General features: G+C 62.4%; 46 protein-coding genes and 1 pseudogene (2 of these 47 cut by a window edge). 31 read left to right on the top strand and 16 right to left on the bottom strand.

The features are described 5' to 3' along the window. The 10 genes from ACFFNA_RS12650 to ACFFNA_RS12605 all read left to right on the top strand — a co-directional run. On the top strand, positions 1–116 hold the 3' end of the coding sequence (locus ACFFNA_RS12650; RefSeq protein ID WP_378918629.1) for a bifunctional 5-dehydro-2-deoxygluconokinase/5-dehydro-2-deoxyphosphogluconate aldolase. Its footprint begins 1819 nt before the window's first position; 116 of the gene's 1935 nt are visible here — the last part of the coding sequence; the start codon falls outside the window, past its left edge; the stop codon is at positions 114–116. 34 nt (positions 117–150) lie between these two features. Further along, a complete protein-coding gene (gene iolD / locus ACFFNA_RS12645) occupies positions 151–2001 on the top strand; it encodes a 3D-(3,5/4)-trihydroxycyclohexane-1,2-dione acylhydrolase (decyclizing) (RefSeq protein WP_378918627.1) in 1851 nt (616 codons plus the stop codon). 70 nt (positions 2002–2071) lie between these two features. Next, on the top strand, positions 2072–2989 hold the full coding sequence (iolE, locus tag ACFFNA_RS12640) for a myo-inosose-2 dehydratase (protein WP_378918625.1): 918 nt from the start codon (positions 2072–2074) through the stop codon (positions 2987–2989). A gap of 43 nt (positions 2990–3032) precedes the next feature. Then, entirely contained in the window at positions 3033–3251 is a 219-nt protein-coding gene (locus tag ACFFNA_RS12635) for a DUF3329 domain-containing protein (RefSeq protein ID WP_378918623.1), read from the top strand. Between the two features lie 5 nt (positions 3252–3256). Continuing rightward, positions 3257–4069: a 5-deoxy-glucuronate isomerase gene (gene iolB, locus ACFFNA_RS12630; protein WP_378918621.1), complete on the top strand. Its 813-nt coding sequence runs from the start codon at positions 3257–3259 to the stop codon at positions 4067–4069. Between the two features lie 253 nt (positions 4070–4322). After that, positions 4323–5030: a DUF1045 domain-containing protein gene (locus ACFFNA_RS12625; RefSeq protein WP_378918619.1), complete on the top strand. Its 708-nt coding sequence runs from the start codon at positions 4323–4325 to the stop codon at positions 5028–5030. A gap of 48 nt (positions 5031–5078) precedes the next feature. Continuing rightward, positions 5079–6233, top strand: coding sequence for an alpha-D-ribose 1-methylphosphonate 5-triphosphate diphosphatase (locus tag ACFFNA_RS12620; protein ID WP_111545094.1), 1155 nt, complete (start codon positions 5079–5081; stop codon positions 6231–6233). Then, positions 6230–6859, top strand: coding sequence for a phosphonate metabolism protein/1,5-bisphosphokinase (PRPP-forming) PhnN (gene phnN, locus ACFFNA_RS12615; RefSeq protein WP_167458510.1), 630 nt, complete (start codon positions 6230–6232; stop codon positions 6857–6859). Before ACFFNA_RS12620 ends, phnN begins: the two co-directional genes overlap by 4 nt. 144 nt (positions 6860–7003) lie before the next feature. Continuing rightward, complete coding sequence (locus ACFFNA_RS12610) at positions 7004–7759, top strand: COG4280 domain-containing protein (RefSeq protein WP_378918617.1); 756 nt, start codon at positions 7004–7006, stop codon at positions 7757–7759. Beyond that, complete coding sequence (locus ACFFNA_RS12605) at positions 7756–7971, top strand: hypothetical protein (RefSeq protein ID WP_378918615.1); 216 nt, start codon at positions 7756–7758, stop codon at positions 7969–7971. Before ACFFNA_RS12610 ends, ACFFNA_RS12605 begins: the two co-directional genes overlap by 4 nt. Before the next feature lie 23 nt (positions 7972–7994). Here the strand turns inward: ACFFNA_RS12605 and ACFFNA_RS12600 are convergent, their stop codons facing one another. The 4 genes from ACFFNA_RS12600 to ACFFNA_RS12585 all read right to left on the bottom strand — a co-directional run bounded on the left by ACFFNA_RS12600 (position 7995) and on the right by ACFFNA_RS12585 (position 12693). Continuing rightward, on the bottom strand, positions 7995–8894 hold the full coding sequence (locus ACFFNA_RS12600) for an aldose 1-epimerase (protein WP_378918613.1): 900 nt from the start codon (positions 8892–8894) through the stop codon (positions 7995–7997). A 120-nt stretch (positions 8895–9014) separates the two neighbouring features. Further along, entirely contained in the window at positions 9015–10010 is a 996-nt protein-coding gene (locus tag ACFFNA_RS12595) for an ABC transporter permease (RefSeq protein ID WP_111545098.1), read from the bottom strand. 76 nt (positions 10011–10086) lie between these two features. Then, positions 10087–11625, bottom strand: coding sequence for a sugar ABC transporter ATP-binding protein (locus ACFFNA_RS12590; protein WP_378918860.1), 1539 nt, complete (start codon positions 11623–11625; stop codon positions 10087–10089). A 105-nt stretch (positions 11626–11730) separates the two neighbouring features. Beyond that, positions 11731–12693: a sugar-binding protein gene (locus ACFFNA_RS12585; protein ID WP_378918611.1), complete on the bottom strand. Its 963-nt coding sequence runs from the start codon at positions 12691–12693 to the stop codon at positions 11731–11733. A gap of 578 nt (positions 12694–13271) precedes the next feature. Here ACFFNA_RS12585 and ACFFNA_RS12580 point away from each other — a divergent pair. From ACFFNA_RS12580 to ACFFNA_RS12520, 13 genes and pseudogenes are all read left to right on the top strand, one after another. Further along, the gene (locus ACFFNA_RS12580; RefSeq protein ID WP_378918609.1) at positions 13272–14384 is read left to right on the top strand and encodes a LacI family DNA-binding transcriptional regulator; all 1113 of its coding nucleotides are present in this window, start codon (positions 13272–13274) and stop codon (positions 14382–14384) included. A 506-nt stretch (positions 14385–14890) separates the two neighbouring features. After that, positions 14891–15307 (top strand): hypothetical protein, encoded by a 417-nt coding sequence (locus tag ACFFNA_RS12575; RefSeq protein WP_378918607.1) that lies wholly within the window; start codon positions 14891–14893, stop codon positions 15305–15307. A 378-nt stretch (positions 15308–15685) separates the two neighbouring features. Next, positions 15686–15958 (top strand): hypothetical protein, encoded by a 273-nt coding sequence (locus ACFFNA_RS12570; RefSeq protein ID WP_378918605.1) that lies wholly within the window; start codon positions 15686–15688, stop codon positions 15956–15958. Between the two features lie 303 nt (positions 15959–16261). After that, the gene (mdcA, locus tag ACFFNA_RS12565) at positions 16262–17932 is read left to right on the top strand and encodes a malonate decarboxylase subunit alpha (protein WP_378918603.1); all 1671 of its coding nucleotides are present in this window, start codon (positions 16262–16264) and stop codon (positions 17930–17932) included. An 11-nt stretch (positions 17933–17943) separates the two neighbouring features. Continuing rightward, the gene (gene mdcC / locus ACFFNA_RS12560) at positions 17944–18261 is read left to right on the top strand and encodes a malonate decarboxylase acyl carrier protein (RefSeq protein WP_378918601.1); all 318 of its coding nucleotides are present in this window, start codon (positions 17944–17946) and stop codon (positions 18259–18261) included. After that, a pseudogene (locus ACFFNA_RS12555) lies at positions 18254–19182 on the top strand (biotin-independent malonate decarboxylase subunit beta). The gene mdcC and the pseudogene ACFFNA_RS12555 overlap by 8 nt, the downstream one beginning before the upstream one ends. Beyond that, the gene (locus ACFFNA_RS12550) at positions 19169–19900 is read left to right on the top strand and encodes a biotin-independent malonate decarboxylase subunit gamma (RefSeq protein ID WP_378918599.1); all 732 of its coding nucleotides are present in this window, start codon (positions 19169–19171) and stop codon (positions 19898–19900) included. The pseudogene ACFFNA_RS12555 and the gene ACFFNA_RS12550 overlap by 14 nt, the downstream one beginning before the upstream one ends. Beyond that, positions 19893–20555, top strand: coding sequence for a malonate decarboxylase holo-[acyl-carrier-protein] synthase (gene mdcG, locus ACFFNA_RS12545; RefSeq protein WP_378918597.1), 663 nt, complete (start codon positions 19893–19895; stop codon positions 20553–20555). The genes ACFFNA_RS12550 and mdcG overlap by 8 nt, the downstream gene beginning before the upstream one ends. Further along, on the top strand, positions 20531–21421 hold the full coding sequence (gene mdcB / locus ACFFNA_RS12540; protein WP_378918595.1) for a triphosphoribosyl-dephospho-CoA synthase MdcB: 891 nt from the start codon (positions 20531–20533) through the stop codon (positions 21419–21421). Before mdcG ends, mdcB begins: the two co-directional genes overlap by 25 nt. Next, positions 21418–22350, top strand: coding sequence for an acyltransferase domain-containing protein (locus tag ACFFNA_RS12535; protein ID WP_378918594.1), 933 nt, complete (start codon positions 21418–21420; stop codon positions 22348–22350). The genes mdcB and ACFFNA_RS12535 overlap by 4 nt, the downstream gene beginning before the upstream one ends. Before the next feature lie 44 nt (positions 22351–22394). After that, positions 22395–22826, top strand: a complete 432-nt coding sequence (locus tag ACFFNA_RS12530) for an organic hydroperoxide resistance protein (RefSeq protein WP_378918592.1) — start codon at positions 22395–22397, stop codon at positions 22824–22826. A gap of 458 nt (positions 22827–23284) precedes the next feature. After that, a complete protein-coding gene (locus tag ACFFNA_RS12525) occupies positions 23285–24127 on the top strand; it encodes a formate/nitrite transporter family protein (RefSeq protein ID WP_378918590.1) in 843 nt (280 codons plus the stop codon). Between the two features lie 313 nt (positions 24128–24440). Next, a complete protein-coding gene (locus ACFFNA_RS12520; protein WP_378918858.1) occupies positions 24441–24998 on the top strand; it encodes a sigma-70 family RNA polymerase sigma factor in 558 nt (185 codons plus the stop codon). A gap of 110 nt (positions 24999–25108) precedes the next feature. Here ACFFNA_RS12520 and ACFFNA_RS12515 read toward each other — a convergent pair whose 3' ends face one another. Both ACFFNA_RS12515 and ACFFNA_RS12510 read right to left on the bottom strand, forming a co-directional pair. Next, positions 25109–25768, bottom strand: coding sequence for a response regulator transcription factor (locus ACFFNA_RS12515; protein WP_378918856.1), 660 nt, complete (start codon positions 25766–25768; stop codon positions 25109–25111). 383 nt (positions 25769–26151) lie between these two features. Further along, positions 26152–26541, bottom strand: a complete 390-nt coding sequence (locus tag ACFFNA_RS12510) for a response regulator transcription factor (RefSeq protein ID WP_378918588.1) — start codon at positions 26539–26541, stop codon at positions 26152–26154. 415 nt (positions 26542–26956) lie between these two features. Between ACFFNA_RS12510 and ACFFNA_RS12505 the strand changes: the two genes are divergently transcribed. The 6 genes from ACFFNA_RS12505 (at position 26957) to ACFFNA_RS12480 (ending at position 37308) form a co-directional block, all read left to right on the top strand. Then, positions 26957–28021 carry a helix-turn-helix domain-containing protein gene (locus ACFFNA_RS12505; RefSeq protein WP_378918586.1) on the top strand — a complete coding sequence of 355 codons (1065 nt, stop codon included), beginning with the start codon at positions 26957–26959 and terminating at the stop codon, positions 28019–28021. Positions 28022–28120: 99 nt separating this feature from the next. Then, positions 28121–30409: an FdhF/YdeP family oxidoreductase gene (locus ACFFNA_RS12500; protein ID WP_378918584.1), complete on the top strand. Its 2289-nt coding sequence runs from the start codon at positions 28121–28123 to the stop codon at positions 30407–30409. Between the two features lie 745 nt (positions 30410–31154). Beyond that, on the top strand, positions 31155–31880 hold the full coding sequence (locus tag ACFFNA_RS12495; RefSeq protein WP_378918854.1) for an alpha/beta fold hydrolase: 726 nt from the start codon (positions 31155–31157) through the stop codon (positions 31878–31880). A gap of 322 nt (positions 31881–32202) precedes the next feature. Beyond that, positions 32203–35376, top strand: a complete 3174-nt coding sequence (locus ACFFNA_RS12490; RefSeq protein ID WP_378918582.1) for an efflux RND transporter permease subunit — start codon at positions 32203–32205, stop codon at positions 35374–35376. Positions 35377–35468: 92 nt separating this feature from the next. Continuing rightward, positions 35469–36623 carry an efflux RND transporter periplasmic adaptor subunit gene (locus ACFFNA_RS12485; protein ID WP_378918580.1) on the top strand — a complete coding sequence of 385 codons (1155 nt, stop codon included), beginning with the start codon at positions 35469–35471 and terminating at the stop codon, positions 36621–36623. A 448-nt stretch (positions 36624–37071) separates the two neighbouring features. After that, positions 37072–37308 carry a hypothetical protein gene (locus ACFFNA_RS12480; RefSeq protein WP_378918578.1) on the top strand — a complete coding sequence of 79 codons (237 nt, stop codon included), beginning with the start codon at positions 37072–37074 and terminating at the stop codon, positions 37306–37308. Between the two features lie 152 nt (positions 37309–37460). Here the strand turns inward: ACFFNA_RS12480 and ACFFNA_RS12475 are convergent, their stop codons facing one another. The 7 genes from ACFFNA_RS12475 to ACFFNA_RS12445 all read right to left on the bottom strand — a co-directional run bounded on the left by ACFFNA_RS12475 (position 37461) and on the right by ACFFNA_RS12445 (position 46565). Then, positions 37461–38261, bottom strand: coding sequence for a sensor histidine kinase (locus ACFFNA_RS12475; RefSeq protein ID WP_378918576.1), 801 nt, complete (start codon positions 38259–38261; stop codon positions 37461–37463). 387 nt (positions 38262–38648) lie between these two features. After that, positions 38649–41549 (bottom strand): ATP-binding protein, encoded by a 2901-nt coding sequence (locus ACFFNA_RS12470; protein WP_378918574.1) that lies wholly within the window; start codon positions 41547–41549, stop codon positions 38649–38651. 337 nt (positions 41550–41886) lie between these two features. Beyond that, entirely contained in the window at positions 41887–42186 is a 300-nt protein-coding gene (locus ACFFNA_RS12465; RefSeq protein ID WP_378918572.1) for a hypothetical protein, read from the bottom strand. A 150-nt stretch (positions 42187–42336) separates the two neighbouring features. Then, entirely contained in the window at positions 42337–43089 is a 753-nt protein-coding gene (locus ACFFNA_RS12460; protein ID WP_378918570.1) for a response regulator transcription factor, read from the bottom strand. Further along, the gene (locus ACFFNA_RS12455) at positions 43079–43480 is read right to left on the bottom strand and encodes a response regulator (RefSeq protein ID WP_378918568.1); all 402 of its coding nucleotides are present in this window, start codon (positions 43478–43480) and stop codon (positions 43079–43081) included. The genes ACFFNA_RS12460 and ACFFNA_RS12455 overlap by 11 nt, the downstream gene beginning before the upstream one ends. Beyond that, positions 43477–44124, bottom strand: a complete 648-nt coding sequence (locus tag ACFFNA_RS12450) for a response regulator transcription factor (protein WP_378918566.1) — start codon at positions 44122–44124, stop codon at positions 43477–43479. The genes ACFFNA_RS12455 and ACFFNA_RS12450 overlap by 4 nt, the downstream gene beginning before the upstream one ends. Further along, on the bottom strand, positions 44121–46565 hold the full coding sequence (locus ACFFNA_RS12445; protein WP_378918564.1) for a PAS domain-containing protein: 2445 nt from the start codon (positions 46563–46565) through the stop codon (positions 44121–44123). Before ACFFNA_RS12445 ends, ACFFNA_RS12450 begins: the two co-directional genes overlap by 4 nt. A 657-nt stretch (positions 46566–47222) precedes the next feature. On the opposite strand from ACFFNA_RS12445, the gene ACFFNA_RS12440 reads away from it, so the two are divergent. Next, the gene (locus ACFFNA_RS12440; protein WP_378918562.1) at positions 47223–47519 is read left to right on the top strand and encodes a hypothetical protein; all 297 of its coding nucleotides are present in this window, start codon (positions 47223–47225) and stop codon (positions 47517–47519) included. A 269-nt stretch (positions 47520–47788) separates the two neighbouring features. Next, the gene (locus ACFFNA_RS12435) at positions 47789–49315 is read left to right on the top strand and encodes a Do family serine endopeptidase (RefSeq protein WP_378918560.1); all 1527 of its coding nucleotides are present in this window, start codon (positions 47789–47791) and stop codon (positions 49313–49315) included. A gap of 322 nt (positions 49316–49637) precedes the next feature. Here the strand turns inward: ACFFNA_RS12435 and ACFFNA_RS12430 are convergent, their stop codons facing one another. From ACFFNA_RS12430 to ACFFNA_RS12420, 3 genes are all read right to left on the bottom strand, one after another. Next, positions 49638–50696, bottom strand: a complete 1059-nt coding sequence (locus ACFFNA_RS12430; RefSeq protein ID WP_378918558.1) for a helix-turn-helix transcriptional regulator — start codon at positions 50694–50696, stop codon at positions 49638–49640. A gap of 1430 nt (positions 50697–52126) precedes the next feature. Continuing rightward, positions 52127–53032, bottom strand: a complete 906-nt coding sequence (locus tag ACFFNA_RS12425) for a hypothetical protein (RefSeq protein WP_378918556.1) — start codon at positions 53030–53032, stop codon at positions 52127–52129. A 1549-nt stretch (positions 53033–54581) separates the two neighbouring features. Continuing rightward, positions 54582–57671, bottom strand: the 3' portion of a protein-coding gene (locus ACFFNA_RS12420) for an efflux RND transporter permease subunit (protein ID WP_378918554.1). It continues 51 nt past the right edge of the window; only the last 3090 of its 3141 coding nucleotides appear in the window; the start codon falls outside the window, past its right edge; it ends in the stop codon at positions 54582–54584.

Below are 57671 nucleotides of genomic sequence, written 5' to 3'. Positions count from 1 at the left end.
CCGAACAATGGCTGGCCGGCAAGATGTCGGATGACGAGGCGATCGCCGACATGGCGTCGCGCTTCGAACAGCTGACCGAAGCGTGGCTTGCCGCGCGCGGCCGCAAAGCAGCATAAGAAGGCGCGGCATAGGACTGCGGAGGAAAACACCATGAGCAAGACAATCCGCCTGACGATGGCGCAGGCGCTGACCCGCTTTCTGAGTAAGCAGATGACCGAAATCGACGGCAAGAAAGTCCCGATCTTCGGCGGCGTCTGGGCGATTTTCGGCCACGGCAATGTCGCGGGCATCGGCGAAGCGCTCTACCAAGTGCGCGACGAACTGCCGACCTTCCGCGCCCACAACGAACAGGCGATGGCGCATGCGGCGATCGCCTATGCAAAGGCCAATTTCCGCCGCCGTTTCATGGCGGCGACCTCATCGATCGGCCCCGGCGCGCTCAATATGGTGACGGCGGCGGCATTGGCCCACGTCAACCGGCTGCCGGTGCTGTTTCTGCCCGGCGATGTCTTCGCCAACCGCATCCCCGATCCGGTGCTGCAGCAGGCGGAGGATTTCTCCGACGGCACCGCTACGGTCAATGACTGCTTCCGTCCGGTGTCTCGGTACTTCGACCGCATCACGCGGCCCGAACAGATCATCCCGGCGCTGAACCGCGCGATGCAGGTGCTGACCGATCCGGCCGATTGCGGCCCGGTGACGCTGTCGCTGTGCCAGGACGTGCAGGCCGAAGCCTATGACTATCCCGAGAGCTTCTTTGCCGAGCGCGTCTGGCACCAGCGCCGGCCGCGCCCGGACCGCCACGAGCTTGCCGCCGCGGTGGCGGCGCTCAAGGGGGCGAAAAAGCCGCTGGTGATCGCCGGCGGCGGCGTGCTTTATTCGCAGGCCTCGGATGAGCTGGCGAAATTCGTACAGGGCGCCGGCGTTCCGGTCTGCGAGACGCAAGGCGGCAAATCCTCGCTGCCGGACGACCATCCGCTCAACATGGCGGCGGTCGGAGTCACCGGCACCTCGGCCGCCAACCGGCTGGCCGAAGAAGCCGATGTCGTGCTGGCCATCGGTACGCGGCTGCAGGATTTCACCACCGGCTCGTGGGCGCTGTTCAAGAATTCCGGCAAGACCATCATTGGGCTCAACGTGCAGCCTTTCGACGCCGGCAAGCACAGGGCGCTGCCACTGGTCGCCGATGCGGCCGAGGGGCTCGCCGAACTCGGCGCGGCGCTGAAGGGCTGGAAAGCACCGGCAAGCTGGACCAACAATGCGGCCACCGGCAAGAAGGCCTGGCAGGCCGAGGCGGCCAAGGTGACGGCGTCGACCAACGCCGCCTATCCTTCCGACGCCCAAGTGATCGGCGCCGTGCAGCGCGCGCTGGGATCCGGCGTGACGCTGCTGCATGCCGCCGGCGGCCTGCCCGGCGAATTGCACAAGCTCTGGCAAGCAGGCGCGCCCGGCTCCTACCACGCCGAATACGGCTTCTCGACCATGGGCTACGAGATCGCCGGCGGGCTCGGCGCCAAGATGGCGAAGCCAAACGAGGAGGTCGTCGTCATGATCGGCGACGGCTCCTATCTGATGCTGAATTCCGAGATCGCCACCTCGGTGATGCTCGGCCTCAAGCTGACCATCGTGCTGCTCGACAACCGCGGTTATGGCTGCATCAACCGGCTGCAGATGGCGACCGGTGGCGCCAACTTCAACAATCTCCTGAAGGACTCGCGCCACGAGATCCTGCCCGATATCGACTTCGCCGCGCATGCGGCGAGCATGGGGGCGATTGCCGAGAAAGTACCGTCGATCGCCGGGCTGGAAAATGCCCTGGAAAAGGCAAGGAAGAACAACCGCACCACCGTGCTGGTCATCGACACCGATCCGCTGGTTTCGACCGACGCCGGTGGCCATTGGTGGGATGTCGCGGTGCCGGAGGTCTCGGCGCGAGCCCAAGTGAATGCGGCGCGCAAGGCCTATGACGAGAAGCGGCAGATGCAAACCATTGGCGATTGATGCCAACTCTGCCTTGAATTGAAATGACCGGGCGAACCCGGTCCGAATGGCCTGAAACTGGAGTGACGACTTGAAAGCCAAACTGGGCATGTCCCCCATTGCGTGGTGGAACGACGATCTTGCGGAACTCAGCGATGACGTGTCGCTGGAAGAGTGTTTGCGCCAGTCGCGCTCGGCCGGTTTCACCGGCATGGAGATGGGCCGGCGGTTTCCCAACGATCCCGATGTCATGCTGCCGATCCTCAAAAAGGCCGACGTGACGCTGTGCGGCGGCTGGTTCTCGGGCACGCTGGTCGATGGCGAGATGGCTGACAACAAGGATCGCATCCAGCCGATGATCGATCTGTTCAAGGCGGTGAACGCGCCTTGCATCGTCTATGGCGAGGTCGGCCGCTCGATCCAGGGCGACCGCTCGAAGCCGCTTGCCACCAAGCCGAAGCTGTCGGACGACGAGATGAAGGCCTATGCGAAACGCCTCACCGAGTTCGGCGAATGGTGCGCGGAACAAGGCATGCCGCTTTCCTATCACCACCACATGGCGGCGGTGGTCGAGACCGAGCCGGAACTCGATGCCTTCATGAATTATTCCGGAGCCGGCATCCCGCTGCTGCTCGATGCCGGGCACCTGGCCTTTGCCGGCGGCGATGTCCTGCGCGCCATCGACAACCATCACAAGCGCATCAGCCATGTGCATGTGAAGGACGTGCGCATGGGCGTGATCGACAAGCTCGATCGCAGCAAGCAGTCCTTCCTCGACGCCGTGGCGCTGGGCGCCTTTACGGTGCCGGGTGACGGCTCGCTGGATTTCGGCGCCATAGTGCAGCGGTTCGCCGACCATGGCTATGAGGGCTGGTTCGTGGTCGAAGCCGAGCAGGATCCGAAAAAGAACCCGCCGCTCAAGATGGCTGAGGTCGGCCACAAGGAATTGATGCGGGTGATGATGGCGGCCGGCTATACGGTCGAGACACAAGGTTTCCCCAATGCCTGACGCGCTGGTTCTCGGCGAAGCCGGGTTGCTGTAGGCTGGCCGGATGAAAGATTCCGAGCACCCGTTTTTCCGGCCTTTGTGGCGGCGCGTCGCCGTCGTCGCCGTCTGCGTCATCTGGTCGATCATCGAATTCGCCACCGGCACGCCGTTCTGGGGCGTGATCGCGCTCGGCTTCGCCGGCTACGCCGTCTGGCAGTTCTTCTATCTCTACAAACCGGCCGACGAGAGCAAGGCAACGGCCGAGGCCGAACCGAAGGAGTAACCCGGATGTCGAAACTGCTGGTGAAGGCCGACAAGGGCCATGGCCGCGTCGCCCATGTGACGCCGCAAATCGCAGGCTGGACCTATGTCGGTTTCGACCTGCATCGGCTGAAGCCCGGCGAAAGCGCCTCGGGAAAGACGGACGATCGCGAGGTCTGTCTGGTGTTCGTCACTGGCACGGGCAACGCGACGGCGGGCGGCAAGGACCTCGGCCTGCTCGGTGAGCGCATGTCGCCCTTCGAAGGCAAACCCTGGTCGGTCTATGTGCCCGAGGGATCGGACTGGTCGGTTACGGCAGACACCGAGCTGGAACTCGCGGCCTGCTCGGCGCCAGGCCTCGGCGGCGGTCTGGCGGTGCGCGTGATCAGACCCGACGATCTCGGCCAGGAGGTGCGCGGCAAGGGCACCAACACGCGCTACGTCACCAACATCCTGCCGGAAGGCAAGCCGGCCGATTCACTGCTGGTGGTCGAGGTCATCACGCCCGGCGGTCACACGTCGAGCTACCCGCCGCACAAGCACGACCAGGACAATCTGCCGGCCGAATCCTATCTCGAGGAAACCTATTATCATCGCCTCAACCCGCCGCAGGGCTTTGCCTTCCAGCGCGTCTACACCGACGCCGACAAGAACGGCCACCGGGCGCTGGACGAAGCCATGGCGATCGAGGATGGCGATGTCGTGCTGGTGCCCAAGGGTTATCATCCCTGCGCCGCCTGCCATGGCTATGACCTCTATTATCTCAACGTGATGGCCGGGCCGAAGCGAACGTGGAAATTCCACAACGCGCCCGAGCACGAATGGTTGATGAAAGCCTAATCGGTCATGCCTTTCGGATGAAGCTATTGGTCCAGCTTGGAAAAATCGTCGGCTAAGGACCGCCTGGGTCGATTTGCCTTCGAAAACCTTCAAAGCTTCGTCAATCCGTCATGGAAATCACCTATGGCAACGGGGCCAGTGCATGTCGCCCAAAAATGTGCAGCGGTTTTGGGATGACGACATGCGAAAAACAAAGACTTAAAGCGCGTCGCACCATCTCTTCAAACGCGGCGCGCTTTAACGAGGACTTCTCATGCGCTACGCCATCTATTTCACCCCCCGGCAGGACGAGCCGCTGGCGCGGATCGCCGCCAACTGGCTGGGCCGCGACCCGTTCGGTGCCGCGACAAGGCCGGTGGAGGCGGTGGCCGATCTGTCGGCGGCGGAAGTCGCCTTCCATACCGCTTCGGCGCGCCGCTACGGTTTTCACGCGACGCTGAAAGCCCCCTTCGGGCTGGCTGCCAACGAGACGGAGGCCTCGCTGCGCGCGGCACTCGACCATTTTGCCGAAGCAACGCCGGTGGTGACGATCCCGCGCCTTGTCCTCAGCCAGATCGACAGCTTCTTTGCGCTGGTGCCGGAAGGACCGCTGCCTCCGCTCAACCGCTTCGCCGATGATGTCGTGCTCGGCTTCGACCGGTTTCGCGCGCCGTTGACCGAGGCGGAGATCGAGCGGCGCAGCCCGGATTCGCTGAAGCCGGCCGAATTCCGCAATCTCTGCCAATGGGGCTATCCCTATGTCTTCGAGACCTTTCGCTTCCACATGACGCTGTCCGGCCGGGCGGGGCCACAGGAAAGCCCTCGTCTTCGCCTAGCAATCGACAGCCTGTTCGCGGAGGTGCTGCAACAGCCGGTGCTGGTGGATGCGCTGACGCTGTTTGTCGAAACCGAGCCGGGCGCACCGTTCATGGTGCTGTCCCATCACGCGCTCGGGCGCCGCGCCGCCAGAAAAACTGCCTGAATAACCTGCCGGAACAACCCCAACCGGAATAAGCAAGGACTGCCTGAAATGACCGCCGAAACTGTTCTGACCAACGCGCGCATCGTGCTTGCCGACGAGATCGTCGAGGGTTCGCTGGTGCTGCGCGACGGCTTTATCGCCGGCATCGATGCCGGCACCGGCCACACCGGCGGGAACATGGCCGGCGAGGACATGGGCGGCGACTATATCATTCCCGGGCTGGTCGAACTCCACACCGACCATCTCGAAGGCCACTACGCACCGCGGCCGAAAGTGCGCTGGAACCCGATCGCCGCCGTGCTCGCCCATGACGCGCAAGTGGCCACCGCCGGCATCACCACGGTGCTCGATGCCCTGCGCGTTGGCATGGACGAGGACGCCGACCTGACATCGGACGACATCCGCAAGCTGACCGACGCGATCGAGGACAGTGTCCAGCAGGATCGCCTGCGGGCCGACCATTTCATCCATCTGCGCTGTGAGGTTTCGGCGCCGGACTGCCTCAAGGCCTTCGCCAATTTCGACGGCGACGAACGGGTGAAACTGGCATCGCTGATGGACCACGCGCCCGGCCAGCGCCAGTTCGTCAATCTCGAGACCTATGCCTATTACTACCAGCGCAAGCTGAAATTGACCGACCGCGACTTCAAGCTTTTCTGCGAAAAGCGGATGGGGGAATCGGCCGAGAATTCGAGACCGAACCGTGCGGTGATCGCTGCCGCCTGCCATGAGCGCGGCATCGTGCTGGCCAGCCATGACGACGCCACCGTTGGCCATGTCGATGAGGCGATCGAACAAGGCGTGCGCGTCGCCGAGTTCCCGACCACGGAGGAAGCCGCCAGGGCCTCGAAACAGGCCGGACTCGGCGTGTTGATGGGTGCGCCCAACGTCATGCGCGGCGCTTCGCATTCGGGCAATGTCTCGGCCCGCACGCTGGCCAGAGACGGGCTGCTCGACATCTTGTCGTCCGACTACATCCCTTTCAGCCTGATCCAGTCCGCGTTCTTCCTCGGCGACGTTGTCGAAGGCATTTCGCTGCCGCAGGCGGTCGCCATGGTCTCGAAGAACCCGGCCGAAGCAGTTGGCCTGACCGACCGCGGCATCATCGAGCAGGGCCGCCGCGCCGATCTGGTGCGCGTGCGTGTCGACGACCATGTTCCGGTCGTGCGCACGGTCTGGCGGCAGGGACGCCGGGTCGCATGATGGTGTCGGCCTTGATCGAGCGTGAATTGTCCGCCGAAACGTTTCCGATCCGCGACGGCGTCTTCGTCGCCGTCGTCGGCCCAAGCGGCGCCGGCAAGGATACGGTGATCGGCTATGCCCGCGCCCGTTTTGCCGACGAGACCCGGCTGGAGTTCGTTCGCCGCGTCATCACCAGGCCGAGCGATGCCGCGAGCGAGGATCACGACACGCTGGCCGACGCTGCCTTCGTCGAAGCCGAAGCCGATGGCGCCTTCGCCATCTCCTGGGAGGCGCATGGTTTGCGTTATGGCATCCCGGCCGATGTCGACTGGTCGGTCGCCAATGGCCGTGTTGCCGTCGCCAACGTGTCGCGTGCGATCATCCCGGTCCTGCGCGAGCGCTACGCCAATCTGGCGATCGTCGAGATCACCGCCTCGCCGGACGTGCTGGCCGAGCGGCTGGCGATGCGCGGCCGCGAGTCACGCGGCGAAGTGCTGGCGCGGCTGGCGCGCAGCGCCAATGTGACCTTGTCCGGACCTGATGTCACCTCGATCGACAACAGCGGCCCGCGTGAGGCGGCCGGCGAGCGTTTCGCCGAGGTGCTGCGCAAGGCGATGGCCTTTTCGGACATGTCGGGCTTGATTTAGAGCCAATTGGCGCTTCATTTGCTTTTTCGCTGACGCCGGAGCGCTGTGTGGTGCTGACCGCATCATGATTCTGGACCGCGATCCGGGACGTGGAAATGATCTTCCAAAAGATCATGGTCAAACGAGACAATACAGGAAGCCTTCATGCAGACGCTGACACCCATCCTTTCGACGGTCACGGCGGCATTTCTGGCGTCCTTCGTCGAGGTCGTCGAGGCCTTCACCATCGTGCTCGCTGTCGGGGTGACGCGCAGCTGGCGCCCGGCACTGACCGGCGCCGCACTGGCGCTGGCGGTGCTGGCGGCACTGGTGCTGGCGTTCGGCCCGCTGCTGGCACTCGTACCCATCACCACGCTGCAGTTCGTCGTCGGGGTGCTGCTGATCCTGTTCGGCATGCGCTGGCTGCGAAAGGCCATCCTGCGCAGCGTCGGCGTCATCGCCCTGCATGACGAGGAGGCGGCCTTCTCCAAGGAGACCGCTGCCTTGCACCAGCAGGCCAACGACCGCCGCGCCGACTACCTCGCCGGGCTGACATCGTTCAAGGCGGTGCTGCTCGAGGGCGTCGAGGTGGTGTTTATCGTCATTGCCGTCGGCGCAGCACATGGGCAGACGCTTTACGCCAGCCTGGGCGCGCTGGCGGCGTTCGTCCTGGTGATGCTTATCGGCCTGGCGGTCCACCGGCCGCTGGCGCGCGTGCCGGAAAATGCGCTCAAATTCGTCGTCGGGCTGATGCTGACCAGCTTCGGCATCTTCTGGACCGGCGAAGGCATCGGCGCCGACTGGCCGGGCGCCGATCTCGCCTTGTTCGCCATCTTCGCCATCGTTGCGCTGGCGTCGTTCGCCATGGTGCGCTGGTTGCGCGGTGCCTACCCCACACTCACTGGAGGGCTCGCCCGATGAACGTCATTCGTCTTGCGGCCAAGGAATTCTTCGGCATGTTCGTCGATGACGGCAGTCTGGCGCTGCTGGCGCTGGTCCTGGTGGCCATCATAGCGGCGGCGGTGAAGCTGCTGGCGCTGCCGCCGCTTCTCGGCGGCGCCCTGCTGTTGGTGGGCTGCCTCGCCATCCTGTTGCAAAGCGTTCGCCGCGCCGCACGCGGGACCAATCGGTAGCGCTGGCGCTGGCGCGGCTGCTTTTAAGCTCCAAGCGCAAAGGGCATCAGCGACACGGTGCCAGTGACAGTTTCGCCTGGGGCGAGCACGATGATGCCCTCGTCCGGATCGTTCCATCCGCCCCGGTTGAAAGCGCCGGAGGCATTGGTCTGCGGTTCGACGCAGAAATACGGCTTCGTCGCGTCGGCGTACAGCATCAGGTGCTTGAAGACGGGATCGGCCTTGATGCGCAATCCTGCGCCGCGCGCCGGAAAGCGAAGCGTCGCCTCACCCGTCCAGCCGCCATAATCGTTGTTGCGCCAGCCGGCGGGTAAAGGCCGGCCGTCGGCGAAATCGAGTTCGGGTGCAAGCGTGATCGGATCGCCCGCGATGTTTTGCGGTTCTTCCAGATAGAATCGCGTGGCTTCGAACTGCAATGTGACGTCCGGGTCGCGATCGAACCAGGGATGCAGGCCAAAACCGAACGGCATGCGAACCGGCCCCGTATTGGTCAGCGTCATGGTCACGCTGAGCCCTTCTTCGGACACCACGAAAGCCTGCGTCGCGTGATAGGAGTAGGGCTCGAGGCCGGCTGCGATATCCAGCGACAGCGTTGCCTGGGCGTGGCCCGCCTGGGCGACGGTCCAGGCGTGTTTCCAGCCACTGCCATGCAGGTTGACTGTTTCGGGTGGATTGTTCGGCTGGACTTGCCAGCGCTTTGCTGCGAAGTCGAAGGCATTTCCAGCGATGCGGTTGGCGTAGGGCATCATCGGGAACATCGCCACGCCAAGCACGTTGCCCGCTTCGCGATCGTCATCGGAAAGCCGGCGCATGAGATCGATGCCGCGCCAGCGCAGCGCGCTCATACTGCCACCAATTTGCGGCACGAGGTCGACCTCAAGCGCCCCGGCCTTGAGCGTCAACGGTTCAGGAATTACACTCATCGCCTGCCATCCATCCACCATCGATATCAGGCATTTGGCCCGATGTGCGAGTTCAGTGGATCGCAGAAGAACACCGCGGCCGCAATCATTTCATCGATACAGCTGTGTCGGGGCTGGCGGTTATTCCGCGGCCGCACCGGCCACGTTCTTGCGAGCGGCATCGACCATCAGCCGCCGTGCCCGGAACACGCCCCATTGCTGGTCGACCAGCACGCCGATGAGGATGACGCCGCCCATTACCGCGAAGTTGAGGGAGGACGGAATGCCGAGCAGATTGACGAGGTTCTGCAGTTCCTGCAGCAGCACCGTGCCGAGGATGACGCCAATCAGCGAGCCCTCGCCGCCGCGCAGCGAGAAGCCGCCGAGCACTGCCGCGGCAATGGCATAAAGCTCGTAGAACTGGCCATGGCTGGCCGGCGAGATCGAGCGCGTGTACATGGCGAAATAGATCGCCGACAGCGCTGTCAGCACGCCACAGATGACATAGGCGGCCATGACGACGCGGCCGGTGCGGATGCCGGAATATTTCGCCGCCTCCTCGTTCTTGCCGATGGCGTAGAGATAGCGGCCGAACACCGAGCGGTGCAGCACCACCCACATGACGATGGCGATGACGACCAGCGCGATGAAGCTGTTCGGCACGCCCCAGGAGCGGCCGGCCGTGAGGAATTCCAGCTCAGGAAAATTCTGGCCGAAGGCGAAACCGGCGGTGCCGTCGGCGGTGTAGAAGCGGGCGACGCCGCGATAGATCAGCAGGCCGCACAGCGTGACGACGAAGGGCTGCAGCTTGAGCCGGGTGATCAGCCAGCCATGCACCAGGCCGATGATGGCGCCGAGCGCGATGATCAGCACGAAGGCCAGAGGCCAGTCCAGATCGCGCACGGCGATGAAGTCGATGAACAGCGTTCCCAGCAACGCGACCACCGAACCGACCGACAATTCGATGCCGCCGGTGATGATGACGAAGGCCTGGCCGATCGACAGGATGCCGAACAGGCCGATCAGGTTCGAGGTGTTGGCGAGATTGATCGGCAAAAGAAAGCGCGGATTGATGATCGCCACGATGGTGCCGACCACCAGGATCAGGATCAGCAGGCCGAGATCTTTCTTGCTCATCGTCTTCTCCCAAACGCCTGCTTGAACAGGTTCTACAAAGTGTTTCCCGCGACCGGGGCTACGGCAGAACAAAAAACTATTGCGGCCGCTTGCCCACCGCCAGCAGCAGCACGTTTTCCTGGCTGAACTGGTCCTTGTCGAGAATGCCGGAGATCTGGCCCTCATGCATGACGGCAATGCGGTCGGACACGCCGATCACCTCTTCCATGTCGCTGGAGATCATCAGCACGGCGACGCCGGCGTCAGCCAGCGCCCGCATCAGCCCGTAGATTTCCGCCTTGGCGCCGATGTCGATACCGCGCGTCGGCTCGTCGAGGATCATCACCTTCGGGTTCATGGCCAGCCACTTGCCGAGCACGACCTTCTGCTGGTTGCCGCCCGACAGCGTGCCGGTGCGCGTCTGCACCGAGGGCGCCCTGATGCCGAGATTGGTCTTCTGCTTCTCGGCGGTGGCGGTCTCGGCACTTGCCGAAACCAGCGAGCGCCGTGCATGCGCCGGCAAATTGGGCAGCGAGATATTCTGGGCGATCGACAGGTCGAGCAGGATGCCGGTCAGCTTGCGATCCTCTGGCACGAGAAAGATGCCGTGGGCGACGGCATCCGCTGCAGAGCCCAGAACAAGCGGCTTGCCGCCGAGTTCGAGCGCGCCGCCAAGGCTGCTGTCGATGCCGAAAAACACCCGTGCCAGCTCGGTGCGGCCGGAGCCGACAAGCCCGGCAAGACCGAGGATTTCGCCGCGCCTGACGTCGAGATCGACCGGCCGGCCGGGATAGGCAGGGGTGCGGACGGCCTTGGCCGACAGGGCGATGGCACCTGGCGCGCGCGCCGCCTCTGAGGCTTTCTCGCGCTCCTTCAGCATGCGGCCGATCATCAGCTTGACCATCTGGTCGTGGTTGATGGCGCTTTTCTGCAGCGTGCCGGCAAGCATGCCGTCCCGCAGCACCACGACGCGGTCGGCGACGCGCTCGACCTCATGCAGGCGGTGCGAAATAAAGATGACGCTGATGCCGTCGGCCTTCAGCGCCTTGATGACATCGAGCAATTTGTCGGTTTCGGCGAGCGGCAGGCTCGATGTCGGCTCGTCGAGGATGACCAGCCGCGCCTTGATCGACAGCGCCTTGGCGATCTCGACCATCTGCTGCTGGGCCAGCGACAAGGCGGCGACAGGCGTGTCGGCGGAGAAATTGGCGCCGACGCGCTTCAGCAGCGGCGCCACCATGGTGCGCAGCCGGGCGCGGTCGACGAGTTTCAGCGGGCCGGCGCGCAGCGGCTCGCGGCCGAAGAAGATGTTGGCGGCAACGTCGAGATTTTCGAACAGGTTGAGTTCCTGGTGGACGAAGGCGATGCCGGAACCGAGACTGGCTTCGACGGTGAGCCCATCATGCGCGATGCCGTCGACGGTGACGGTACCGGTGTCGGGCGTGGTGACGCCGCCGAGGATTTTCATCAATGTCGATTTGCCAGCGCCGTTCTCGCCGACGAGGCCGATGACCTCGCCCGGCCTGACCTCCATGGAGAAGCCATCGAGCGCCACGACGCCCGGATAGGTCTTGCGCACGTTCTCGAGGCTGAGGAACGGGGTGGACGCCGTTATGGATGTGTCGGAATAATTCATCATGCCTGACAGCAGCCGGTGGGCTACAGACTGACGGGCCTTCGCCGGCCCGTCAATACGATCGCCGGCTCAAGGCGAACCCTGAGCCGGCGTAACTGCTTTGTCTCAGTTTCCGGACATCGCCTTCAGATTGGCGGCATAGGCGTCGACGTCATCCTTGCCGATGATCTTGGTCGGGATGATGATGAGGCCGCCGGCCGGGATACCCGACTTGTCGCCCTTGAGATAGGAAGCCATCAGCTTCATGCCCTGATAGGCCCATTCGAAGGGCTGCTGCACGACGGTGGCGGCAACGGTGCCTTCCTTGACGCCGCCCAGCGTGATCGGATCGTCATCGAAGCCGACGACGGTGATCGAGCCGAGCTTGCCGGCGTCGCGCAGCGCTTCATAGATGCGCGGCGTGTTGTAGGAATAGAAGCCGACCATGCAGGTGACATCGGGGCTGGCGACCAGCGCGTCCTCGACGTTCTTCTTGGCGCGCGCCTGGTCGATGTCGTCGCCGCGCACGTCAATGAGTTCGATCTTGGTGCCGGCGAGACCGTCCTTCATGCCCTGGATGCGTTCCTTGGCATTGTCGGCGCCGAGCAGGCCGACGAAGCCGAGGCACTTGCCGCCATTGGGCATCGCTTTCTTGGCGATCTCGGCCGCCTGCTTGCCGGCATCGACATTGGACGAGCCGATATAGGCGACGCGCTTGGTCTGCAGGGCGTCGCTGTCGGTGGTGAACAGCGCCGTTTCCGAGGCGATCTTGTTGAGACCATCGGTGGAGGTCTTCGGATCGACCGCCGAGACCATGATGCCCTTCACGCCGGCCGTCACCAGATCATCCATCAGCCGCTGCTGGATGGCGACCGAGGACTGCTCGGGATATTTAAGCTCCAGAGTGTAGTCCGGCAGTTCGCCTTGCGCCTTCTTGACGCCGGCTTCGGCGGCCTTCCAGAAGTCGGAAGCGCCGTTGACGACGAAGGCCAGCGTCGGCTTGTCGTCGGCGCGCGCGATGGCCGTCGCCGACAGGCCGAGCAGCAGCACAGCTGTGGCTACGGATGCATTTCGTATCAAGGATTTCATGTTCAACCTCCCGTTTGGCTCAGTCGTTCGACTGGCCGATCTTGCACTGACCTGATTTTGCCGTTTGCAGCTTGGACGCCCTCCTCCTCAAAGGGTTCCTGGCACCGAAAGAATGGCGTCGTTCCAGCCACGATCGTGGACTTTAGAGACTCATCCATCATTCGTAAATAGTCCGATTTGTCTGACATATCATTTGTCCGAGACAAAGTTTGCGGAGGTAGGATCCGCTCGCCATCGGGCTGTTCACGCACACTCCCGCCGCTCCCAACCAAGCGGGCCGGACGCGACGGATTGACGGTACAGCGCATTCTTGTATTAGTAAACAGTATTAGTTCCGAGGCGATATCTCAGGGCATATTGCGGTTTCGTGGCGTGCCAGCCGGCGAGCCTATGCGTTGGCTGCGTCCAAGCCGAGCCTTGTGGCTTTTGAGTTTCGGACTGCGGTAACGGCGTGGTGGATGGACCACGCGGTCACTAATAGATATAAATGGCGATGACGACTTCTATAAATCGATAATATCACGCCATCTTGTCGGCCTGACCGGCTGCCGCTAGACAGGCCTAGGATTGGGGATGCCATGAGCGAGACGACGGATCCGGAAGCCCTCGATACGGCGCGGCGACGCAAGCCGCCGGCGAAGAGCGCCAGGGGTCGCGTCACCATGACCGACATCGCCAGGGCCGCCGGCTGCTCGCAGGCGACCGTTTCCTTCGTGCTCAACAATTCGCCCGGCATCAAGCTGTCACAGCAGACGCGCGAACGGGTGATCGAGGCCGCGCGCGCGCTCGGCTATTCGCCACCGGCCTTCTCGGCATTGCAGAAGCCATTGCCGGCGTTCGAGGGGCTGGACGGGGTGATCGGCTTCGCCGTCGATCAGCTTGCCACCAGCCCCGAAGCCGTCGTCGCCATCGAGGGCGCGCGGCAGGCCTCGTGGAATGCCGGCAACGTGCTTCTGGTGGCGCAAACGCTGGGCGATTCCGTCATGGAGCCGCGCGCCATCGCGGCGCTGACCAAGCGGGGCATTTCGGCGCTGATCTACATGACCATCTTCACCCGCGAGATTGTCGCACCCGATTATCTCTACGGCCTCGACATCCCGGTGATCCTGCTCAATTGCTACACGGCCGACTATGCCTTCCCGGCCGTGGTGCCGAGCGAGATCGCCGGCGGCCAGAGCTCCACCCGCCACCTGACCAGCCACGGCCACCGCCGCATCGCCACCATCACCGGCGAACCCTGGATGCAGGCGGCACAGGACCGGCTGAAGGGCTATCGCCGGGCGCTCGCCACCGCCGACATCCCGTTCGATCCGGAGCTGGTGGTCGAGGGCGACTGGTCGGCCAGCGCCGGCTATGCCGCGACCGTCAAACTGCTGGCGCTGAAGGACCGACCGACCGCCATCTTCTGCCAGAACGACCGCACCGCGATCGGCTGCTACGAGGCGCTTAAGGAAGCCGGCCTGCACATCCCGCAGGACATTTCCGTCGTCGGCTACGACGATGAGGAAATCGCCCGTCACCTGTTCCCGCCGCTGACGACCTCGATCCTGCCGCATATGGCGATGGGCCAATGGGCGATCGAACAACTCGAAGCGCCGGCGGCGCCTGGGCGGGGACGCTATCCGATCACCAAGCTGGAGTGCCCGCTGGTGGAACGGGAGAGCGTGCGGGCTGTGGCGGCCGTGTCCTAAAGCGCGTCGCGTTTGAAGAGATGTCGCGTTTTGAAGAGATTCGGGCGACGCGCTTTAGGTCCTCCATTGTCGATGGGGCCTTCGCTGCCTGGTTTCCGCTGAAGTCCGGTTAACTGTCCGCGACATGCAAAAGTCCGCCCAGAAATAGTCAAATGCTGCGAATTGACCGCCGGTAAGCCACGGCCTAGCGTCCGCCGCGGTTGGGTGTGGGTTGCCTCAAGAATTTGGTGCTTGAAACGGATGCGCGTGTCCTCGGCGCGGCATTCGGGCGGACAGGTGTGTCCAGCCGACAGGCTCCGGCAGGGCGCGAGGGTGGATGACGCTTGAACGGCATGCTTTTTCGAATGGCGGGGCGCGACCCCTCGCGCGCCTTTGGCCCAAGAGGCGACGTGTTGGCGCGTTCGCATGGCCGACTGGGGTCGGCGGCTAAACCCACCAGATCAATTTTCGCGGCGAACCTCGCCATCGCCGTCAGGCCTTGGTGCGAGCGCTAACGAGGGACGACCATGACCACTTACACGATCTCCGACCAGGCCACCCTCAACGCTGCGATCACCGCCATCGCAGGCCGCGCCGGGACAGATATCTTCAATTTCACCTCCGACGTCACGCTGAGCGGAAACATGACGCCGCTGTTTCTCACGGCCGGCGAAAACCTGACGATCAACGGCAACGGCCACATGATTGACGGCGTCAACACCTCTGGCGGCTTCGTCATCGCCGGCAACGGCACGCTGAGCGCCGACCAGTTCGTCGCCAACGCATCGGGCACCGCCACCGATGCCAACCAGCACATCATCTACGAGACCGACACCGGCTGGCTCTACTATGACAGCAACAGCGATGCCGCGGGCGGCTCGAAGCATTTCGCCACGCTGGCGGCAAACCTGGTGGTGACCAACGCGGATTTTGTGGTGGTGTGAGGGGAGGCGAGAGGCCGGCATCGGAGGGGGCTGGGATGTGGGGCTGGTGCCCGTCCTTCCCGGACTCGGTACGGACACGCAACCACCGATACCGACGTTCACTGATCGTGACGATTTGACAGCACCAAGCCGCGTGGCATGCGGCGCGGCGCAAGAGACTACGGTCCGCCCCCTGACATAGCCCGGCCGATGCAAAGTGACGTTCGTCGCCGCGTCCATCGCTGCGGCTACATTCGTCATGGCAAGGCCCTTAACAGTCATCCACACAAAAACTAGCGGTTGGAGAAAATACTCAAGTCGGGTTGGGGGCTATTTTTCTACCCACCAACGCGGTTTGTCGCTGGTACCACCGCTGATCCCAGGGAAGGACCATACCCCATGAACATCAAAGCTATATGTCTCGGTGCCGCAATTGCGCTTTCCTCGTCTGGCGGCATTGCACTTGCCGGCGCGCTGAATGAGCCGGACACTATGGAGCCGTTCTTTACGGATGCCAGCATGAAAACCATGAAGCCGCTGGAGGAATTCAAGGTCGTATTCATGGCCATGCCTGCCGAAAAGCGAGAACAGATGAAGAAGGAGTGCGCGGACATGAGGCAGCCATTCACCGCCTTCTGCGCGAATGTGAATACGCTCGGTGGCCATAACTAAGACCTGGTCAGTCACGCGCAACACCGGCCGCCGCGGCGTGGAAGACCAAGCCGAGTTGGGACATCGTCGCCGGCAACGACTAGATCATTAATCCCGACCTCGAGCGCTTCCACCATGAGCGCGCCAAGGCACCCTTCATCGTCGTGCCAGGTGTCGACCACTCGGTCTACGAAGCTCATCCCGTGCAGGTTGCCGCCCTCATCGAGGAGGCCGCCCACAAGGCCGGCGAGGCGACCGAATGGAAAATCGCAAGCCGTCGCGCGAAGGCGCGGCGGCTTCCTTCCCGGCGCACGAGGTTCGTCCATGAATGCCCGATCGAGCTGTCCATCGCAACGCGCTTGGGATACGGCCCGACAATCGCGCGAGCAGCGCCTGGCCGCCGCCGCCCGCTACGCCAGGGGCAAGCTGGTCTCCCACGAGGACGCGACAAAGCTGCTGGAGGCGGTGGTCCGTGCCGGGGACCGGGTCTGCCTCGAAGGCGATAACCAGAAGCAGGCCGACTTCCTCGCCGCCCGGCTCGCCGAGGTCGACCCCGCGGTGGTGAAGGACCTGCACATCGTGCAGTCGGGCGTGGTGCTGGCCGAGCACCTCGACCTGTTCGAGGCCGGCATCGCGAAGAGGCTCGACTTCTCCTATTCCGGCCCGCAGGGAGCCGCGATCGCGCGCATGCTCAAGGCCGGCAAGATCGAACTCGGCGCGGTTCATACCTATCTCGAGCTGTTCTCGCGCTACTTCGTCGATCTGACCCCGCATGTCGCGCTCACCGTGGCGCGCTGTGCGGATCGCGAGGGCAATCTCTATATGGGCCCGAACACCGAGGATTCGCCCGTCGTTATCGAGGCGACCGCCTTCAAGCAAGGCATCGTCATTGCGCAGGTCAACGAGTTGGTCGACAAGGTGCCGCGCGTCGACGTGCCGGGCGACCGGGTCGATTTCGTCGTGGCGGCACCGTCGAACTTCTATGTCGAGCCGCTGTTCACCCGCGACCCGGCGCAGATCACCGAGACGCAGATCCTCAGTGCCATGCTGGCGATCAAGGGCATCTACGAACCCTATGGCGTGAAGCGGCTGAACCACGGCATCGGCTTTAATACTGCCGCCATCGAGCTGATCCTGCCGACCTATGCCGAGCGGCTCGGCCTGAAGGGCAGGATCGCGACCCATTTCGCGCTGAACCCGCACCCGACCCTGATCCCGGCCATCGAGAGCGGCTGGGTCGAACAGGTCTACTGCTTCGGCTCGGAAGTAGGCATGGACGACTACATGCGCGCTCGGCCGGACATATTCTTCACCGGCCGCGACGGCTCCATGGCCTCGAACCGCATGTACTGCCAGTCTGCGGGGCTCTACGCCACCGATCTGTTCATCGGCTCTACCCTGCAGATTGACCTCGCCGGCAATTCCTCGACCTTCACAAAGGACCGCATCGCTGGCTTCGGCGGCGCGCCGAACATGGGCTCCGATCCGCGCGGCCGCCGCCATGCGAGCGATGCCTGGCTGAAGGCGGGCCGCGAGGCCGCGGGCGAAACGACGTGCCTGCCGCGCGGGCGAAAACTCGTGGTGCAGATCGTCGAGACCTTCGGCGAGAAGCTCAGCCCGACCTTCGTCGAGAGCCTCGACAGCATCGAACTGGCGAAGTCGCTCGATCTCGCTCTCCCCCCGGTGATGATCTACGGCGACGACGTCAGCCACATCGTGACGGAGGAAGGCATCGCCAATCTCCTGCTCTGCCGCACGCCCGCCGAGCGCGAGCAGGCGATCCGGGGCGTCGCCGGCTACACGGATGTCGGCCGCGCTCGCGACGCCAGGGCTGTGGAGGAACTGCGCGCCCGCAAGGTGATCCAGCGCCCCGAGGATCTCGGCATCAACCCTCTCGACGCCAACAGGAGCCTTCTGGCCGCCCGCTCCATCAAGGAGCTGATGCGCTGGTCGGGTAATCTCTACGATCCGCCCCGCAAGTTCCGCAACTGGTGAGACCGCAGCCCATGGAAAACCTCAAGCTCCGCTTCACGACACGCGGCCCGGCCCCCGGCACGGCGCGCTCGACGATCGTCGGCGTCGTCTCGTCCGGCAATCTCGAGGTCCTGCTGGAGCGCGTGCTCGCACAGAACGAGTGCGCCGTGGAGATCGCCACGCCGGTGCGCGGCTATGACGAGGTGTGGAAGGCCGTCGTCGCCGATTTCGTCGAGCGCGCTTCGCCGGGTGGCATGCGCATCTCGATCAACGACGGCGGAGCCCGGCCGGACACGGTCGCGCTCCGTCTCATGCAGGGCGTGCGGACCATGGAGGCGGGCGATGAGTGAGACCGGCGGTCCCTTCGCCGCGTCCGCGAGCTGGTTCCTTTCCACCGCGCGAGAGCGCCTCGCGAAACTGCTCGACGCGGGCAGCTTCTCGGAGTTCGTGCCGTCGTCGGAACGCGCGCAGAGCCCGCATCTTGCCTCGTTCGACCTGCCCGCCGCCTTCGACGATGGCATGATCGTCGGTGCGGGCGCCTCGACGAGAAGAGCGTGCTGGTTGCCGCGCAGGAGGGCCAGTTCATGGGCGGAACCTTCGCCGAGGTGAGCGGCGCTAAGCTGCTCGGCCTGATCCGCGCCGCGCGTGATGACGAGAAGCTGCCGCGCACTATCCTCCTGCTGCTCGACAGCGGTGGAGTGCGGCTGCAGGAAGCCAATGCCGGCGAACTCGCCGTCGCCGAGGTGATGCGGGCCATCGTCGAGGCACGCGCCGCCGGCGTGGCGGTCATCGCCCTTGTCGGCGGACGCGCCGGCGCGTTCGGCGGCGCTGGGCTCATCGCGGCGACCTGCTCGGCGATCGTGATCTCTGAACAGGGACGTACCGGCGTGACGGGGCCGGAGGTCATCGAGACCAACAAGGGCGTCGAGGAGTTCGACTCGCAGGACAAGGCGCTGGTCTGGAGCGTCACCGGCGGTCGCACGAGGCGCCTTATCGGTGGCGCCGACGGCTATGCCGAGGACACGGTGGCGAGCTTCCGCGAGGCCACCCTCGCGCTCATAGACAAAGCGCGCCCCTTCGATCTCGCCACGCTTCGCGCCGAGCTGGCACGTTTGGCCGGGCGGGTCGGACGGCTCGGCGGCTGCGACAGCGCGGCCGCTATGTGGAGTGCGCTCGGCGTCGCCGACCCGCGGTCGGCCGGAGACATGGACGACCCGGTGTTCGTCGCCCTCGTCGCGGATGTGAAGGGAGCCGGCGATGACGCTCGATGAGATACTGGCCGGCCTGTTCCCGTCCGGCCACGACGTCGTCGTCGGACCTGGCAAGCTGCTGCTCGGCACCGGCTGGCGCGTTGGCGGTCGTGCGGTCGAGGTGATCGGCATCGCGGAGGGCGAGCCGCTCGGCATCGACGGCGTCCTGCCGCTCGCCGAGCGGGTGCTCGACATCGCCGCCGCCGGCGGGAACGCGCCGATACTCGTCGTCGTCGACACGCAGGGCCAGCGCATGGCGCGGCGCGACGAGATGTTGGGACTCAACGAATATCTCGCCCATCTGGCGAAATGCCTGCTGCTGGCGAGCCGCAGCGGTCATGCCACCATCGGGCTTAACTACGGCAGGGCAGCAGCCGGCGCGTTCCTCGCCACCGGGCTCGCCACCGACGTCCTCGTCGCCCTCCCCTGGGCCGAGCCGGCGGTGATGGACCTGCCCTCCATGGCGCGCGTGACCAAGCTGCCGCAGGAGAAGCTCGAGGCCCTGTCGAAGACCACCTCGGTCTTCGCGCCGGGGTTGGATTCGATGACCAAGGTCGGCGCGATCGCGCAGGTCTGGGACCCCGCGAAGCCGCTCGACGTCCAGATCGAGGCGATGCTCGCGACCATCCCGGCGCACGATGTGCGTGACGCACTGGGTGCCGAGCGCGGCGGGCGGCTCCTCGCCGCCGGCATCGCCCAGCGCGTGGCGGACCAGGCGGGCGGATATCGCCGTGCATAGCCGCCACCAACTCCTGCGCATCCGGCCGGAGGCATGGTCGGGCGTGCTCGACCGCGCCCCCGGCGTCTCGGAGTTCGCGGGCAATGAGCGGGAGCTTCTCGCCGGCTGGGCGGAGCGTGGCTGGCCGGTGATCGCGCGCCGTCCGGCGCCGGGCGAGACGCGCGGTATCGCGGTCGGCCTGCCCATGCCCCCCGCGCTCGGCAAGCGGCGCGTCGGTCTCACAGTCCCGGTCCCGGCCGTCGCGCGGACGCTGCCCCAGGTCGCACTGGAGGAGGCCGCCGCATCGGCGGCGCCCAGGCTGCGGCCCCAGATCGACGCCGTCCTCGCGCTCGGGCGGCGCCTGGCGCTGCGGCCGGCCGTGTTCGGTGCGCTGCTCTGGCAGCACCTGACCGGACTTTCCTATCTGCGGCCCGCCTCCGACCTCGACCTGCTCTGGCTGGCACCGGACCGCGACATCCAACCCGATCTGCTGGCCGGACTCGCGCGGATCGACAAGCACGGCCCCGTCCGGCTCGACGGCGAGGTCCTGTTCTCCGGCGGGGCCGGGGTGAACTGGCGCGAGCTCCATGCCGAAATCGGCCGGCCCGCAGGCGCGGTCCTTGTGAAATCCATGAAGGGAACGGAACTGAGATGCGCGCGCACCCTCTTCGCCTGACCGCTCCCGCCACTGGCCCGGCCGGCCCCGAGCCGGTTCGCGAGGCCGCCTTCGCGTGGATCGGCGAGGCGGCGGCGCAGGCGCTGACCGACGAGCTGGAAACCTGGCCAAAGCCCGGCCTCGTCAGCCTCGTCGATGCCGGCAGCCATGATAACATGGATGCTGGCACCTTCCGGCACAGCATCGCCGCGCTTCGGCCGTTCTACGTCGAACTCGCGCGGGCCGGTGCGGCAGGCGCGGGCATGGACGCGCTACGGTGGACGGGGCTGCGGGCGGAAGCGGCCATGCTAGCCGCGACCGGCGGGGTGAATACTCATCGGGGCGCCATCTTCGCGCTCGGCCTCCTCTGCGCCGCAGCGGGAGCAACCCTTGTGGAATGCGCAGCCGGCCTGACGGCGGCGCGGCTCACCTCCATGGTCCGCGACAGGTGGGCCGCAGCGATCCTGCGCGGCCCGATTCCATTGAACAGTCATGGCAGCGGCGCGCTACGCCGGTTCGGTGCCGGTGGCGCGCGTACCGAGGCCGCGAACGGCTTCCCGCACGCCGTGCGGGTCGGACTGCCTGCCCTTCACGCCGGGCGGAGCCTTTCCGGGAATGAGGTGGCCGCGCGCGTGCACGCTTTCTTCGCGCTGCTGGCGACGATGGAGGACACCAACCTGCTGCATCGCGGCGGCGCAGAGGGCCTCGGGGATGCCCGCGAGGCGGCGCGCGACTTCCTCCTCGCCGGCGGCGTCGGCCGGTCGGACTGGCTCATCCATGCCGTCGCGGTGCATCACTGGTTCGTCGCGCGGCGCCTCAGCCCGGGCGGCTCGGCCGACCTGCTGGCCGCGACGATCTTCCTCGATCGCCTCGGGAACGGGCCGTGAGCAGCACTGCCATATTGTGCTCGGGCCAAGGCCGCCAGAGCCCGGAGATGTTCGACCTCGTCGCCTTCGAGCCAGCGGCGGCGGCGGTCTTTGCCGCGGCCGCCCGAGCGCTCGGCGGGCGGGACGCGCGCGACCTCGTGCGGGAGGGCGGCGGCATCATCCAACGCAACGACGTCGCCCAGGTGCTGTGCTGCACGGCGGCGCTGGCCACCTGGGCCGTTATCGGGCCATCAACTCCACGCCCGCTGATCATCGCCGGCTACAGCGCGGGCGAAGTGCCAGCCTGGGCCGTCGCCGGCGTCATGGACGCGTCGATCGCCTTCGACCTCGTGGCGCGCCGCGCCGCGCTCATGGACGAGGCGACGCGCGAGCCCTCCGGGCTCGCCGCCATCGTCGGCTTGCCGCGCGATGTCGTCGACGGACTTTGCCGCGCCCATGGGCTCGACGTCGCCATCGTCAACGGTCCGCTGCACGTCATCGTCGGCGGGCGCGCGGCGGCGCTGCGGCGGGCACTCACGGACGCCGCGGCACGCGGCGCCACCCGCGCGACGATACTGCCGATCCACGTCGCCTCGCACACGCCGGCGCTTGAGGCCGCAGCCAGGCGGTTCGGCGGGCTGCTGAGGGAAACCATCGCGGACGCCCGTTTGCCGCGCGAGGTGCGGCTGATCAGCGGGATCGACGGGGCGCCGGTTCGCCGGTTCGCCGACGGTCTCGACAAGCTCGCTGCGCAGATCGCGACAACCATCGACTGGGCGGCCTGTATGGATGCCTGTTGCGCCTCCCGTCCCGCCTGCATGCTCGAACTCGGGCCTGGCGACGCTTTGGCGCGGATCATGGCCGAGTTCGAGCCCGGGATACCAGCACGCAGCGCCGCGGATTTCCGCTCCGTCGCTGGCGTAAGCTGTTGGATGGAAGCGGCCGCCTGAACGCCCACACGGATAATGGAACCGAACCGCTCACGAGGAAAACAATGACCGAGACCATTCTCTACGCGACCAAGGTCACCGCAACCGGCGGCCGCAAGGGCGCGATCCGCAGCGAGGACGGCATACTCGACCTCAAGCTCGCCGTTCCCAAGGAACTGGGCGGCATGGGCGGAGCCACCAACCCCGAGCAACTCTTCGCCGGTGGCTACGCCGCCTGTTTCGAGAACGCGCTGCTGCGGGTGGCGCGCCAGTCCGGTCATCGCTTCGCCGACGGCGATGTCGAGGTGGTCGCCGAGATAGGGCTCAGCCGCAACGTGGCCGATGCCTTCGTGCTGCACGCGACGCTCGCGGTCAGCATCGCCGGCGTCGACCAGGCGACCGCCGAGCAACTGGTGCGCGGCGCCGATGCCATCTGCCCCTATTCCAATGCGATCCGCGGGAACGTCGATGTCGCCAAGACGGTCGTCGCACGGTGACATCAATAGGATTGGACCAGCCAGTTCCCTCTAGAGGACCGGATGATGTCACCAGGCGGCGATCGAGGCGACGCTGGCGGCGTACTGGGTAAATGGGCGAAGGGCTGTCGCTGACGCTCGGAGCGCTCCGGCGGGCCTCTTCTTCATGTCGTTCGCGCCCGCCGCTGTGTTGCGGCACTACCGCGTCTCGAACTGGCCGCGGGCCAAGACGAGCGGGTCTCAACGCCTATCTACGCCACGTCGATCGATCGACCTTGTTCTGGCGGACGGGCGCCGACTTGTTCCGGACCGGCACCCGACTTGATCGCGGCCGACAAGGCATACCAAGGGATGTCTGGACCTAAATCAAGCGCTTAGTCTGATTGCCCTGCGTAGAATGTCGCCGCGAAATGCCGTCGGCTATCCAGTCCTGGTTGGCGACATACGAGAGACGCGCCTGACCCGGAAGGACAGCGATCATGAACGACAGCCTCTCACCGCTCGAAATCGCGCGAGCAATGGTGGATCTCGGCGCCGCCAAAGCCGCTCACCGCGTTCCTGATCTTTTGATCCGCGGCATGCTTTCCGGCGCGCTCCTCGCTTTCGCGACGAGTCTGGCCCTGCAGGGTGCGCTTCAGACAAATGTCGCGCTTGTCGGCGCTCTCATCTTCCCGGTGGGATTTGCCATCATCATCATCCTTGGCCTCGAACTCCTGACCGGGAATTTTGGACTGGTACCGCTGGCCGTCCTGGCTCACCGCACGACGGTCGGCCGGATGTTGGCCAACTGGTTCTGGGTTTTTGTCGGCAACATGCTCGGCTCGCTCGCCTTTGCCGGGCTGTTCTATGTCGTCCTGACCGATGTCGGCAATGTCGGGGCGGGTCCGCTCGGAGATCATCTGCGCGCGCTCGCCGAAGCGAAGACGATCGCCTATGAGCCGTATGGATATGATGGACTGGTGACCGGTTTCGTCAAGGCCATGCTCTGCAACTGGATGGTCTGCATCGGCGTCGTCATGGGAACGAGTTCGAAGTCCGTCGTCGGCAGGATCGTCGGATGCTGGTTGCCAATATTCGCCTTCTTCGCGCTCGGATTCGAGCACAGCGTCGTCAACATGTTCGTCATTCCCATGGGGATGATGCTCGGGGCCAAGATCAGCTTCGCAGACTGGTGGTACTGGAACCAGATACCCGTGACCCTGGGCAACATTGCTGGCGGATTCCTGTTCACGGGGCTTCCTCTCTATTGGACCTATCTGAGGGGCGGCGCAGAAAGCATGCCCGCCCCCGCAGCGAGGATGTCATTCGGCCCGGCCGAGTGATCGGGCCGGCACTCTCGCGAACACACCTCCTTCCTCAACATCGAGCCGCCCACATTGCATCGCGAAAGAATGTAGTCGTTTCGAAAAGAAGCCCTCTTTCGGGTCTGCCATAGTAGCGCAGACGGCACCCAGCCGCACAAGCATCGATTGGACGCAGCAAAAGCCAGGGAAGGCAGCCGCACATGCATCAGAGACCAGACATGCAGTCCCGAACTAGCGGATGGTTGCGGCTGTCTGGTTCGTGTCCGACCGGGTTCAGTCCGGATCACGAGTTGCAATCGCCGCCATTGCGCGCCGCCTGATGACCACGAACATGCGTTTTCGCTCGGCTGACGCTTCTTCGGCAAGCGTCGCGGCGGCCGAAATCGCCGACGAACGCAGGCGAGCGATCGTCGAGGAGATTCCACGGCTGCGCGGCTATGCGCGCGCGCTGCTGCGGGACCGCGATGCCGCCGACGACCTTGTGCAGGACAGCCTCGAACGGGCGCTGTCGAGGATGGCGAATTGGACGGCAGGCGATACGCCACGCCATTGGCTGCTCACGATCATGCACAATCTGTTCGTCGACCAGTTGCGGCGCGCCAAACGCCATGCCCAGGCGGTGACCATGATCTCAGAAACGATAGATGCGACCGCTACGTCGCCACAGGCGGACAGGCTCGTATCGGTGGACGTATTCTCGGCGCTTCAGCAGATCAATCCCGAACGGCGCGCAGCACTCGTGCTTGTCGCGGTCGAAGGCCTCTCCTACGACGATGCCAGGAAGGCGCTGGGCATTCCGGCGGGCACGCTGACGTCGCGGGTCGCCAGGGGCAGAGAGGAGTTGCGATCGATCCTCGAAGGTGTCTCGCGGCCAGGACAACCAGGGTGAGCGAAGGATGAACCGGCACCGTTTTCATGACGAGCCCAAGGCACCGGCCGTTCACGCCGGCGCGGCGTCAAAAGATTTTCGCACGATACTGGACGACGACTTTGCCATCGCTAGTGGTTTACGCTTCGAAGGCCCAACCGTTCTGCAATCCGTACCAGGTCGGGCAAGGTTCGGACCGCCATCTTCCGCATGAGATGCCCGCGATGGATCTTGACCGTAATTTCGCTGAGGCCCATCTCGCCCGCGATCTGCTTGTTCATCAAGCCCTTGGTCACGAAAAACATGACCTCCTTTTCGCGAGAAGTCAGTGTTTGGTACAGGGCTGATATCGTCGCCGCTTCCTGGTCGGATTCCCACCTTATGCGGTCGTTCTCGAGCGCGCCGAAGACCGCATCAAGCATGTCCTGGTCCCGGAACGGTTTGGTCAGAAAATCGATCGCCCCGGCTTTCATCGCGCGCACCGACATCGGGACATCGCCGTGTCCGGTCATGAAGACAATCGGCATCTGAATGTTCGACTTTGCAAGATGAGCCTGGAAATCGAGGCCGCTTACGCCGGGCAACCGGATATCGAGCACGAGGCAGCTTGGCGTTTCCGGCAGTTTGCCCTGCAGGAATTGGCTGGCGGAGGCGAACAGCTCGACATGCAGCCCCACGGATCTGAACAGACCGCTCAGGGCATCCCGGACAGCGTTGTCATCATCGATGACATAGACGGTCGACGCAAAAGCGGTCGACGCGGTTCGGCCTGGTTTGGAACCTGCTGTCACGATAGCGATACGCCTCTCACGATTCCTGCTGCGGAATGACACAGCGCCATCTTAGCATATTAATTTGGCAACGAGGCCCGCCAGGGCGAGACGTGGTCGCGACTGTCGGCAATGCCCGGGGAGATCGGACCGCTTCCGCGACGGTTCGTTCAAATACACAACACCGCCGATCCACCTACCGGCACAACTCATGCGTGCTGATGCTCCACAGTCGCGCCCTCTGCGCAGCGGTGCCAGACAGGCGATCACCGAAACCGGCCTGGAATTCAACCGCACAGGTTGGCGGCAATCTTTCCGGAACGAACGCAAATGCCGATTTGGAACGCACGCGACTTTGCTCCAAGAGCATGGAGGGTGGCAGCGCTCGGATCACCACGAAGAGGTCATTCCGGCTTGTTTTCGCGTGACCAGTTTAGCGCATCGGCGATGCACTGGATCATGGCGGCGGCGTCAAAAGGCTTGTAGAAGAAGCCTGCCGCCCCCGCAGCGAGCGCCTTTTGCCGGGTGCGTTCGTCAGGATAGGCCGTGATAAGGATCACCGGAACGGTGTGGCCACGTGCCAGGAGCAACGTCTGCAGTTCCAAACCGTTCATTCCCGGCATCTGCACATCGGTAATGACACAGCAGGCGTCGGCGAGCCGGGGCGAACGCAAGAGTTCCTCGCCCGAGGCAAACAGGTTCGCGACAAAGCCGAAGGAACGCATCAGATTCGCGATGGACGTGCGGACCGCCTCGTCGTCGTCAACAATGGCAACCATCGGAATTTTCGGCACCTCGGTGTCCCCCGGAGACTGTATCGCCCGGCGTCGCCGGGCGCGATGTCATCTCAGGACCAGCATACAGCGTGGGGCCAGGGCCGAAATTATACAGAGGTTTGAGCGAGCTGAGGTTCACAGGCAGCGATGCCGTGACCTGGCGACCGGTCGGAGAACCGCACGGCTACGCCAGGCGTCACGGTTCAATTGCACGGTGATATCATTATCGCATGGCGCCGGCGGCCTCCCTGCCCAAGTTGCCGTCATCGCCAGAGCGCCCAAGGCGCCGCCGCCAATAGTAGATACCATCGTATATGCCACATAACTGATGATATGATTCATTCAGACTGCCATTCAATGGAGCAGGTTTCCCACCCGTGTACCTTGGCCCAGCAAGCAGAAGAAAATTCTGAGGGCAAAGGAGCATGATCCAATGCAGTTCCACTCATTGTCTGAATTCGAATATTACGATCGGCAGCCGGGAGAAGATCAGCCCGTCCTTCCTCAACGCGACGGCATGGCCCGACCGATGCACGCCGCCGGCCCGCCCCGAACGCCTGAATTCGGCTCGTCATTGTTCGACCCATTCGACGCAAGCCGCGGCACCTACCCGGCGGCGCCAGATTCCGGCATGATTTCGATCCCCCTCACTCATATGAATGTCGTTATCTCGGTGTCCGCCGCAGCGATGCTGCAACCCCGTCGCCGCGGTCTGACGATGCATGCAAATGCTGATCCCGCGGCGGTGCCCAGGGCGGCCATGGCGCAATTCGCCGAAGCAGGCCGAAGTGCGATCGACGGGCTGAATACCTTGCACGCGCCCCGGGACCTCGGCCTTGCCGAGCTGGTCCCAGAACGGCACTCGTCTGATCCGGTCGTGGAGCGTCTTTCCAGAGCGCTCGAGGCGGCCGTAGGCAGTCATGATGGATTTGGCAACCTCTATGCCGACGCAGTCCGCCTTGCCATCGTAACCCGCTTGCTCACGCTGCGCTCAGATCCGGAGCCAGACTTGGATGAGCGAACGGCACGCGCTACGGCCGCCCTGCCGAAATGGCGGTGGAAGCGCGTCGTCGAATACGTCGATTCACATCTCGATGAGACGATTACGCTCGCCGACATGGCAGCAGTGGCGGGGCTCAGCCGAATGTATTTTGCCGCACAGTTCCGGGCGGCCACCGGCATTCGCCCGCATGAATTCCTGCAGCGGCGACGGATTGACCGCACCAAGCGGATGCTCATCGAGACCGACATGACCCTGGTCGATGTGGCGCTGAGCGTGGGCTTTCAGAACCAAGCCCATTTCACCACGGTCTTCAGACGTTTCGTTGGCGAGACACCCTATCGCTGGCGTTGCGGCAATCGCAGGGATGTCGCAGATCGCCCTTCCGGCAGCGATCCCGCCTGTTGGCGCTACCCGCCTTGTGGGTCGGATACGCGGCCCATTCAGCTGGAATCTCCGGGAGAGTTGCCACCCCGCAGCGCTGCCGGCGCAACATAGTCGACATCGCTGGCAACACCACTGCGATGGAAAGATGTTGCTTGCCGGAATGCTCCTTGCCCAGGGTGGATTCTTCAGCTCTCCGTAAAGGCATCTCCGATGGCCAATGATATCCGTCCCTACAATGCCCCGGCCGGCGGATGGGGAGCGCTCAAGGCGCTGGGCGAACACCTTGTCGAGCAGGGAATCCCGATCAAGGGGGCGGCCACTCTGGGGCGCATGAACCAGCCGGAGGGATTTGATTGCCCCGGCTGCGCCTGGCCAGACCCCAAACACACTTCATCCTTCGAGTTTTGCGAGAACGGGGGCAAGGCGGTTGCCTGGGAAGCCACGGCGAAACGCTGCACGCCGGAGTTTTTCGCCGCCCATACCGTTGCCGAGCTTTCAAGCTGGAGCGATTTCGATCTCGAGATGGTTGGGCGACTGACCCATCCGATGGCCTACGACGCCGCATCCGACCACTACGTGCCGGTCGGTTGGGACGAGGCCTTTGCAACCGTTGCCCGCCACCTCAACGGATTGCCGGCTCCCGACATGGCCGAGTTCTACACATCCGGCCGCACCTCGAACGAGGCAGCGTTCCTCTACCAGCTCTTTGTGCGCGAGTTCGGCACCAACAATTTCCCTGATTGCTCGAACATGTGCCACGAGGCTACCAGCGTCGGCCTGCCGCACTCGCTCGGCGTCGGCAAGGGTACCTGCCTGCTTTCCGATTTCGACAAGACGGACTGCATCTTCATCTTCGGACAGAACCCGGGCACGAACAGCCCTCGCATGATGACGAGCCTGCGCAACGCCTCGCGGCGCGGCGCAACCATCATGTCCTTCAATCCGTTCCGCGAGCGCGCTCTGGAGCGATTCCAGTCGCCCCAGAGCCCGATCGAAATGGCAACGCTTACGTCGACGCCGATCAGCGCCAAGCTTTATCAGGTGCGTGTCGGCGGCGACGTCGCAGTCGTCAAGGGACTCATGAAAGTTCTCATGGAGGCAGACGATGCGGCGCGCGCAGGCGAACTGCCGGCGATCCTCGACTGGGATTTCATCAAGGGCCATACGACGGGTATAGAGGCTCTCACCGCCAACCTGCGGGCGACGCGATGGGAAGACATCGTGTCTCAGTCAGGGCTCGCTCGCGACGACATCGAATACGCCGCTCGCGCCTATATGCAGGCCGAGCGAGCGATCGTTGTCTATGGCATGGGCATCACGCAGCACCGGCGGGGCGCACAAAGCGTGCAGCAGCTGGCGAATCTCGCGCTGCTGCGCGGTCATATCGGCCGTGAGGGCGCCGGGCTTTGCCCCGTCCGCGGCCATTCCAACGTCCAGGGCGATCGCACGGTCGGCATCACCGAAACGCCGACAAAGGAATTTCTCGATCGGCTTGAGCACCGCTTCGGCTTCGAGCCGCCGTCCCAGCACGGCCACAACGTCGTGACCGCGCTGGAGGCCATGAAAGACGGCAAGGTGAAAGTGTTCTTCGCCATGGGTGGCAACTTCGTGTCCGCCATCCCCGACTGGGAGGTGACACGCGCTGCCTGGCGCAAGCTCGACCTGACGGTCCAAGTGTCGACCAAGCTCAATCGCAGCCATCTGATACACGGGCGCGACGCGCTGATCCTGCCTTGCCTCGGGCGCACCGAAATCGACTTCCAGGCAACAGGGCCGCAGTCGATCACGGTCGAGGATTCGATGTCGATGGTGCACGCGTCGGCGGGCCGCAATGTTCCGGCGTCAGAGCACCTGAGGAGCGAACCTGCAATCGTCGCCGGCATTGCGCGGGCAACAATGGGTGCACGTTCCGTCGTCGACTGGGAAAGCTTTACCGCCGACTACGACCTTATCCGCGACGCGATCGAAGACGTGTTCCCGATCTTCCAGGGCTACAATGCCCGCATTCGCATCCCGGGCGGCTTCCATCTGACGTCAAGCGCGCGCGAACGCATCTGGGCGACAGCTTCCGGCAAGGCGAATTTCCTTGTCTTCGACGGCCTCGGCGAGGATCCGCCCCAGGACAGTCTCGACGTACTATGGCTGACGACGGTGCGCAGTCATGATCAGTACAACACAACGATATATTCGATGTCCGACCGCTATCGCGGTGTCTTCGGTCAGCGCGACGTGGTCTTCCTCAATGAACAGGAGATGGAAAGGCGTGGCCTCCAAGGCGACGACCGCGTCGACTTGATCACTGTGTCCACCGACGGCGTTGAACGCCGCCTGTCCAATTTTCGGATCGTCCCGTATTCGTTCCCGAATGGCAGCTGTGCTGCCTATTATCCCGAGGCAAACCCTCTCGTGCCGCTCTATTCGCATGATCCGATGAGCTTCACGCCCTCCTACAAAGCAATTCCGATTCGCATTTCGCGCTCGCGTACCGAGGCGGGTTGATCATAGGTGCGAACTCGCGCGCCTTCGGTTCACCTCTCACGATGAACTTTTTCCCTGCCGCTTCGAGATCGTGCGCATCTCTCAGGCGAACGTTCCTTCACAAAAGCGAACGGGCCCAATGGCAATACTTTTCGAGGTGTTAGTCGTTCACTGACGTCTACGAGATTTGCTTCGAAAGGAAAGCGGAACGGATTTGGGAGTGTGCGATGCTGGCGCTGCCGACGGCCGGCGACGAGCTTTCCGCCACGCGACTTCTCGTCGCCCTGTTCTTTGCCCCTCATCCAATGTTTGTCGCCCAACCTCTTCCACGCGGCGAAGCGTTGCGTTGGAGGCGAAGCTCCCACGCACGCCGCGCACGCACCATTCTGCCGAACACCTGAGGCGCCCGTCCGCTCCTCCCGCGGGCGCCCGAACTGGCGGCGGGTCGCATCAGCGATCCGCCGCCCTTTTTGTGGTTTCGGTCGTTGCGGACGGCTGGCGCGCCCGTCACGTTCGCCACCGGACCTGTCCGTGCGCGGCGAGAAAGGCAGGGGCGTTTCTGAAAGACGCCGAACCGCGAAATCGAGATTGTCGCAACGAGCTGCCTCGGCAACGGAGCCGGCCGCAGGATTTGCTACCGCATCGCCGGCCCTCATATCGGTCATCGGCGCGTTCGATTGTTTGCAAAAAGGGAAGGAAGAGACCCGTGCGAGAGATCATCAACGCCATCGCAATTGCCATCACTCTCGGCCTGTCGGGAGTCGCCGTGGCGGACGCCGCCGACAATACCAAGCCCGCACCCAAGCCCGCGCATACCGTGGCGCGCAACGTCGTGCTCGTGCACGGAGCGTGGGCGGACGGATCGAGCTGGGCCGAGGTGATCCCGCTCCTTCAGGCAGCCGGCCTGAGCGTAACCGCGGTGCAGAATCCACTGACGTCGCTGGCAGACTCGGTCGCCGAGACGCGCCGAGCGCTGGCGCTGCAGGATGGGCCAACCGTGCTGGTAGCGCATTCCTGGGGCGGCACCGTCATCAGCGAAGCGGGAACTGATCCCAAGGTCACATCGCTGGTCTATGTGGCTGCGCGAGCACCGGATGCCGGTGAGGATTTCGTCGCTCTCTCCGCAGAATTTCCCACAGGACCCGTCCGGGCCGGCATCCAGGTGAATGATGGTTTCACCAGATTGTCCGAAGATTCATTCCTGAAATACTTCGCGAACGGTGTCGCGCCCAAGCAAGCGAAGATCTTGTATGCGGTTCAGGAACCCACCGCAGCGACTATCTTCGGCGGACGAACCAGCGAAGCTGCATGGCATTCCAAGCCATCGTTCTATGCGGTGTCGAAGCAGGACAAGACGATCAACCCTGACCTCGAACGGTTTCTCGCGAAACGCATGCACGCGACAACAGTGGAGATCAATGCGGGCCACCTGTCGCTGGTTTCCCATCCCAAGGAGGTCGCCGACCTCATTCTGGCTGCTGCGGGCCGATGACATTGGATTTGAAACTGCCCCGGCGAAGCGATGCGGACGGGCCTGACGGCCTGGGCGGGCCGTCCCGGCGACGACCCGCCCGCTGCGCGCTGCATCCACATGCTGGATTGGTCTCGCTCACTGCACTGATGTGCCCAAACCAGTTCGTGCCAAGCAACGATGACTGACCGGTCGCGCCGGCCATGGGGCGGATTGCGCCCGGCCATTCAAAGCAATGGGCGCAAAGTCATTTCGGAGACGCTCACAAAAATCCGGCAATACGGCGACGTTCATCGCTCGAGCCGTTCCGACTAACGTCGCCAGGAAGGTCATCGGCTGAGACATGGGTATCGTTCGGTTCGCGCTGCGATTTCCGCATACGTTCTATGTGCTGGCTGCCTTGATTCTCTTTCTCGGCGGCGTTGCAAGTCGCGAGATGCGGTTGGACGTCTTTCCGGAAATCAACATTCCGGTGGTAACTGTAATCTGGAGCTATAGCGGCCTCAGCACGCCAGAGATGGAACAGCGCGTCACCACGTACAGCCAGTATGCGATCAGCTCCAACGTCAATGGCATCAAGAACATAGAGGCGCAGACCTTAGGGGGACTGTCGGTCCAGAAGATCTATTTTCAGCAGGATGTGAATCTCGATCTCGCGATCGCTCAGATCGTTTCGGCGACAAACGCCATTCGCGCCCTCCTGCCACCGGGAATCCAGGCACCGCTCGTGGTGCAGTTCAACGCCTCCAGCGTGCCGGTCCTGCAGATCAGCCTGAGCTCCGACACCCTCAACGAACAGCAGCTCTACGACTACGGCATCTATCGGATCCGCCAGCAACTGGCCCCGATCCCGGGTGTCACGCTGCCAACACCCGCGGGCGGAAAATATCGCCAGATCATGGTCGACCTCGACCCGTCGAAGCTCCTGGCCAAGGGCCTGACGCCGCTCGACGTCGTCAGTGCGGTCAACGCCCAGAACCTGACCTTGCCGTCGGGCACCGCCAAGATCGGCAACACACAGTATGTCGTGCGCACCAACGCCACGCCGGCAACCATCGACGAGCTCAACAATATTCCGGTCAAGGTCGTGAATGGCGCCACGGTGTTCGTCAAGGATGTCGGCCAGGTCCATGACGGATGGCTCGTTCAGCAGAACATCGTTCGCGAGAACGGCCGGCATTCGGTTCTGCTCAGTATCATCAAGAACGGCAATGCCTCGACGCTGGAGGTTGTCGATGCCGTTCGGGATGCCTTGAAGACGGCGCGTGCCGCGGCGCCTCCCGGCATGGAAATCAGAGAGCTCTTCGACCAGTCGGTGTTCGTCAAGCAATCGATTGCCGGCGTGCTGCGGGAGGGCGTGATCGCGGCCGCGCTCACCGCCCTGATGATCCTGCTGTTTCTCGGATCGTGGCGATCGACGCTGGTCGTCATGATCTCGATCCCGCTTGCGATCCTGTCGTCGGTCGTGGCGCTGTATTTCCTGGGCGAAACGCTCAATACGATGACGCTGGGGGGCCTGGCGCTGGCGATTGGCATACTCGTCGACGATTCGACGGTGACGCTCGAGAACACCCATCGCCTGCTCACCGAGGAAAGACAGACGCTGCCGCAGGCGACGCTGCATGGAGCCGCCGGTATCGCCGTGCCGACCCTGGTGTCGACGCTGGCCATAAGCTGCGTGTTCACATCGGTGGTCTTTCTGGAAGGTCCGGCAAAATATCTGTTCACGCCGCTCGGTCTTGCCGTCGTGTTCGCGATGCTCGCATCCTATGGACTTTCGAGGACGCTCACCCCAATCACCATCGGGTTGCTGCTCAAAAGGGAGCGCCACGGCGCCTCGACGGGCTGGTTCGGTAGGTTTCACGCCAGGTTCGAACGTGGTTTCGAGGCCATGCGCCTGCACTATGCCGAGTTGCTGGCCGTACTCCTCAGGCGCCGGTTCATCGTTCCCGTCATTGCAGCCCTGGTGCTCGCGTTGGGCGCTGTGCTGACGACGCTCGTCGGTCGCGATTTCTTTCCCGCGATCGACGGCGGCCAGATCCAACTCCATGTGCGGGCCCCCGCGGGAACCCGGATCGAGGAGACGGAGAAGATCTTCCAGGCTGTCGAGGACAAGATCCGCGAAATCGTTCCCGATCGCGACCTCCAGCTTGTCGTCGACGATATCGGCCTGCCGGCGCGTGCCTACAATTTGGCGTTCACGGATGGATCGACCATCGGCGTGAATGACGGTGTGATCCAGGTCGCATTGAAAGACGGCCACGCGCCGACTGCCGACTATGTGCGCAAGTTGCGCGCGGCGCTGCCCAGCGCATTTCCAGACGTTCTGTTCTACTTCCAGTCGGCCGACATCGTCACGCAGATCCTCAATTTCGGACTGCCGGCGCAGATCGATGTCCGTACGGTCGGCTATGACCGCGCTACCAATCTGCGGATCGCGATGGAACTGCGGCGCCGCATCGCAGCCATTCCCGGTGTCGTCGACGCACACCTGCAGCAGGAAGTCGACGCGCCGGCGTTCTATGCCGATATCGATCGCACGCGGGCGGCGCAGCTCGGGCTCAATGCCAGCACGATCGCCAACAACATCAATGTGAGCCTGAGTTCCTCCGAGCAGGTGTCGCCGAACTTCTGGACCGACCCGACCACGGGCATTCCCTACTATCTCGCCGTTCAGACGCCGGAAAACAAGATCGCGTCACTGAACGATCTCGGCAACACGCCCGTTTCCTCAACTATCAACACCGCCGGTGCACAGGTTCCTGGGCAGCTTAGCAACGTCGCTACGTTCAAGCGCGACAGTCTCCCGACCAACGCCAACCAGGCGAACGTCCAGCCGGTCTACGAAGTCTATGCAAGCGTCCAGGGCCGTGATCTGGGAGGTGTCTCCAACCAGATCAGCGCGGTCGTTGCCGACCTGCGGAAGCAGCTTTCGCCTGGAAACAACATCCAGGTCATAGGCCAGATCCAGAGCATGAACGATGCCTTCTGGGACCTCGGCATCGGCATCCTGTTCGCCGCCGTGTTCGTCTACTTGCTGATGGTCGTAAACTATCAGAACTTCGGCGACCCCTTCGTCGTCATCCTTGCCTTGCCGGCGACCTTGTGCGGCATCGTGACGATGCTGTTCATCACGGGCACGACGCTCAACGTGCCTTCACTGATGGGGGCGATCATGGCGGTCGGGGTCGCTTCGGCCAATTCCATCCTGCTCGTGACCTTCGCCCGCGACCAGCAGTTGGCGGGCAAGTCCGCGTTCGAGGCGGCGATCGAAGCCGGTCATACCCGGATCAGGCCCGTGCTCATGACCGCGGCCGCGATGATCGTCGGCATGGTCCCCATGGCGATCGGCGGAGCGGGCGAAGAGCAGAATGCCGCGCTGGCGCGCGCGGTCATCGGGGGACTTTTGTTTGCAACGCCAACGACGCTCCTCGTCGTGCCGTACCTGTTCGCAATGCTGCGCAGGGGACAGGACGGCAAGACGGCTCACGGCGTCTTCGACGAGGAAATCGCATGAAGCCGAGGGACCATCTGGATCAGCCCGACGACACGCTGATGGATGGCGCAACGGAGCGGCCGCCGCGCCGAGGCGGAGGCTGGCTGCTTGCATTGGGCGCGCTGACCCTGCTGACGACGGGACTGGCCTATGGCTTCCAGGGATACTATTCGCGCAACCGCGAACTCGCGGCGGCCGCCGAACAGGCGCGTGACTTCATCCCGCAGGTGCGTGTTGCGGCGGTAAGGCCGAGCGACGACATCATGCAAGTCAGTCTGCCCGCCACCACAACTGCCTACGACGTCGCCGACATCTTCGCACGAGCCAGCGGCTATATCGAGACGCGTGAGGTCGATATCGGAGACAAGGTCAAGAAGGGACAGTTGCTGGCCAAGATTGCCGTGCCGGAACTCGATGACCAGATTTTGCAGGCCCAGGCAACCTTGGGACAGCTCAAGGCGGCGCTGCAACAGGCACAAGCCAATCTCGATCTGGCCAAGGTGACGTGGCAAAGGGACAAACCCCTGGTGGACCAGGGCTGGATCACCAAGCAGCAGGGTACGATCGACGTCCAAAGCCTCAAGGCACAGGAGGCGGCTGTCGGCGTTGCGCAGGCCAATGTGAATGCACAGCAGGACCAGCTGCGCGTGCTCGACCAGCAACAGGCCTACCAGCAGGTCGTCGCCCCGTTCGACGGCGTCATCACTCAACGCAACGTCGATATCGGCAGCCTGGTGCAGGCCGACACGACCAACAGCACTTTCCTCTTCGCCATCATGCAGGGGGATGTGATCCGTGCCCAGGTCTACGTCCCCCAGGACCAGGCCTTTGGACTGACCCCGGGGGTCAAGGCTGTGCTCCAGGTCCCCGAAATCCCCGACCGTACCTTCCCGGGCACCGTGACGCGGATTGCCGATGCGCTGGCACCGGGCACGCGGACCTTGCTGACCGAAATCGACATTCCTAACCCTGACGGTGTCCTCACGCCCGGCACCTATTGCACGGTCGAACTCCAGATCCCGCGCAAGACACCCAGCTTCTCCGTGTCGGCGGATGCGATCATCTTCAACGCCGATGGGTTGCAGGTTGCCGTGGTCGAGGACGGCATTGCGCATATTCGAAAGATATCGGTGGCGCGCGATCTCGGAACGGAGGTCGAGGTCCGTGACGGCGTCAAACAGGGTGACCTGGTGATCCTGAATCCGCCGGTCGAACTTGCCGAGGGCAGCAAGGTGCAGATCAGTCCTGCGGCCGTCGGGACACCCTAGTGCATGTCGCGCAAAAGTGGCCCCGGTTTTGCGAGAACGACATGCATAAAGTCAAACACCCAAAGCGCGTCGCGTCGAAACGGATTCATGCGACGCTTTACGTCTTTGTTTCCATGCATGTCGCCTCAAAACCGGGGCCACTTTTGAGCGACATGCATTAGTTCCGTTCACGTTCACCCTGGTTCAGTTCAAGGGCGCTCGGCGTGAAAAATCGAGACCATCGTCCTTGGCGCCATACACGGGCCGAACACCGACTCTCCATACTACCTTATACATGCATGATACCTTGATATACTATGTATTACTTCCGATAGTTGTTAGATAAGTGATGCAGGCCGAGAACAGCAGAGGCGAGACGAACATCGTAACTCAAAGGTTCCCGAGTGCCTGTAGCCGGAATGCGCGGTAGATAAATGGCCGCCTTCCTCAACGAAAAGGAGATTTAATCATGCGTTCTATCCCTCTGAAGGCGGCGCTTGCCGCGATGATCGTCGCCATCCCGCTCACCGGGGCCTTTGCCGCCTCGTCGCACGGCGGCCGCGACGGCGATCACGGCCGTAACGCTGAGCATGGCAGCAGCGAATACGGCGACTTCTCGCAGAATGGATGGTTTGACGGCATCAGCTCGTCCAAGACCCATTCGACTGCGGGCAGGAACCTCCTCCAGCAGTTCATGGGTGAATGAGAAGGCCCTACCATCTCACAGCAACCCCGCCGTCTCTCAGGAGCGGCGGGGTCTGCAGCATGAAGTCTACGTGCATGCCACAGGCGCCGAGACCAGCCGCCTGTAGGAAAGCCAATCCAGGCATGTTCGACTTCTCATGCCGCCGAACGAGATCATGAACATGCAGCGCCGATAACCAACCTTTCGACCTGGCGGTTCGTTCGCATCGTCTGCCGGCATCGACTTGGCGCAACTTTTTTTGACCCAACCGTGCTTGGCCCAACCGTGCTTGGGACGACGAACCGGAAAATGCTGCCGTGCGGAAGATTGGGCGTGGCCCACAGCCGGCCGCCGTGGGCCGTGACGATAGAGCGGCATATCCACAGTCCCAAACCCATGCCCTCGCACTTGGTCGTGAACAGGGGGTCGAAGATGCGGTCGACCAGCGCTGGATCGAGCCCCGTGCCCGTGTCCTCGACTGCAACCAGCACATCCCCATTTTTGTCGAGCCGGGTGCTGATCCGCAACTTTCGTTGCCGATCCTGCACGGTGCTCATCGCCTCGATGCCGTTCGCGACCAGGTTGGCGACGACCCGTTCCAATTGACCGTGATCGCCTCTGATCGGCTCCAGGTTCTCAGCGAGTTCGACCTCGACCGCGATGCGGTGAAGGCGCAGATCGAGGCTGACGAGATTGAGGAGGTCCTTGATCAAGTCGTTGATGTCGAGGTTAGCCGCTATGGGCGCGGATTTTCGGACCAGATCCCGAACACCTCTGACGACATCGGCGGCGCGAAGGGTGTTGCCGATGATCCGTTCGATGGCCTGTTTCGCCTCATCGAGATTCGCCGGGTCTCTCGTCAACCACAGCAAGGCGGTTTCCGCGTTGGTCAGAATGGCGGTAAGCGGTTGGTTCACTTCATGCGCGATGCACACCGCGCGCTCGCTTATTGTTGTCGATTGGGTGCCATACATGAGGTACGGGCTCCTACGGCAAGAGGGTGCGATTTGGTCGTGGGCGGTACCGGGGGCTGCAGAAGATCAATCAGCCTGACCTTGCGAATGGGGGCGATGAGACTATTCCTCTGCCCGGGAGGAAATCTTCCGGAGCGTTCGGTGTGATGAAGCTATGCGAGTGTCCCACATTATGACCCCTCCAGCGTGGCGATTGCTTCGAATTTCATGCCATGGATTATCCGCCCTATGAGCTGTGATGCGAGTTTAGCGTTGCAAATAGCTGTAAATATTCGCGCCCGAGACAGACAGTGAATAAGCCCATGCGTGGCGGATCGCTCCAGACGCCTGGCGGTAGACATGAAAGAGCCATGGGGTTGAAGGCGAACCGCGACTGGTTTGCCGAGCTCAGTTGGTCGAGCTCAGCTCTTCGAGAAGTCGGCGCGCGGTAACGAGGTCTCGCGTTCCAAATCCCTCTGTAAATCGCTGATAGATGTCTTCGAGCATGGAGCGGGCGTCCTTGCCCCGGTCGTGCTTCCTCCACATGCGCGCCAGCGGGATTGCGGCTCTCAGCTGCCAGCTCAAGGCCGATTGCTTGTGGGCGCAATCGATCGAGCGAAGCAGTGCACGCTCAGCCGCCGGAAGGTCAGGTCGCGGCTGCGTCAGCAGGATTTCGCCTTGGGCCCGCAGCAAGTCGGGTAACCACAATATCTCGCCGACCTGCTCAGCACGCGCCACAGCCTCGTCTATCGTGGCCAAAGCTTCGTCCGGTCGTCCGGAAAGGGCCAGTCCTTCGGCCAGGGCACGCCGCGTCGGCAGCGTCACGATGCGGTACTGATCGGCATCCATCGCCTTCAGCCCCGCCCGCAAGATCTCGACGCCCGATGGCGCAACGCCGTTCGCGACCATGAGTTCACCTTTCAGCGCGAGGCCGACGGCGCGATAGGGAGCAAGGGAGTATTTGATAGCCTGCTCGATTACGATTTCGGTATGCTCTTCCGCTGCTCTAAAGTCGCCACTCCAGTGGAGAACAGGGACGAGATAGATGAGAGCAATGCAATATGAGACTGGGTGATCGTAGCTCTGCGCCCTGTTGATTCCCTGACGTGCGACTGTGCAACCCTGATCCGCGAAGCCGCACAGCCACAAGGACCTGGCGAGCGTTGCGAGCCCCGATACATGGTGGTCGTGGCCAAAGAAGCTCACCCTCCCCAGCCTGAAATCCGACGCCAGCTTCGAGCCTTGTTTGCAGTGGCGCAACGCAGCCGCCTGATTGCCGGTCAAGTGATATGATCCACCCAACATCCATTCCGTCATTGCGTTTTCGGTCGGGCCTCCGCTGGCCTTGGCAACGGCGGCGTTTCGTTTGGCGGCCGCCAACGCCCCGCTGAAGTCGCCCTGGCGCGTGAGAAAAATGTAGAGTCCGGAAAGCAGCTGGAGTTGATGCCTTCCATCCTGCAAAATCTCGGAGAGTTCCAGGGCGCGCTCGATCCCGGCCCTGACTTCCAGGCTGTTGCCGCGGGTGTACATGGATGACATCGCCAGGGCTCCCTGGAGTTCCAGTTCCCATCGCGTCCCGTGATCCGCCTCCTGCAGCGCGCCCAGGGCTCGCCGGCACCATTGCTGACACTCATCCAGCAGTGAAAGCCCCAGGAATAGCGGAGCCGCATGGGCAGCCAGCTCAATGGCGAGAGACCGGTCATCCGAGCTGGAAAAGCTCCATGCGAGCGCTTTGCGAACGTTACCGATGTGGGGAGCGTGGACGGTAACGTTGTGGCCATCAAAAGCCGACCCTTTGGCCATGCCCTGCTTGAGAAGGCCGGTGAAGTAGCCAGCGTGACGTCGTTCGGCGGCTTCTGCTTGCCCGTCTTCGGTGAGCTTGGCCGCAGCATAGACGCGTGTCGTATCCAATAGCCGGTAACAAGCAGGTCCGCTCGTCGACAAGACCCCGATGAGGGACTTGTCGACCAGGCTGGCGATCGCGGAGGTGACTGTCTGCGTCTCACCATCGGCGTCCCCCGCGACCGCTTGCGCCGCCGCCAGCGTGAACTGGCCAACGAACACGGACAGCCCGCAGAGAATTCTCTGCTCGTCCGCCGACAGGAGCCTGAAACTCCAGTCGAGCATGGCCTGCAACGTTTGATGCCGAGGCAATGCGCTGCGCCAGCCCGGCAGGAACAGCTCGGCGCCGCTGTCCAGGAGATCGGCGGTTCCTTGAATGCCATGGGCACCCACACGGCTGGCGACAAGCTCTATCGCCAAAGCGATCCCGTCGAGCCGGCGGCAGATCTTCGCGACAATTGGGGCTTCGGTGTCGCTGAGCTGGGCATGGTGCCCGCTCGATGCCGCCCGCTCCATGAAGAGCTGCACGGCGGGCGAAGCCAGCGCTTGAACGGCAGATGGCGTTTCGTCAGGCGGACTGTCGAGAGGCATCAGCAAATGCACATACTCGCCCTCAACGCGCAACGCCTCACGACTGGTCGCCAACAAGTGCACCGACGGCGCTGCGTGAAGGAGGCGTGCGCAGAGCGGCGCGGCCGTCTCGATCACATGCTCGCAATTGTCGAGAACGACGAGAATCCGCTTGTCAGCCAGGAAGGCGCGTATGTACGGCTCGTGATCCGGGCCCTGGACAAAGCAGCCGAGTGCCGAGGCGACGGCACTGGGAACGTCTGCCGGGTTGGTGAGCGAACCGAGGTCGACAAAGCAAACCGCATCGTCGCCGAATTCCTGGCGCAGCGCATTGGCGACTGCCACGGCGACGGTCGTCTTGCCTATTCCACCTGGTCCGACCACACTGACGAAGCGCCGCGACAAGAGCAGCGAGGACAGTGCGGTGACGGTCTCGGTGCGGCCGACCAGCAGCTGCAAGGGTGTCGGGAAATTCGGGGGCCGCGCGGGGCTTGCAGGAGCGGCAATCGGGGCAGTGTCGCCCGAGCCGGGGCGCCGGACCGGTGCAACGAAGGTGTAGCCCCGGCCGGGAACATTGACGATGTATCGGACGCCATCCTTGCCGTCCCCCAGCACTTTGCGAAGGGCGGCGATGTGCACGCGAAGATTGGCTTCCTCGACGAAGACGCCCGGCCAAACGAGATCGATCAGTTCTCGCCCGCTCACGACCTCACCCGGCCGGCCGGTCAACGCAATCAGAACGTCGAGAGCGCGGCCGCCGATGGCGACAGGTTTGCCATCCCGGACGAGCACCCGCGCTGCCCCGATCAAGCGAAAGGAGCCGAAAGACAAGATTTCACCGGTCTCCAATTCGTCGCCACTTGTGATGACAGCCGACCCGGCTCCTGGCAACCTCATGCTCGAAGATCCGGGCGGCCTTGTTTGCATCTTTTTACGACCTTTAACTCGTCAAGGCCGGCCCTCCGGGGTCATGTTGAGCGGCGTCCGAAGGAAGTAGCGAACCAGAGCCACCAACGCATCCTGGTGCCGCGCCGCGCGACGCGAAGAAACGACAATTCTCTCGGTGGCAGCAGATGGAATGCATTGCGCTAGTCCTTGTTGATGAGGTCTGGGACCAATGTCCGTTCAAGGCTGAAAGGCGCGGTCGGAGGTAAGGGATTTTGCTCCGCAAATCTGTATTGGACCAATCCTGGCTCTGGCAGGTCCACTTTCTGATCGTAGCTTTGGAAAGCTCCTATGGCAGTTGGGAGTAGACCGCCCGCTCAAACTCGCCGTAGCGCTTCATGCAACGCGGTTCCACGAAGGGCCGTGACTGGGTCATGACGACGGCAGCGACGTTTTTCTTCGGGTCGAACCAATAGTGCCAATTGAGCACACCGGCCCAGCTCTGCGAACCTGCAGAGCGCATTCCGACGATGTCGGCCTCGTTGCGCTTGGAGAAGCGAACGCCGTTTCGGTCACCCACCATGCCGACAACGAAGGGCAAATCTCCTTCGGCCACGCTCCAGTCGAGAATGTCCTGCAACTCCGACATCGATGACCCCGCTCCAAGCCCCCCTCGACAGCTATCGGGCAGAATGTCGTTCCACGCGCTGCCGCGGAGAGAGCGCAAGGATAAAGCAAGCGTGTCCGAGCCTCCATTCTGGCTTGGTACAGATCCGTATCCGATCGGCGGGTTGGACTACTACTTAGGTCTATCCAGAATAGCCTTGAGGCTGGTTATTGGAGCAGGTGCCGAGCGCAGCAGTTCGGCCATCCTGACCAGATCCGCCAGGGATTGCGCGCCCATCCTTCTCATGACTTGAGCCCGATAAATCTTAACCGTGGATTCCACCACGCCAATCCTTCCGGCAACCTGCTTGTTCATCAATCCAGCCGTCACGAGATCCATCACCTCGCGTTCGCGCTCGCTTAGCGACTGAAACCGGGTGAAAGTCTCGATCGCCTGCCGATTGCTATCGAGGCGCATGCCGTCCAGCTCGATGGCTCTTGTGACGGCATCCAGCATTTCCTGTTCGCGAAACGGCTTCGTCAGAAAGTCGACGGCACCTGCCTTCATAGCTCTCACCGCCATCGGAACGTCGGCGTGGCCGGTCATGAATATGATTGGAATACGGACGCCGGCTGCGACAAGGCGGGCCTGAAAGTCGAGACCGCTGATGCCGGGCATACGAATGTCCAGCACGAAGCAGCTCGCAAGGTCGGGCAATTCCATGTTCAACAGCTCGGTCGGAGACGAGAACGCCTCGCTCTGCAAACCGACGGATTCCAACAAATCGACCAGCCCTTCGCGCATCGAAACATCGTCTTCGACGATGAAGACGAACGCATTTTGGGTAGTCCGAGCATAAATGGGGGCAGCCACCGGACGAGCGTATGACTGCGTCGGTCGCAGCACCAGGCGTTCATATTTTCGGATCATCAGATCACTTGTCATCACTATTCCCCTTGGAATGAGGCCAAACAGCCAGGGCGACCGCCGCAAGCAGTGCTGAAGCATCGAAGGGCTTTCGAAAGAACCCATGATGACTTTCAGCAGCCGCGCGCCTTTGGTCTGCGGCTTCATGGCGCGCCGTAATGAAAATGACGGGCAAGTCGGGGCGCACACTTCGCGCTCGCCGGCGAAGCTCGAAGCCGTCGACAACTGGCATGCCGATATCGGCAATCAGGCAATCTATCTTACGCAACACGTCGCGCTCGAGGAGCGACTGAGGAGATGAGAACAGACGAACCGAGTGCCCCGCCGACTCCAGGAGGTCCTCGATCGACTCGAGGACCCGAACGTCGTCATCGACAACCGCGATCATTGATTTCCGTGCAGCTTTCATTTCGAAGATGTTCCCGCGCGCCGAGAATGGGTTACTGGTACTTGCAGCCTTTCGGCGATCCTCACGAGATCGGCCAGCGATGCTGCCTGCATCTTGTGCATGATCTTGCTGCGGTGGATTTGCAGCGTCACCTCACTGATCCCAAGTTCCGCAGCCGCCTGCTTGTTGAGCAGACCGCTGACGACCAGCGGCAGAACCTGGCGTTCGCGAGAGGTCAGGGAGGAAAGGCGGCGCTGTAGCGTCACAAGCTCGGACCGCTCCAGGCGGACGCAGCAATCCCGATCGATCGCCGTGTGTATGGACTTCATCAACTCGGTTTCGCTGAACGGTTTGGTGAGGAAGTCCACGGCGCCGCGCTGGATGGCGCGTACAGAAGATGGAATGTCGCCGTGTCCGGTGATGAAGACGATAGGCGGATGTTGCTCGTGGTCGGTCTGTTTCTGGAATTCCAGCCCGTTGATGTCCGGGAGTTCGACATCGAGGATCAGGCAACCGGGCAGGTCCGGCCGGGGAAAAGCTAGATAGTCGGCAATCGAGTTGAAGGCGACGGAAGCCAAGCCTCTTGCCGCCAGAAGCTCGCACAGCGCCTCGCATATACGCTGGTCGTCGTCTACGATGAAAACGATACAGTCGTCCTGGGTCATGCCGAGTCGCCCGATTGGATCGGCAGCGTAAACGAGAACACCGTTCCCCTCGGCTCGATGCTCTCTGCCCAAAGCCGGCCGTCGTGTGATTCCAGTATCGAGCGACAGATCGCCAGGCCCATACCCATCCCCCCCTCCTTCGTCGTGAAGAACGGTTCGAAAATTCGTTCTGGTTCGGCAATTCCGTCGCCGTTGTCGCGGACGTCGACCAGGATCGCATTCTCTCCATAGCGGCGTGATCCAAACTTCAGTGATTTCGACACGTCGATTGTCGACTTCATTGCGTCGATCCCGTTGCGGACCAGATTGACCAGCACCTGCTGCATCTGCACGCGGTCCGCGAGCACTGGCGGCAGGGCCGCATCGAGATCCGTCTCAACGAAGATGCCCTGCGAGATTATTTCATCGAACATCAGCTGACGCACCTCGCCGATCACCTCGTTGAGATTGATTGAAGTTCTGGACGAAGCGGTCTGTTTGAAGAGTGCTCGTATTCGGCCGACGACCTCGGCCGCTGCCATGGAATCGCGAACTATTCGCTCCGCGGTAATGCGTGCCCGCTGCAGGTTTGGAGGATCCGCCGACAGCCAGCGTTGGCAGGCATGACTGTTGGTGATGACAGCCGCCAAGGGCTGATTGACCTCATGCGCGATCGATGCCGACAGCTCGGCGAGGCTCGCAAGCTGCGAAGCGCGCGAAAGCTTGTCCTGCGTCGCACGAACGACGTCATGTGCTCTCATCTCGTCATCGATGTCGATGATGACGCCATACCATTTCACGATGCGGCCATTGTCGTCCCGTAGCGGCAGGGCGCGATTATCAACCCAGCGATAGACGCCATCGCCCCGGCGGTTGCGGTACCGCATGGCGAAAGGCTCCCCGGTCTTCAACGAGTGCATCAGGTTTCCCTTTACAGCCTCCAAGTCATCGGCATGCATAAGGCGTCCAAGTGCCCCGTCCAGCTTGGAACCCTCCTTGGGCTGACTGTGGTCGATCTTGCGGCCGTAGTAGGTTTCCAACTGCTTGTTGATGTAGGCTGGTTCACCTTCGGGAGTGACGGACCAGACGAGTGTCGGTATGGTGTCGACAAGCTGCTGGAGTTCATACTGTCTGGCTCGCAATGCCTCTTCGACCCGCTTGCGATCGTCGATGTCGGTGTTGCTTCCGAACCAATGGATCACAGTGCCGGAGGCATCGCGCACTGGTTCGCCTTGGAAAAGGAACCAGCGGTACTGGCCATCGAAGCGGCGCAGCCGTGCCTCGATCTCGCCCGGCGCACCAGATGCCAGCAGAGATCGCCAGTATTCGACAAGCCGGTCTCGATCGTCCGAATGTATGACGGCAGTCCAATTCCAGTCGGTTGCCTGCTCCTGCGATAGCCCCGTGTATTCGAGCCATCTCCGGTTCAGGAATTCGGTGGACCCGTCTGGGCGGGCGGACCAGACCAGTGTCGGAAGAGCGTCGATCAGCCGCTGGAGCTGAAACTCTTTGGCCTCCAAAGCCTGTTCCACTCTCTTCAAGTCATCGATGTCGGTGAACAGGCCGTACCAGCGTACGACTTTGCCATCTTCGTCGAAGATTGGGTCGACGCGCGCATGGAACCAGCGGTATACGCCATCGTATCGCCGCATGCGGTACGCGCGGTCCATTGGCTCGCCGGTTTGAATGCTACGAACCCGTGCTGCCGCTACGCTGTCGCGTTCGTCGGGATGAATGATGCTGAGAAAGCCCAGCCCACTCAGCTCGAAGAGATCCAGTCCAAGATAGTCCCTTTGCGTCTTGTTGGCGTAGTCTTGATTGCCTTCGGGGTCAGCGGTTGCGATCAGCCCCGGGATGTTGTCGAGTATTGACCGGACACTGTGCTCGCTCGCGCGCAGGGCTTCCTCCGCGACCTTCTGGTCATCGATATCGAGCAGGATTCCATACCACTCGATGAACTTGCCGTTCCAATCGTGCCTGGGGCAAGCCGCGACACGGAACCAGCGATAGGTGCCATCGTGGCGACGAAGCCGGTATGCGCCATGAAATTCTTGGCCATTCTCCAGGCATTGCGACATGAGGCCTGCAGTTCGGTCGAAGTCCTCCGGATGAATAACCTGCCGGCAATGGAGATTGCTGGTGTCGACGGTGCCGAGATAATCCCGAAGGCTCGTGTTCACCTTGGTCAACCGGCCTTCCGTGTCGGCGATCCATGCCAGTCCGGGAATGCTCTCCAAGAACTCACGCGCGTCATACCCAGCGCGATCCAACGCACCCTGCCTTTGCAGCCCTTGAATGAAAAAACCGGTCAAGATCGCAGTTGCGGCGAGGAGGGCCAAACGCACATAAACATTCGGTCCGGCGGTCGCTGCCAGTTCGCTGGACAGCCAGAACACCAACAAGCCGGCGCCGGAAATGGCTATTGTCGAGCCATACTTCCGCAGCGGCGGCATTGCTTTCATTTTTGGACACCTCCCGACGCGGCTACTGCTGCCGCGCCAAGCGGCATCAGGGCCTCGCCCCCGCGAGAAGACAACACAATCGGTCCCCCGAGATGTCGGACTTCTACCACACTATATCAGAACAGAATGCCGCCCAGGCATAATGGAAAGATGTGATAGACAGCCGTTCGCCCGCCGCTGCCGTAGCACCGTGAACTGGGCGGACAGCACCAGGTGACGCTCAAATACGTGGATCCCCGGCGCACCGGCCGAACTGACACCGATCTGCATCCCTCGGGACCGACAGACCCGGACTGGACACCCAGCATCCACCGATGGGCACACTCTGCGACCCCAGGGGTGATAACCGCAAGGAAGGGCCAGTAGCCGCAAAGCAGACAAAGCCGTTCCACAAACCAGCCGGTATTGCTGCTGTCGAACGTGATGGAAGGCGGTTCAATTGAAGACGGCCCGAGAGTGGCAAGCAGATGAATGTCGGGCAGATGAATGTCGGGCAGATGAACGTCGTATCCGTCCGGTTGGGGATAGGCCGCTGGCGGCAGCGAACCTGTTGGAGTCGGTCACGATGTGACCGTCTGCGACGGACGGCTTCCAAGGTCGAAGCCACCGATTTTCTGGGGTAGCGGTTGCGGGCGAAATATGACGAGGAGACTACAAATGGGCTGTAATCGAGCGCTGTTGCGGATTTCATCCATTGGCGCCGGTGTTTTCATGTCGATCTGTCTCGCCGGTACCGTAGCGACCGCCACAGCCAAAGACCTGGACACCGTGGCTACCGTCGTTGCCGACCAAGTGCGAAGCCAAGGTTTCCCTTGCAAAAATCCGACTTCTGCGGATCGCCTCGAGGCCGAGTCCGTCCCAAATCAGACCGTCTACCTGCTCAAGTGCGAGGGCATGACCTGCCGGGTACTCTTGATTCCAGATCAGGCAGCTGAAGTGGCCAAAGTTGACTGAAGCCCAATGCGGGCTCCAGCGAGGAGACACTTCCAAAATCGAAATGGTCGATCTTTCTCGAAAGAAACTGCGTCGTCCCGCAAATGACCGCCGCAGTCTTGCAAACAAAAGCACAACCCGGACGCAACCAGTACCGGCTTAAGTAAATCGGCTCGATCGGAAGTTCATCAGCGAGGCTAGCGCATCCGATCGGCCATACGCCGGATAGACGGTTCCGCACGAGGAACACGCCACGGCGCCAGGACCAAGGCCTCGCACGGATCGCGACCATGTCAACTTTCAACATCCTCCGCAGGCACCGCGCCGTGCTGCTTTTCTCCGCCGTCTTCGTAGCGCCGCTCGCCGCTGGGGTCGCTCTGAACGCGAGTTTGGCCAATACGCAAGCGGGTTCGTCCCCGGTTGCCTCCGCCATTGGCGCTTCGGCCACCTCCTATGCTCCGATCGTTGCGGCCGACAAGCCGGCGGTGGTGACGATCACGTCGATCATGAAAACTTCATCGGCGCCCGATGATCAAACTCAGCCCTCAGACAGCGGTCCGTCGTCCAATGAGAGGTTGCCGCAATTCTTCGGCAATCGGGGAATCCCGGCGCCCAAGGCACCACCGCAAGGAGCGACGCAACTGGCAGAGGCCCTTGGTTCCGGCTTCATCATCAGCTCAGACGGCACCATCGTCACCAACAACCATGTCATCGACGGAGCTTCGGATATCATGGTGACGCTTGACAATGGAACCGAGCTGCCGGCGACCCTTGTCGGCCACGACGCAAAGTCGGACCTTGCGGTCCTGAAAGTAACGGCTGGGAAGCCCCTTCCCACTGTTGCCTGGGGCAATTCCGACGGACTCAGGGCAGGCGACCCGATTCTAGCGATTGGCAATCCGTTCGGCATCGGAACGACAGTCACTGCGGGAATCGTTTCCGCCCGCGGACGCGACCTCAACGGTGGTCCCTACGACGATTTCCTTCAGATCGACGCGCCGATCAACCACGGCAATTCGGGTGGGCCTCTTGTCGACACCAACGGCGCTGTCGTGGGTATCAACACCGCGATCTACTCGCCCAATGGCGGCAGCGTCGGCGTCGGATTTGCGATCCCTTCCAATGAGGCCAAACAGATCGTCGCCAAGCTGGTGAAGAACGGTTCGATCGAACATGGGCTGCTCGGCATCGAGATGCAGCCGGTTACAACGGACCTCGCCAACGCCCTGGGTCTGCCGACGCCTGAAGGTGCTTTGGTCGCTCATGTCGGCGATGGATCTCCCGCCGCTCATGCGGGCATCGAGACCGGCGACGTCATCACCGGATTCGCCGGTCAAACCATCAAGGAGCCCAAGACCCTGTCTCGAGCCGTGGCGGATCTCTTGCCGGGAAAAAGGGAGGCGATGTCCGTTTGGCGCAATGGGAAGACAGTTGCGTTGTCGGTGGTCGTCGGCGGCAATGACGACAGCGTCAAACAGGTGGCCGCAATCAACTCTTCCCAGCCGGTGCATTCCAGTTTTCCAACACTCGGTCTGGCGCTTGGTGACCTCGATCAAACCGTCCGCCAGGCCCTGAATGTGCCTTCGCAGGTGCGTGGTGCCGTGGTCGAGGGAATCGATCCGGACGAGCCTGCAGCCACCTCTGGCATCGAATTGGGCGACATCATCGTCTCGGTCAATCGCGTGCCGGTACAGACTGCTAAGGAGACGAGCCAGGCCATTAGCGGCGCAACAAAATCCAGCAAGAAGTCAGTGCTGCTGCTGATCAAGCGTGGTGAACAGCAGATCTTCATCGCTGTGCCATACGGCAATGGTTGACATGAAACATGCGGATGCCAACACCGCCGGGACGGGACCGTCAGATTGACGCGAAAACGATTTCAGTCTCCTGGAGGGGGCGAAATTGCAGGTCGCCGAGCTGGCGCCCCCCTTGGCGAGAGCGATGAAGCGGAAATAGCGGAACGGGTACAGAAAGCGCGCCCGCCAATTGCGCCAGAAACCAGATCTCCGATCAACGGCAGGGTTGGTGAGAACCAGCACGAAGTCTCGATCGAAGAGTGCTGGCTTCACAGGGGACGAGTTCCACGAACTGCGAAATTCCCAGCCAACCGGGTCCCAGCCAAACCGGGCCGTCCAGGGTCTATCCGAGGCTCCGCTGGAAAGCACTCGGCGTCAGGCCGGTCGCCTTGCGAAAAGCGGCCGTGAATGAGCTGGTTTCGCTATATCCGACAGTCAATCCTATGTCCGTCACCGAATGAGCGCGCGTCGCAAGGAGACCTTTGGCATGCTCGATTCGACGGCTGGTAAGGTACCGATGCGGAGGCATCCCAAAAGACACCTTGAAGGCGCGGCAAAAATAGCATGGGCTCAACCTGGCAAGCTGCGCGAGAGTGGCGAGCGGTACCGGTTCGCCCAAATGCGCCTCGATATGCGCCGTGACTATCCGCTGCTGCCAAGCCGCAAGCCCGCCTCGAAGCTGAGGTTCGGCTCTCGGCGTCCCCTCGTGGAAACGGATCAGCTCATGAGCCAGGACGATGCCCAGTGCTTCCAGGTAGCACCGATTCTCTGGGGTTGGACTTTCGAGCGACCTCATCAGTTTGAGGGCCGTGCCCAAAAGCGTTGCGTCCTCAAAGAAAAGCTTCGCCGCGAACGTCACATCTGTCACGCCGGCGTTGAACGGAACTTGCAGCTTGGCAGGATCAAGATAGACAAACATGAGACGCGCAAACGTCCGCGGCGCATGCCATTCAAGATATTCGCTACCGGCGGGCACCAAGGTAAGCCGGCGACCAAAATCCCGCAGTTTCGATCGGGGCAAACCTTCGACGAAGGTATCACCGTCTCGCCGCGTGCCCTGCTCGTAGACCACCAGCAAGTGCATGGGCGCGCGAAACCGGAATTCGAATTTGTCATGGCCGGCGGCTTGGACCACCTCGGCAACTATCCCATCCGAAATCGCCGTGCGACTACTCACGGCGTCGGCTGAAGATATCTCGACACGGTAATCGGCCCCATCGGCGCTCCGGCGCCGGAACTGCGCATGCGCCACGGAGTTGGTACGTTGTGCCTTTCCGCCGTTGAACGGAGCACGCCAATCCGCCGACAGGAATGGTCCCATTTGCTCCGGTCGCCGAGCATTGGCCGCGAAGGCAGCAATCGCGAGTGTATCGATGTCACTGGAGGCAGGATTCATCAACATGGCTTGGCGCACATCCTTTGGGTTATCCCATCTGATGTCAGCGTAAGGCGCCGGCGATGATTTATCCCATCCTACATCCGTCGGCGGTAATAGAGTATTGGTTTGAACTACTCATACTTTGGTTTGTGATTGGGCGTCGCGATCGATAGTAATGGTGTTTGTGCCGCGCCGACCAATTGGCCGGTTCTTCAATTGCGGCCGATCCCAAGTGATTGGTCGATTTGGTGCTACTGGACGTCACGTCTTGATGACCTTGAACGAGGGTCCCTGCATGGCCTGGACTTTTTGAGGTTCCACGCGAAATCCGCAAGCTGGATGCAAAGCCGGCAAGAACGACGAAGCACCGGCGGCAAAAAGCACTAGGTTGTAGGTCGGCGCTGCGATCGGTGGTTTCGATCCCATTTCCGTCCACCATCGTGGCAGCGCTCCAACTCGTGCCAGATTGATCCTGCGAGCCTCTCCTCCCTCGCCCGCTGATCGATTGTGAAGGCGCTCTTCCCCCCGGGAGCGTTTCTCACCGCTCGAGTTCTTGGGCCGATGACATGCTGTCATCGGCCCATTTTTCCTCCCGCCTCCCTAGCAGAACCGATTCACGGTCGATCGCCGAAGCGTTGCCGGCGTCGGCACCTTCGGCGATGCGACTAGCTTGCGGCGCGATGTATCGCGCGATTTCGGAGACAAGTATCCGACGTCGCCATTGGCGCTCGACCGCCTCATCGCGATGTCCTGGACAGGAAGGAATGGACAGCGCTGTCGGCAGTTCGCCAAGCTCTGTCACAGGTGGGACCAACTCAAGTCGACGGCGCGGTCAAGGCAGCCTCAACCGCAATCACCGCGTCGCATGACGCCTTCGCATCAAAACCCGTTCATGCCCGAAAAGAGGCCGGAATCGGTCGAGGGATACTCGTCCCCGTCGTTCTGCGATACGGGCTTCTTGGCCGATCTGGTTGTCGGTACTTGAACGTGCCTCGGCAACAATGAGTGGTTGCTGTTCGTTTTTCGTTCGACATGATCGAACTTCGCCTGCGTGTGTCCCGGAGGCGAACCTGCTGCTGCGGCCCAAGCGGTCGACAGGAGGACTGCCGCGAATGCAGCCGCGATTGAGAGAGAGCTCATGTGTTTTCACCTGTTGTTCTGTTGCGCAGCCGGCGAAACCCGAATTGGCGACAGAATTGTCGCTCATGCCGGTGATGTTTATATAGGTTTCGAAACACGTCTCGAGGCACTATACGAAACACATCCAGCGTGGCTGTAATTGTTTATCTTCATAGCCTTGGAGTATAATTCGGCCAACAAGAAGTGATGCGGAGCATAAGACCAGGGCGTTCCTCGTTGTCGACTCTCACCGATTGGTCCGAGGTCCTCGCATGGCGGCCTCGCCTCTGGCCGCGAAGGACCCTGGTCACGTTCATACACAACGCGGCGCGCGATCAGTCGAAGATCGGCTTTCCGATCGCGTTCGAAAAGACGTTGCCGAGATAGAAGTGGAGCTGTGCACGCACGCCGATGTCGCGGCCCGAGCTCTCATTGATCGGAATGATCGCCTCCACCCCGAGTTGGGCGTACTCGCCCACCCAGATGACGCCAGGATTGATCGTGCCCGCAGTCTCTCCAGCCGACGGCCCGTTCAGCGGCGTCTGCATCGCAAATTCCACCAGCGGCACCAAACCCTCGGCGAAGCGATGAGCATTCCCCTTGCCTGCGGAACGCGAATTGGTGAGCAGGCTGTATTCCAGGGCAAAGCCCCATTGCAGGATGTCTGGGTTGTCGACCGAGGTGGTGCCGGTCACGGTGGTGGATTCGGTTGGCAGTGCGACTCCGAGGCTCGCGGTGACATTGACCGGGCGCAGCCACGCCATTGAACCCGACAGATCGCCGAAGCCCTTGCCCACGTAAACGGTCGGCGTCAGCGTGGAGAACGAGTTGGCACCGATGTCGGACGATCCGGTGCCACCCAGCGCCAGCGTGCCGCCTGTCGAGAGCACGAACTCATGCTTGGCACTGGAATAGAGTTCGTACTGTGTGCCGAGCACCAGATTGTCGAAGCCCGCCCGTGTGCTCCCCTGATCGATCATGCGGTAGTTCGCGGTGAACGAGAGCGACCAATCCGGGGTGATGAGCTTGCTGTAGGAGAAAGGAAAGTCGACCTCGCGCGAGGCGGTGTCAGGCAACTGCGTCAATTGGGGAAAATTGACGAAGTCGGCCGGGGTGGGAACGACGGTCGCCAGAGTCGAGGGAAAGAAGCGGTCCCCAACGTAGGACGCCGACGCTTCCGAACTTGCAACGAGAGATAATAAGAAGCTGGGCACCGTCAGGTGCCAGGCCCGGTTAGCCATCCCACTCTCCTACCGAAAAATTCATCCTTCAGGCCGGGCGCTCACAATCGAAGGCGACGGTGATCCAGGATTCGGCCTCGATCACCTCGATGCGCCCGATGCCGAGCGCTTCGTCGTCCATGGGTTTCGCTTACATCCACTGGCTGCAGGAATTGGGGACGATCATCCCCTTGGCCCTTCACGCATCGGACCTTCCGCCAGGGGCGCGGATGAGACAGGGGCGGTTCAGTCTGGGCATCGTCTTTCTCTACAAACCAAAGCAAGGCGATCAACGCATCCGAATAGATGGCGAGGCAAATCAAAAACGATCTGGTACCGGCGTCCGTGGTCCAGCCCGCGAGCACGGCGAAAAGACAGGGCGGTACCATCACGGCGAAGAGTTCGAACCAGCGCGACTTGCCGAGACGCTCGCGCCATGACAACGCGTCGATGATCGGCGAGTCGAGTGGGCCTGTGCCGGCAGGAACTGGGGAGCCAGGCATCGAACCATGCCGACCGCAACCCAGGGGTAGAAAGCACCCGAGCCGGACAGCGCCCACTGCGATGCCCTGCTCTGTGAGGGCCAGGCCGGTCGCCCGCAGCACGCCCCAACCTCCGGCAGGGGACTTGTAGGGCCGCATCAACTTCCTGGGCGCCATGCATTGAAACCCTCGTGATCGAGCGTCGAGTGTTGCGCTCGAGCAAAGAAACATCTTTCGCAAACGCCGCCCTAGTTCGAGTTTCGCCCGTTGCGTCCCTTTGGCTTCTTCAATTGGCTTCCATGCAAAGCCGACGTGTCGAGCGCTGATCGCCGCGCGGCCCTAACAGTTTCGCCGTTCTTGCCAGGAATGTCCGCCTGATACCTACTCGAGAAGACGCCATAAGTAACGGTTTCACCAATTAGCTTACGCAGCCATACCAATGGATGATTCAAGCCAATGGCAAAACCTATGCATGCTTCCAGGGAGAGAAGGAGCAACGAATGAAATGTCTAAGCTGCGCGCGTGAGGTGAAACTACCTCACCAGTACTACTTTTGCTCTCTGGAATGTTTCGACGAGACAACCCGCAACACCAAATGGAGGATGTTGAGCGATGGACTTCCGCCTACTGGTTTTCCTGCTGGTGGCCAGCCCCGCACTGGCTCAGGACCACACTTCCCACGTCCCCGCTGGCCCTCCCGAGGGCAACTACGGCCAGCGACACGAGAAGTGGCACAGCATCTACATGGGGATGCATAACACGCTGGGTGGCTCATGCTGCAACGGCGGCGACTGTCGGCCAACGGTCGCCAAGTTCGAGGGGGGAAAGTGGTGGGGCAAACTCAATGGAGTATGGACGCCGATCGAGCCGCCCAAAAGGGTCCCTGAACACCCCTACTCTTGGAACGAAACAGCCCACATTTGCGCGGCTGGGAACACCGTCTACTGCTTCATACCCCCTGACAACGGGACCTGAACCTCCCGCCTAAAGCGCGTCGCGTTCGAAACGGATTCATGCGACGCGCTCTAAGTCTTTGTTTCCATGCATGTCGTTGCCTCAAAACCGGGGCCACTTTTGAGCGACATGCATTAGCCGGCTGGGTGCGTCGTTTCGGAGAAGAGTTCGCCTTGCTCGGGTTCCACAGGCAGTGTTCTTGCGCCTCGCAAGCCACCCAGGAATTTGCCGAGCCGCTCAAGATACAGGTAGACCACCGGCGTCGTGTAGAGCGTGAGAATTTGCGACAGCACCAAGCCACCCACGATCGTGTAGCCGAGCGGCTGGCGGATTTCCGATCCGGCGCCGGAGCCCAGCATCATCGGCACGCCGCCCAGCATGGCCGCCATGGTGGTCATTAGGATCGGCCTGAAACGTATCGTGCAGGCGCGGTAGATCGCCTCTTTTGGACTGAGACCTTCGTTCCGCTCGACCTGGAGCGCAAAGTCGACAAGCATGATGCCGTTCTTCTTGACGATGCCGATCAGCAGGATAACGCCGATCATGGCGATGACGCTGAAGTCCATATGGACCGCCATCAGCAACAACAAGGCACCGATGGCGGCCGAAGGCAGCGTCGACAGAATGGTAATCGGATGGATTATGCTTTCGTAGAGCACCCCGAGGATGATGTAGATCACAACCAGCGCCACTCCGATCAGTATTGGTGTGCCTGAGAGCGCCGACTGAAAGGCCTGCGCATTACCCTGGAAGCTGGTTGCAAGCGAAGCGGGCGTTCCGGCATCGCGTTCGAACTGCTGGATAGCGGCAACCGCATCTCCGAGCGCCGCGCCGGGTTTCAGGTTGAAGGAGATCGTGACCGCCGGGAACATGCTTTGATGGTTGATCACGATCGGCGCGGCCTTGGTCACGCTGGTCACCAGGGCGCTCAACGGCACCTGCTGCCCCGTCGAAGACTTCAGATAGATATCCTTGAGCCCTTCTGGACCGTACTGGAATTCCGTGCTGACCTCGAGAACGACGTGATACTGGTTGAGCTGGGTAAACATCGTGGAGACGATGCGCTGGCCGAAGGCATCATCGAGCGTGTTGTCGATGGTCGATGGAAGGATACCGAAACTCGACGCGACTTCGCGATTGACGGTCACATCGAGTAGTGGTCCTGCATTCTCCTGGTCGGTGGCGACGTCGACGATTCCCGGCAAGCCTTTAAGCTTGTCGAGGAAGATCGGCGCCCAATGGTTGAGCTCGTTGGAATCGGCATCGACCAGAGTGTATTGATATTGCGTCTTCGAAACGCGACCGCCGATAGTGATGTCCTGCGCCGCTTGCATGTAGAGCGTTATGCCTTGGGTCTTGGCGAGTTGGGATGATAGCCGGCTGATCACCTGATCGGCGCTGACGTCACGTTGGTTGTTGGGCTTAAGGGCGATGTACATCGTCCCTCGATTGAGCGTGCTCCCGCCACTCGCTCCTATCGAGGCTGCGACCGATGCTACGGCCGGATCCTTCAGCACAGTGTCGATTATCGCCTGCTGGCGCTCGGCCATCGCCGGGAACGAGATGTCCTGATCGGCCTCGGTGAGGCCGATAATCAAGCCGGTGTCTTGTTGCGGGAAAAAACCCTTCGGGATGACAAGGTAGAGATAGCCAGTGATGGCAATCGTTCCCAGCATGACGAGCAGCGTAACGAAACTGTGCCGCAGGACGACCCGTAAGCCCCGTTCATACACTCCAAGCAGCGCGTCGAAGCCGCTTTCGCAAATATCATAGAGCCGCCCGTGCCTGATGTCGGCCTCATGCCTGAGTAGATGCGCGCACATCATTGGCGTCAGCGTCAGCGAGATCACCAGCGACAGGATCAGTGAAACGCTCACCGTCACGGCGAACTCCTGGAAGAGTTCGCCGACATAGCCCCCCATCAGAAATAGAGGAATGAACACCGCGATGAGCGACAGCGTAATCGAAACGATGGTGAAGCCGATTTCGCCCGAGCCCTTTAGCGCAGCCTGCATCGGGGTGAGGCCGTCTTCGACGTGGCGGACGATGTTCTCGATCACCACGACTGCATCGTCGACGACGAAGCCGACCGCGATCGACAAGGCCATGAGCGACAGATTGTCGAGACTGTAGCCAAACGCATAGAGCACGGCAAAGGTGCCGACCAGCGAAAGGGGCACGGTTACTGCGGGAATAACTGTTGCCCAGAAATTGCGCAGGAACAGGAATATCACCATCACCACCAGGGCGATGGTCAGCATCAAGGTGAACTGCACGTCCTCGACCGAGGCACGGATGGTTTGTGTGCGGTCCGAAACGACCGATACCTTGATACCGGGCGGTATCGAGGCTTGTAGTTGGGGCAACAGGGCCTGGATGCGGCCAACCGTCTCGATCACATTGGCACCGGGCAGACGCCGGATAGCCAGCAAGATGGCGGGCTTCTTGCCGAACCAGGCGGCCACAAACTGGTTCTCCGGCCCGTCGATCGCGGTGCCGATGTCGCGGATGCGCACAGGCGAGCCATTGCGATAGGCAACGACAATATCATTGTAGGCGTCAGGCTTGAGCAGCTGGTCGTTGGTGTTGAGCGTGAAGGTTTGACGCGGGCCGTTGAGCGTGCCCTTCGCAATATCGACATTGGCCTCGCCGAGCACGTTGCGAACATCTTCAAGCCCAATGCCGCGAGCCGCGGCCGCCTGTGGATTGATCTGCACACGGATCGCCGGCTTCTGCTGGCCACCGATGCCTACAAGACCCACGCCGGAGATTTGCGAGATCTTCGGCAGCAGGATGTTTTCCGCATAGGCATCGACCGTCGTCAGCGGCAAGGTATCGGATGTCAGTGCGAGCACCAGGATCGGCGTATCCGCCGGATTAACCTTACGGATGGTTGGCGGATAGGGGATGCCCTGCGGCAGGAAGGGGCTGGCGGCATTGATCGCCGACAGCACGTCAACCGCCGCGCTGTCGACGTTGCGGCTGAGGTCGAACTGAATGGTGAGCTGTGTGCTGCCAAGCGCGCTGGTCGAAGTCAGCTGGGTCACGCCGGGGAGTTGGCTTATCTGTTGCTCAAGCGGGGTGGCCACCGACGACGCCATGGTTTCGGGATCGGCGCCGGGCAACTGCGCTGATACCTGAAGCGTAGGAAAGTTGACGTTCGGCAGCGATGCGACTGGTAGAAGCTGGTAGGTGGTGAGCCCACACAGCAGCAGACCCACCAT

Origin of the sequence: Mesorhizobium kowhaii (assembly GCF_042431665.1) — a bacterium.
GTDB lineage: Bacteria > Pseudomonadota > Alphaproteobacteria > Rhizobiales > Rhizobiaceae > Mesorhizobium > Mesorhizobium kowhaii.
The sequence above is the reverse complement of the archived record's forward strand: the minus strand, read 5'-3'. Positions and strand labels throughout refer to the sequence as shown.

What these genes read in the sequence shown, in the direction of transcription:
- ACFFNA_RS12430 (WP_378918558.1), bottom strand. Translation starts at nt 50,696, where the DNA reads ATGTTGATGAATCCTGCCTCCAGTGACATCGATACACTCGCGATTGCT.
- ACFFNA_RS12585 (WP_378918611.1), bottom strand. Translation starts at nt 12,693, where the DNA reads ATGAAATCCTTGATACGAAATGCATCCGTAGCCACAGCTGTGCTGCTG.
- ACFFNA_RS12460 (WP_378918570.1), bottom strand. Translation starts at nt 43,089, where the DNA reads ATGACAAGTGATCTGATGATCCGAAAATATGAACGCCTGGTGCTGCGA.
- ACFFNA_RS12590 (WP_378918860.1), bottom strand. Translation starts at nt 11,625, where the DNA reads ATGAATTATTCCGACACATCCATAACGGCGTCCACCCCGTTCCTCAGC.
- ACFFNA_RS12425 (WP_378918556.1), bottom strand. Translation starts at nt 53,032, where the DNA reads ATGGCTAACCGGGCCTGGCACCTGACGGTGCCCAGCTTCTTATTATCT.
- ACFFNA_RS12435 (WP_378918560.1), top strand. Translation starts at nt 47,789, where the DNA reads ATGTCAACTTTCAACATCCTCCGCAGGCACCGCGCCGTGCTGCTTTTC.
- ACFFNA_RS12595 (WP_111545098.1), bottom strand. Translation starts at nt 10,010, where the DNA reads ATGAGCAAGAAAGATCTCGGCCTGCTGATCCTGATCCTGGTGGTCGGC.
- ACFFNA_RS12570 (WP_378918605.1), top strand. Translation starts at nt 15,686, where the DNA reads ATGAACATCAAAGCTATATGTCTCGGTGCCGCAATTGCGCTTTCCTCG.
- mdcC (WP_378918601.1), top strand. Translation starts at nt 17,944, where the DNA reads ATGGAAAACCTCAAGCTCCGCTTCACGACACGCGGCCCGGCCCCCGGC.
- ACFFNA_RS12505 (WP_378918586.1), top strand. Translation starts at nt 26,957, where the DNA reads ATGCAGTTCCACTCATTGTCTGAATTCGAATATTACGATCGGCAGCCG.
- phnN (WP_167458510.1), top strand. Translation starts at nt 6,230, where the DNA reads ATGATGGTGTCGGCCTTGATCGAGCGTGAATTGTCCGCCGAAACGTTT.
- ACFFNA_RS12610 (WP_378918617.1), top strand. Translation starts at nt 7,004, where the DNA reads ATGCAGACGCTGACACCCATCCTTTCGACGGTCACGGCGGCATTTCTG.
- ACFFNA_RS12530 (WP_378918592.1), top strand. Translation starts at nt 22,395, where the DNA reads ATGACCGAGACCATTCTCTACGCGACCAAGGTCACCGCAACCGGCGGC.
- ACFFNA_RS12465 (WP_378918572.1), bottom strand. Translation starts at nt 42,186, where the DNA reads ATGTCGGAGTTGCAGGACATTCTCGACTGGAGCGTGGCCGAAGGAGAT.
- ACFFNA_RS12600 (WP_378918613.1), bottom strand. Translation starts at nt 8,894, where the DNA reads ATGAGTGTAATTCCTGAACCGTTGACGCTCAAGGCCGGGGCGCTTGAG.
- ACFFNA_RS12580 (WP_378918609.1), top strand. Translation starts at nt 13,272, where the DNA reads ATGAGCGAGACGACGGATCCGGAAGCCCTCGATACGGCGCGGCGACGC.
- iolD (WP_378918627.1), top strand. Translation starts at nt 151, where the DNA reads ATGAGCAAGACAATCCGCCTGACGATGGCGCAGGCGCTGACCCGCTTT.
- ACFFNA_RS12475 (WP_378918576.1), bottom strand. Translation starts at nt 38,261, where the DNA reads ATGTATGGCACCCAATCGACAACAATAAGCGAGCGCGCGGTGTGCATC.
- ACFFNA_RS12480 (WP_378918578.1), top strand. Translation starts at nt 37,072, where the DNA reads ATGCGTTCTATCCCTCTGAAGGCGGCGCTTGCCGCGATGATCGTCGCC.
- ACFFNA_RS12490 (WP_378918582.1), top strand. Translation starts at nt 32,203, where the DNA reads ATGGGTATCGTTCGGTTCGCGCTGCGATTTCCGCATACGTTCTATGTG.
- ACFFNA_RS12625 (WP_378918619.1), top strand. Translation starts at nt 4,323, where the DNA reads ATGCGCTACGCCATCTATTTCACCCCCCGGCAGGACGAGCCGCTGGCG.
- iolB (WP_378918621.1), top strand. Translation starts at nt 3,257, where the DNA reads ATGTCGAAACTGCTGGTGAAGGCCGACAAGGGCCATGGCCGCGTCGCC.
- ACFFNA_RS12635 (WP_378918623.1), top strand. Translation starts at nt 3,033, where the DNA reads ATGAAAGATTCCGAGCACCCGTTTTTCCGGCCTTTGTGGCGGCGCGTC.
- ACFFNA_RS12605 (WP_378918615.1), top strand. Translation starts at nt 7,756, where the DNA reads ATGAACGTCATTCGTCTTGCGGCCAAGGAATTCTTCGGCATGTTCGTC.
- ACFFNA_RS12445 (WP_378918564.1), bottom strand. Translation starts at nt 46,565, where the DNA reads ATGAAAGCAATGCCGCCGCTGCGGAAGTATGGCTCGACAATAGCCATT.
- ACFFNA_RS12470 (WP_378918574.1), bottom strand. Translation starts at nt 41,549, where the DNA reads ATGAGGTTGCCAGGAGCCGGGTCGGCTGTCATCACAAGTGGCGACGAA.
- ACFFNA_RS12500 (WP_378918584.1), top strand. Translation starts at nt 28,121, where the DNA reads ATGGCCAATGATATCCGTCCCTACAATGCCCCGGCCGGCGGATGGGGA.
- ACFFNA_RS12550 (WP_378918599.1), top strand. Translation starts at nt 19,169, where the DNA reads ATGACGCTCGATGAGATACTGGCCGGCCTGTTCCCGTCCGGCCACGAC.
- ACFFNA_RS12525 (WP_378918590.1), top strand. Translation starts at nt 23,285, where the DNA reads ATGAACGACAGCCTCTCACCGCTCGAAATCGCGCGAGCAATGGTGGAT.
- mdcB (WP_378918595.1), top strand. Translation starts at nt 20,531, where the DNA reads ATGCGCGCGCACCCTCTTCGCCTGACCGCTCCCGCCACTGGCCCGGCC.
- mdcA (WP_378918603.1), top strand. Translation starts at nt 16,262, where the DNA reads ATGAATGCCCGATCGAGCTGTCCATCGCAACGCGCTTGGGATACGGCC.
- ACFFNA_RS12455 (WP_378918568.1), bottom strand. Translation starts at nt 43,480, where the DNA reads ATGAAAGCTGCACGGAAATCAATGATCGCGGTTGTCGATGACGACGTT.
- ACFFNA_RS12575 (WP_378918607.1), top strand. Translation starts at nt 14,891, where the DNA reads ATGACCACTTACACGATCTCCGACCAGGCCACCCTCAACGCTGCGATC.
- ACFFNA_RS12440 (WP_378918562.1), top strand. Translation starts at nt 47,223, where the DNA reads ATGGGCTGTAATCGAGCGCTGTTGCGGATTTCATCCATTGGCGCCGGT.
- ACFFNA_RS12450 (WP_378918566.1), bottom strand. Translation starts at nt 44,124, where the DNA reads ATGACCCAGGACGACTGTATCGTTTTCATCGTAGACGACGACCAGCGT.
- ACFFNA_RS12520 (WP_378918858.1), top strand. Translation starts at nt 24,441, where the DNA reads ATGCGTTTTCGCTCGGCTGACGCTTCTTCGGCAAGCGTCGCGGCGGCC.
- ACFFNA_RS12620 (WP_111545094.1), top strand. Translation starts at nt 5,079, where the DNA reads ATGACCGCCGAAACTGTTCTGACCAACGCGCGCATCGTGCTTGCCGAC.